The organism is Pseudoduganella umbonata (assembly GCF_014192225.1).
In the GTDB taxonomy this organism is placed as follows: Bacteria; Pseudomonadota; Gammaproteobacteria; order Burkholderiales; family Burkholderiaceae_D; genus Rugamonas; species Rugamonas umbonata.
In genome coordinates this window covers 224,955-282,625 of sequence record NZ_JACHXS010000007.1, presented here as the reverse complement: position 1 = coordinate 282,625, position 57,671 = coordinate 224,955, and the positions used below count along the sequence as shown (strand labels likewise).

Here is a 57,671-nt window from a genome sequence, read left to right as displayed (position 1 = left end):
CCGTTTCGGCGGCCAGCAGCTTGTCCGCCCCCGCATAATCCTGCTCGGCGAGCTGCCGGACGATCGCCCAGCGCACGTCCTGGTTAATGGACACGCCTTTCGGCACGCCGCGATCCTGCAGCAGTCCAGCCAGGCGGTCCAGCGCCGGCTTGCTGCTTGCCACGTCGATGTACATGTTCAGCCAGCGGCGGCGGAAGTTCTCGTCCCCGGCATCGTTGACGCCCTGCCAGGCCATCTTCTCCAGCGCCTGCAGCGTCTTACCGGTGTAGGCGGCGTTCGGCGCCATCTTCTGCAGGTAGCCCACGCCGGCGCCAACCTTGGCAAGGACATTGCCGAGCAGCGCATAATCGGTTTCGCGCGGCGCGTTGTTCAGGGCCGTCTGCATGAATTCGTTCAGCGGCAATTCGCCATCGCGTACGCCATCCCACATGCTTTGCCACAGCATCCCGCGCAGCAGCGGCTCCTGCACCTTGCTGACGTGCGAGCGCGCCGTGCCGAACGAGCGCTCATCCAGCTTCACCTTGGCGTAGCCCCAGTCTTCATAGTTCGGATAGACCAGGTCCGGACAGGCCGCGCCCTGCAGTTCCGGCACCGGCGTGCTGCCGCCCTTGTAGGTCACGGCCAGTTTGCGGTCCAGGTTCAGCGCCTTGCCCTTGTTACGGAACAGCGCCACCTGCACGCGCTGTTCGCGCAGTACCGGATGCTCGGCCGGTGCCGTCTGCGCCAGGCTGAACGCATCGATCTTGCCGCCCTTGCAGGTGTAGCTGGCGGTGACGGTATTGACGCCCGGCTGGTACAGCCAATCCTGCGTCCACTGCGACAGGTCGCGGCCAGCCGCTTCGCCCAGGCTGCCGATGAAATCATCGAGCTTGGCGTTCTGGTACTGGTACTTGACGAGGTAGTTATGCACGCCGCGCCGGAACGTTTCCTCGCCCAGCAGGTGGCGCAGCTGCTTCAGCGTGGACGCGCCTTTCGAATATGTGATCGCATCGATATTGTCGAACGCATTCGCGCTGGTGGCCACCGGCACCTCGATCGGGTGCGTGCCGAGCGACTGGTCCTGCCGGTAGGCCGCCGTCTTGCCCTGCGCGTAGAAGTACTGCCAGGCGTTCTTGAATTCGGTGGATTCGGCGGTACCCAGCGTGCCCATGAACGACGCGAAGCTCTCGTTCAGCCACAGGCCGTTCCACCATTTCATCGTGACGAGATCGCCGAACCACTGGTGCGCCATCTCGTGCATGATCACGGAGGCCAGCGAGTGGCGCTGGTCGGTGGTCATCTTGTCCTTGTGCAGGAAGCCCTTTTCGGCGAACGTGATCGCGCCGGCGTTTTCCATCGCACCGTACAAGAAGTCCGGCACCAGCAGCTGGTCGTACTTTTCGAACTGGTACGGGATGCCGAAATACTCGTCGAAGAACGCCAGGCCCTGCTTCGTGAACGTGAACCAGTCCTTCGGATCGACCTGCGCGGCCACCGACTGGCGCGCGAACAGCCGCATCGGATACTTGGCGCTGTTGTCCTCCCAGATCTTGTACGGACCGGCATGCAGCGAGAAGTTATAAGGCGACAGCTTCTTCGACACGGGGAACGTCCAGCGCTTGCCGCCGGCCGCATCCTCGACCTTCGATTCGCGCGTGGTGGACACCACCACCCAGTCCGCCGGTGCGGTGACGTTGACCTGGTAGGTGGCCTTCAGGTCCGGCTGGTCGAACAGCGCGAACATCTGCTGCGCGGCGGCGGGCTCGAAATGCGAATAGGTATAGACGCGGCCATCGACCGGGTCGACCATGCGGTGCAGGCCTTCGCCATTGGTGCTGTGCAGGCGTTCGAAGCTGACCACGACGGTATTGCGGCCCTGTTTCAGGTCGGCGGCGGCGAGCGTGAGGAACCAGTTGTTGTATTGCGGCGTAACCGACTTGCCATTGACGGTCAGCGACTTGACGGTGGCCTTGTTCAAGTCGATCGTCAGCGGCGCCGAAGCATCGGCGAGATCGAAGTTCAGCGTGGTCGTGTTGGCGAAGGTTTCCTTGCCGGTCAGCGTGAAGTCGAGCTGGTAAGCGACGTTGGAGATGCGTGCGGAACGGGCTTCGGCATCGGCTTGCGACAGCCATTCTTTTTCGGCGCGGGGCGCACTCGCGGCCAGCACCGCCGGCGTTGCCAGCAGCAGCGAGGAACCGAGAGTCAGGGCGACGGCTTTCGTTAAAAGCGGTTTCATCGTTATCCTTGTGAGATGTGGTGCCCCCAGTCGACCACCGATCGGGCGGCGCGGAATGATAACATTCCCGAATCCCGCAAATATCCCAGAATTGTCCATGCAAGTCACCTTTGAAACCCCGGACCAGCCGGACGTGCACGCGCTGATCGCCGAACTGGATACCTACCTGTATTCGCTGTACCCGCCCGAGAATGTCTATGCGCTGGACATCGCATCGCTGCTAGAACCGAACGTGGTGTTTGCCGTGGCGCGCGACCTTTCTGGTGCCGCGCTGGGCTGCGCGGCTGTCGTCGTAACGCCGGAGTTTGGGGAGATCAAGAGGATGTATGTGCGGCCGGCGGCGCGCGGGCAGGGATTGGCGCGGAAACTGATTTCCACGCTCGAGGAAGCCGCGGCTGCGCGGGGGTGCTCGGTGTTCATGCTGGAGACGGGGCCAACGATGCCGGAAGCCTTGGCGCTGTATGAGCGCATGGGCTACAAATACCGCGGGGCTTTTGGGGATTATCCGGACGATCCTTTGTCGGTGTTCATGCAGAAGGTTGTGGCGTGAGTGGTTCGTCTGCTACTCCTGGGCCGGCTTCCGCTCCTGGCTCGGCTTCGGAGGCCGCTTCGTCTTCCTCTTCCTCCTCGTCCGTCGACACGTTAATAGAGCTGCGGGAACTGACCCGCGTATTCGCGGCGGAACGGGATTGGCAGCAGTTTCATACGCCGAAAAATCTGGCCATGGCGTTGTCGGTGGAAGTAGCCGAGCTGGTGGAGCACTTTCAATGGCTGCGCACCGGTTCGTCGGAGGAGCTCGATGAGCGCAAGCGCGAAGGGATTCAGCATGAGCTGGCGGATGTGCTGCTGTATCTGGTGCAGTTGGCTGATGCGACGGGTGTGGATTTGCGGGCGGCGGCGCTGGAGAAGTTGCGGCTGAATGGGGAGAAGTATCCGGCGGCTGTCGTGAAGGGCGATGCGCGGAAGTATGACGAGTATTGAAGTTGAGTCAATTGCTGTCCCTTTTTTTCGCGCGCGCCCCATCCAGCGATCGAGGGTAGCCAACGGATCCAGGAAGGCCGGAAACGCTGGTCCGTGATTCATTTGATGTCCGCATCCAGCCCCTGCGGCCCCGAATCATCCAACAGGTGCCATGACACGTCCTGCTCTGTAATCGGCAAGTGCCAGTCTCGCTCGGGATGCGGAAAAGGCTGCCCTTTGACAATCCATGATTGCCGCGATGGTTGGTTGATCAGCGCTTGAAGTGGATGCCCGCTCTTCAGCCACGGTTGCCAGATGCCGCTGACGGTGCAGTTCTCGTCGGCCGTCGTGCTGCGGAGCGGGGCTGAGTGCGGCATTTCGCGCGTCATGCCTTTCGGTGCACGAGGGGCAACAGCGTCATGATCGTGGGGGATCGTAATGTAATACTTCCATGCGATGCCTGGTACCGGACGGTGATCGTCTGGCAGGCGGATCGCTGGAAAGTTCTCGCCCTTCTTGTACAACCCGGGTTGAATCGTCGCGATGTGTTGTTGAACCGGCTCCGATTGCGCGGGTGCCTGTGGCTTCCAGTAACCCTCGAATGAGGCGTTTCCTGTGGCGGTTTCGCCAGTGGCCCTTAGCGCATACGCAGCGTCCAGAAAGTATTGGCCCGTTGCCTGCGATGTTGGAGTAGAGCTCGGTGGTTTGCTCGGAGCCAAAGTCACGCCACGCGCGGCATAGAGCAGAGTGTCGCGGTCACCATTCCATGGTGGCAGCGCTGCCGGGGGCAGGGGCAGTACCTTGTCCAGATTCGGGAATCGGTCGGATGGGTCGAATTGCAATGCATGGCCGATCGTCTGGTAACGCTTGGCTCGCGCCGGGTCAATATAGGGGGCAGGAGAATTTTTTAAGTCGATCGGATCGCCGAACTCGACAAATAATGAAATTGCGCATTCGTGGCAACCGAATTTGGTGCCATCCTGAAGCACTTGCAAGGCCCGCGCCTTATTGCTTTCCGTTGGCTCCGCATAACCCGGATTTGCGTAAAGCACGCTAAGATATTCCCCCGCCGGACCGTAGCCCTGTGAAAGGGCACACTCGAACATCTTGATCGCAATGGGAATATTCGACCAATATCCGGGGAGCGCACCATCCTCGCCGGCCCGCATTTTTTCGGCGAGGTAATGCATGGAGGCTGCATTGCCCATTTGCGCTGCCTTCTGCATGAATGCATACCCCTTAGTCGAATCACCAGGCACACCTGTTCCGTTCAGGTAGTAGGTACCCATCCTGTCGTAGGCTGCTGGCACACCCAGGCGCATGAGTTCTTCGACGAGTTTGACCGCATCTTCGACGCCACGACCAGGGTCCCGTCGTTCGATGTAAAGGCTGGCCAGATTCAGCATGGCTTTCCAGTGTCTCCGCTGCGCGGCCTGCTGCATCAACCGAACGATGGCTTGATAGTCCTTGTCGTCCGTGTAAATGTCGGCGCTATCGCGGGCGAGCGACTCGCGAAACCACTGGTCCGCTTGAGCATCGATGGGCGGAACCGCTGCGGCTTCTATCTTGCACGGGAAATCAGCCACGTGCGGTTGGAACAGTGGTGGCTTTTCATTGCGGGGAAGCGGCTGCATGGGAGGTTCCTTTGCCTGGCAAGCGGATAGGCTCATGGAAAACAATGCCATGAGCAAGATTGGCATATACAAGAAGCTCTTCATGTTCACCCCAACCGAATAGTGATGAGTATCGAAGTCGACAGAGTTGCTGTCCCTGCCCGTATCTGACTCAGGCGGTACCGCCATATACAAAAGTGTTTCTATCGATCGCAGCTAGGGAAGCAGGAAACGCTGGTCCGTGATTTCACTTGATGTCCGCATCCAGCCCCTGCGGCCCCGAATCATCCAGCAAGTGCCATGACACGTCCTGCTCCGCGATCGGCAAGTGCCAGTCGCGCTCGGGCTGCGGAAACGGCTGCCCTTTGGCAATCCACGATTGCCGCGATGGTTGGTTGATCAGCGCTTGAAGTGGATGCCCGTTTTTTAGCCATGGTTGCCAGATGCCGCTGGCAGGGCAGTTCTCTTCGGCCGTCGAACTCCGGAGCGGCACCGAATGCGGCATTTCTCGCGTCATTCCCTTCGGTGCGCGAGGGGCGACAGCGCCATGGTCGTGGGGAATCGTAATGTAATACTCCCATGCGATACCTGGCACCGGTCGGTGGTCGTCTGGCAGTCGGATCGCGGGGAAGTTTTCACCCTTCTTGTACAACCCGGGTTGAATCGTCGCGATGTGTTGTTGAACCGGCTCCGATTGCGCGGGCGCCTGTGGCTTCCAGTAACCCTCAAATGGGGCTTTTCCGGTGGCGGTTTCGGCAGTAGCCCGTAGCGTATACGCAGCGTCCAGAAAGTATTGGCCCGTTGCTTGCGATGTTGGAGTAGAGCTCGGTGGTTTGCTCGGAGCCAAAGTCACGCCACGCGCGGCATAAAGCAAAGTGTCGCGGTCGCCGTTCCATGGCGGCAGTGCTGCCGGGGGCAGGGGAAGTACCTTGTCGAGATTAGGGAACCGGTCGGAGGGATCGAAGCCCAGGGCATCGCCGATCATGCTATACCGCTCGGAGCGCGCAACGTCAATGTAGGGCGCTGGCGAATTTTCCAAGTCAATCGGATTGCTGAACTCGACGAATAACGCGTTTGCACAATCGTGGCAACCGAATTTGGCGCCTTCGTGGAGCGCTCGCAAGGCCCGAGCCTTATTGCTTTCCGTTGGCTCCGCATAACCGGGACGCGCGTAAAGCAATTCAAGATATTCTCCCGCCGGCCCATAGCCTTGTGACAGCGCGCATTCGAGCATCTTGATTGCAACAGGGATATTCGACCAGTATCCGGGGAGGGCGCCATCCACGCCGGCGCGCATCTTTTCTGCAAGGTAATGCATGGAGGCCGCGTTGCCCATCTGCGCCGCCTTTTGCATGAATGCATATGCCTTCGTCGAGTCCCCCGGCACACCAGTTCCGTTCAGGTAGTAGGTACCCATCCTGTCGTAGGCTGCCGGCACACCCAAGCGCATGGCTTCTTCGACGAGTTTGACCGCATCTTCGGCGCCATGAGCAGGATCCCGTCGTTCGATGTAAAGGCTGGCCAGATTCAGCATGGCTTTCCAGTGTCTACGGCTAGCTGCCTGCTGCATCAATCGGACGATCGATTGATAGTTCTTGTCGTCCGTGTAAATATCGGCAGTGTCGAGCGCAAGCGATTCGCGAAACCAATGGTCCGCCTGGGCATCGATGGGTGGTACTGCAGCGGCTTCTCTGTTGCATACGAAATTGGCTACGTGCGGCTCGAAAAGTGGCAGCACTTCATTACGTGGGAGCAGTTGCATAGAGGGTTCCTTTGCTTCGCAAGCGGACAGAAATATGACTGACAAGATTGTAAGAATGAAACGCACGCGACTAGGATTTTTCATATTCATCCCAATCGAATGATCGAGCTACGGTTATCTTCCAATTGCAGGATGTAGCCGATCAGTTTCTTTTCCTCGATTTTTTTGCTATCTGCCAATACCTTGGCCTTATTCATTTCCATAAGTCTGACCCAACTTTTAAATGTAACTGCCATTTCTTTCTTACTTCCCTCCCCTCCCATGGCTGTCTTGCCCGTCAACTGACTCCATACCCTCTTACGCAATTTTTTTGCATGCACTGGATCCAGCACAGAAATATTGATTTCGCTGTCGACCGCCATGCTGCGGTGATTGAGATTGGCACTGCCCAATGTCAGAAACAGGTCATCGACAATCATCAGTTTTGAATGAATGTAGATTTCCCGATAGCGCCACCGCCCTCCGTCTTTACCGCATGCGTACAGCATCGTCACGCAAGCCCTGATTCCGTAATCCCGCTCGAGACGCGCCATGTCCGGTTTGTCGATGCTGTTCGCGTGCTCCACAACCGTGAGTTCATTATTGGCTGCCGGCATGCTTTTGGGTGTCGTTACATACGGTCCTTGCTTCGGCGTTTTATTCACACGATCGATCATCTCTTGTTGTTTTTCCAGCCCGCCGTGAAGCCCCAGTGTCGCCAGGGAATCGTACGTACGGGGTATCATCTGTGCCCTCTCGGGCGTCGGCGTCACGATGAATACATGCATGGGCGGCAGATCACGCAGTGTCTTGCCAGCCGCACCGCACGCCTTGTTGTACAGTGCACAGCTTTTCTTTCGCGTCTCGAGCAGCCGCCGCGACCATTCCTCGTACTGGAAGTATTGGTTCTCGATATAGATATAACCGGCCCCCATCGTGGCGTTGTCAGTGGCTGTGAAATAGCTGTCGCGATTACTAATGTCGCGGTCTTCCGCGGAAGTGCGAACGATTTGTGCGGTGCAGTCGCCACTCGCGGGCTTTCGTCGTAGTACCGCAGGACCGTTCTCCCAATCGCGGACATCCATCATCGGCTTTGCTCTTTGTGCTTTGACCTTGCTATAACTGTCGCCTTCCCACGCCGCGGTGAAATTCTTGTAGAGGGCAATCAGGGTGCCACCGCGATCGATGCGGCAGGCATAATCACGCAAGGGTTTGAACGTTTTGAAGCCAGCGTCTTTCACTTGCTGGATGCATTCCTTGGTTTCCTTCTCACCGCCTTGTTCTCGAAGTGGATCTTCCAGCTTGTGCTCCGCCGTATCCCAATAGTCCGTGACCGAATTCAGCCCCATCACATAGCCGACGGCTTTTTCGCCGTCGTTGTAGTCATAGTCGATCAGGATTGGTTTCTGGTGGTGGCTGCCACCGTGCAACATGACTAAACGTTCAGGGCCAGAAGGCGTCGCCCCGTCGCGTTGGCCTTTGGTTGCACGGGAGAGATTGTCCGCGATATCGCTGCTGCTTCCTTTTCTCGTTTTGATGGCGATTCCCTTGAACTCACCATTGAATGCAGCCCGATACCAATAGCTGCAATATTGGCGGCGCGCGCACAACGGAATTTCCTCATCCCTCTTCGGTAATAGCCCGGCCCGTACGGGAGTGAGTTTGCGCCTTGCCGTGGATGGCACTGTTTCGGCCATGTGCGCCTTCAGCATTGCCACGCTCTTCTTAGAATCGATTTCGTCGGCCTTGAGAGGACCGGCGTACCACGAATCCGTATCGTGGCCGTAACCTGGCATGTTGTATGGGTGGGCGGGCCCTTTGGCGGTAGGGTCGTACCACACCAGCAACCGCACTTGAACACCACGTTTTCCTGCAGCGACCAGGAGATCGCCGTATGTATCGCCGCGTGGCCACCGGCTACCCGTCCGCTGCAGTTCGATCCCCGGATCGAATCCCCAAAAGATGATGTCGATCGTGTCGACAGCCTTGGCTATCTGCTCGGCGATGTCCTTGAAGCCGTCGGCGCCGCAAATGAAAAAGGTGAGCTTGTTGTTGTGTGAGATCGGATGCGTTACTGCGCCTTGCCGGTTCAGATTTTCCTGAAGCCACTGGACAGTGCAACGGGCCGAGCCGGTTTTCTCGTCGACATAGGTTGTTTCGGTACGTCTGATGGAATCGCTCATGTGTGCCTCTCTCCAATAATACGTTTGCGAAACTGCAAGTCGTGCACATGTAGAAACGCCTGGCGAGTGAAGACCGGGATCGATATCGTCGCGGTTCCAAATCGTCAGATGGTCGAAATCAGTTTGGCCCCGCAAGCGGTCGCGTCTCCCTCGTATGCGTACTGCTTGCCTTTGTGCTGGTTGCCCGAGCTGCCGGAATTGATCGGGAAAGCTCCCTTGCATTGCGGGCATGACGTCATGTCGCCGGCGAGCGCGGCTGGCTTACCCAACACCGTCGTGCCCGATGCCGCCGTCAATACGCGGCCGCCGTGCGTCGTCGGATCTCCAATTCGGATCACGCCTTTTCCTTGATGCTTCATTTCGCACCTCGCTCGAATGCAGTTGGTATCAGTACTTGTGCTCGCGCCCATCGGTAGCATCGTTCAAGGCGCGGTATCCCTCGTTCGATTTCGCTTTCTCGTCATTCGCGCTGGTGTTCTGATCGAACATTTCCACGCGAAGCGTGAAATGATCGCCATTGGCGAGCATGACCTCGTATCTCTCGGTTCCCCGTTCGTGGTCGAACTCGATTTGACCTTTGTCGTTCGTAAGGCCCGTCTTTATCTCCGCACCATCCTTGTAGACGACATAGGGCGTTTCGGCATATGGCGCACCGGATGCAGAGTGCGATTGAAGAAGCGGGCGCAGTTTCATCCGCTCATCCGCTGGTTCGGCAGATGAGTTCTCCTCATTTTTTACGCTCCGATCCGGTTGCGGTCGATTTCGCGCGCCAAGGGTCTCAAGGTTGCAGTGAAACTGGACAGGCGATTGGGAATAGACCTGTACCTTGTCCGCAATCTCGATCATCGAGCCTGCACCATGCAGCCGCAGTCCTTTCCTGCCGCGCAGTTCGATCCAGTCCGTTTCACTGAGCAGGCGCAGCACCTTCTCTGCGACCAGATCGATGTCGTCACTCTCGGCGCGGATCTCGACCTTGCCGGTCGCCGCGATCAGCTTCATCCCCAGCTTTTGGACGAAAACACGCGCGCCTTCTCGTACGCTGGCAAAAAAGCCCCCCTGCGCGGTCATGGAGAGATTGGCTCCTGCTGTCAGCGCAAGATGCTGGGCACCGGTCACATGCACCGACTGGGCGGCGGTTGCGGCAATACCGGCAGCGCTGGACAGCACCACATGTGGCGCGGAGAGTTCGGAAAGGTCGCCCCCGCCACCCTTGATGCCGTCGATCTGTGCAGCGATTGACTGCGCGCTATCGGACTGGCCACTGCTGCTGCCGGCAGCGTGCTGCCCCGCCAATGTCGCCAGTGATTTGTGTTGTTCATGTGCCTTGGTCAACCGCGCTGTCGTTTCTGCCATGGCTTTTATGGGGCCAGCGGCACCAGCTCGCGCCTCCGTGGTAAGCAGCAAGCCTTCGGCTGCTCGTGCTACGCCATGGCCGTCGGTGCGCAATTCAAAACCCGCGCCGCGTTTTTCCTTGTGCCCTCCGTTTTCCTCCAACCGATGTATCTGCCCCAGCGACAACTGACTATGCAAATGATCACTCCGCAACTGCGCCTGGATCTCGCCTTTTGTATCGTCCAGCACGAGCTGGTTACCGCGAACATCTCCCAGCTCGCGCGAGCGCAGCCCGGATAAGGCGCGTTGTGGCGACAACTCCCAAGGCACCGCATGCGCGGCGTTGTAGACCACGCCGGTAACGATCGGCCGGTCAGGGTTCTCACCCAGGAACTGCACCACGACTTCCTGGCCTACGCGAGGCAGCCCGATTTGCCCAAACTGCTTCCCCGCCATCGGCATCGCCACCCTTACCCACGCCGAGCTGTTCTCGTCACGCTTGCCCAGCCGATCCCAGTGAAACTGGATCGTGATGCGGCCCAGGCCATCGGTATGGATTTCCTCGCCCTGCGGTCCTGTAACGATCGCAGTCTGCACGCCCGGCGCCGGTGGCGGATTGCTGTGGAAGCCCCGCCCTGGGCGCCACGGAGTTGTCTTGCGCAGGCAGGTGAACGAGTTCTTGTAATACGACGGTTCGCGCTTGGCGGAATCGAAGTTGTTGGCAGCCGTATGTTGGACAGCCGCGATCAGGTACTCGCGACTGCGGATCGGTTCGCTGACCGCCGCCTGCTGGAACGGCCACTTCATGGAGGCGCTGTGATGGTCGGCCAGTACGAAGCTGCGGCCAGGCATGGCGCTGCGGTCGTTACCGTCCGCCTCGAAGAACTGCACCGTGCGGTCCGATTCTTCCATGCGGCACCTGGCCAGCGGCTCGCCATCGTTCCAGTCGCGGTAGCCATAAGCGCCAAGGTTTTCGTAAATCTCGTGGGAAGGCGCTTCGCCCTGCTGGTTCATCGACTCGTACGTCGCGGCCTGCGGTACCGGATTCTTGTAATCGAAGCTGCCCAGCGTCATGCTGCACGGGCCTACGCGGCGCACCGCCTGCCATTGCCGGATGCCGTCGCCCTCGGCGGAGCCGGCGTACGCGCGATACGGCATCGTTCCCGGTTCGACATCGCGCGTGCCGCAGACATCGACCCCGTCGGCATTCGTGCTGTCGTCGGAAAGCCAGAGCGTATGGCCATCGAGGCGATGCTCGTACCAGTAGTGCAGCCCGGCGGCTTCCCACCTGCGGTGCAGGTGGTTATAGTCCGTTTCGTTGTACTGGTTCATGCAGGTGACCTTGGGATCGTCGCCCCGCATGCGCAATTTCCAGTCATGCTCCTTGTAGTGGGCAAATGTCTTTTCGGTCATTTCCAGCACGCTGGTGGCCAGGAACGACACGCAATCCTTGCGAAGCTTCGCGAACGCCAGCCAGGGTTCGAGAACGGCCTGGTAATAGACGAAGCCCCCGTCCGTTTTCGCGTAGCGGAACTCGGTGATATAGCCGTTGAAGTGGCGCTCGGTGCCGTCGTCGCGCACCAGGGAGACCGTCATCATCTTGCCGATCATCGACTTCAGTGGAATCGATACATCGTCCGACAGCAATTCCACAGCAAAGCAAAAGCCTCGGGATAGCTCTTCCCGGGCGGACAGCGTATTGACGACGAGCGTGGCATCGGGCCCATCGCCGTTTGGAAAGTGGGAGCGCAGCAGTCGGCCCGTTTGTTGCAGGCGGTCGAGCGATATGGCACCGGGCGGTATCAGAGTCACGGGTTGCCTCCGTAGAGTTTGGGTTTCAGCAGGTAGCGGATCTCGCGCTGGCGACTGCGGCCCGGCGCGTCGGGAATAAAGGTGTCCCAGCCCAGCCGGAGTCCCTTGCCCGGCTTCGCAGTGAGCACGAGCGGCCGGATGCATTCCGGACCGGGCAGCAGGCAAACCTCGTACTCGAGCAACGCCTGCGCCATCACGGACGCCACCAGTCGTGACAGCACACGTGCGCCTTCGCCGCGCGGCAGCAGCCAGTCGAACTGCGCGCGCTTCAGCGGGCCGATGACGATGCGTAGCCGCTGGTCCACTTGCCACTGGCGCCGGCCGACCATGGTGCTGGTGCCGAGTTTCGGTTTCGTCGTGCCGAGGATGGTGCGCTGCGAAGGGTCGACGATCTGCCAGCAACCCACCATCGATTCCACGCGCACGGGCAGCCCCAGTTCGCCGGCGAGGATGCATTCGAGCGTGGCTGCGGAAACAGGGCGCACGCGCAGCAGCCCGGCATACCACGCTTCCCTGTCCTCCTCCGATTCCTTGTTCCCGCCCAGCGCCTGAAGGAATGCGCGCCAGCCATCCCGCCCCTGCGTATCGAGCATGACCTCCTGCCGGCTCATGGCCCAGGATTTCCAGAACAACGCCACCATGCGCGTCGACAGGAAGTCCAGGAAGGCGCGGGTGCCTGTCTCCTCCGCAGCGGCGCGGGCGAAACGGTCCGTATCGTGAAGCGGCAGCGTTCCGGCTGCGCCCAGCAGGCCGATGCAGGTCGGTGTCATCACGACGCGGAGCCCTTCCGGCTGGTCTTCCGTGCGCATTGCCTCGATTTCGCATGCCGGGAATGCCAGCGAAACGCTGTTCTCGAAGCGTAGTGCCCTGGTCAATGCTTCCTCGTTCGGCACGCCGCGCCGCGCGAACCAGCGCAGCAGCAGCGTCACGGCCGGGAGGAAACCGAACCGCCAGGGTTCGGCGAACAATTGCCCGATCAGGCCGGGCTCGCGTTGCCGCTGCGGCGTTTGCATCGCAGGATCTCCTTCTGGTCACGCTGCGACAGCACCACCAGTTCCACGTAGTTATTGACCTGCACGTACATGGCCAGGAAATGATCCATGACCTGCGCGAAAAGGTGGATGCCGCCGCCGACGAATGCCTCCTCATCCAACGTGATATGCACTTCTAGGCCCTTCACGAGCGATGAGCCGCGCTTGTGCTTGATCCAGGCCGTGGTGATCGTGTGATCGAGATTCACGATGCCGTCGACCATCCGTTTCGTCACCGGCGTGGCGGGCAGGTCGTGCAGCGTGAGCAGCTCCCTGAAGGTCGGCAGTCCTTCCGGTACCAGCGCATGGTGGTTCAGCGTCAGGTGTGAAATCAGCCGCCAGTGGTTCTGCCCGCCCGGGAAGTGATGCGTCAAGGCGGGTTTGGCGAGCAGGCGCACGACGGGGGCACCGGCCATGCCCGGCAGCGTCAGGTCGCCGGCAGCGGCCCCATACGCCAGCTGGTGCGGGAAGTCGCGGTTGGTGCACGTGACATCAACCGACAACGAACTGCGCTCCACTTTCAGTGCTTCGGCATTGATGTCCACCAGCGTCAACCGCTTTTCGTGGCCGGGGCTGATCGCCGCCAGCACATCGTCGTGGCGCAGGATCCAGTGGCGGCCGCGTCCAGCCGCGCCATGCCCTCTCGCATAAAGCGGCGTGAACTCGACCACATCGGCATTTTTCGAGTGCTGGCGTACCGCTTCGACGGAATGCACCTCATACGCTTGCGGTCGGGGAGCGTCTGCGACTAATGAGTACTCTGACGCCATGCCCGTCACGGCGACGGGCCTGACCGAATGCCTGAACAGATTGATGGCAGGAGTGCAGAACAGGCGCAGGTTCGCCGGCTCCAGCAAGCGCAGCATGCGCGCGGCATTGCTGTCCGACGCCATGCGCGACAGCGAAAGATGCAGCGTGATGCTCCTGGCGCCGGACGGTGCCAGCATGCGCAGCGCAGCGAGGTCGATGTCGAAGAAACGGAACTTCTGGGGAAAGCAGAAATACTCGGTCAGTATCCGCCACGCGCGATGCGAGCGGTCGCCGAACGGAATCAACGCTTCGTCGTCCGCATAGCCGGCCGGCGCCAGCGGCACCGTTGGCAGCGGCAGCCACTTGCCGTCCGGGGCCTCGACGAATGCGCCGCTGACGTGCATGAACAGCGTGTCATGCAGCGCGGCGCAGAACGACGGATCGCCATCGGCGAGCACCCGCAGCGTGCCCAGCGAAATCTGCGGCAGTGTGAGGCGGGGCGAAATCGAAGCGATCGTGATCGACAGGGACGCTGTCGCATCTGCGGGGAGCCGCGTTCCGGAAGGCGCCCGGAGCAGCGGCTCGAACCGCGCTCCCGTGATCGCCAGCGGTGCCATCGCAACCGATGTCGATGTTCGGAACTTGCACCGCGTACCTTGCACGGGCAGGGATTCGAGGATCGTTTCCCGCTCGATCGTCCGCACGCCGGACAGCTCCGCCAGATCTTTTTCCGGATGGCTGAAGCAGACAATCGCGCAGGAGGGAAAGCGCCGCAGGTAGTGCGGAAACAGCGATTCCAGCAATGCTTCCGTGAACTGCGGAAAACCGTCGTCGATCCGTTTCATGATGCGCGCCGCCAGCAACGCCAGCGCCTGGATCAGCCGCTCGACCTGCGAATCGCCGTCGCCGATGCGCAACCGGTCGGCCACGCGGGGGAAACGGGCGGCAAATTCGGCTGCATAGCCGCGCAACACCACCAGTTCACGTTCAAAGTAGGGAATGACATCTTTCATGATCGGGCCGCGGAAGTGTCGGGAAAGTTCATTATCGTGAGCTTTCCAGCGGGCAATTTGCGCCGGCTCAAAGGAATGCAGTGCGGAAACATTCATGCTTGGCCCAATTCTTTGCGAAAGGGAACCATGAGCATTCATTCGAAAGTCCTGTGGGGCGAAGGCCTCACTTTCGGTCCGCAGCAGATGCAGCGGGTGGACCTGTACCACGAGACGCGCCTGCAGCAGCTGGCCCTGACGATCAGCCCATGCCTGTGGGGCGTGCGCAAGGCGAAATGGAACCAGGACATGCTCGGCAATAACACGCTGATGGCAGACGAGCTGTCGGTGCTGTTCCAGGACGGCGAGATCTTCGATGCGCCGATTTCAGATTCCACGCCGGCCGCCGTCGACCTGTCGACGCTGGACGCCGAGGAGCAGGTATTCACGTTCTACGCAGCGCTGCCGCTGCTGAATGAACACGGCGGAAACCTGGAACCCTCCGGTCGCTACATCAGGGAGGACGTCGAAATCGCCGACCTGTTTACCAGCGAGCTGTCGCTCGACGTCGAGTTCCTGACGAAGAACCTGAAACTGATCCCTCACACGGAAACCCGCACGTCCTACATCTCCTTCCCCGTCATCCGCATCAAGCGCTCCCCCACCGGCGGCTTCGAACTCGACCCCACCTTCATCCCGCCATCGGTCACGCTGGCCACCGCCGCCGGCCTGCCGGCCATGCTCGATGCCCTGCTGGCCAAGCTGAACGCCAAGATCGCGGCGCTGTACGAGCGGCATCGCATGAATGGCCGGCAGGCCTTCGAGGTGCACACCGGCGACGCGTCGTCGTTCTGGATGCTGAACGTGATCTGCACCGCGGCGGCGCCGCTGACCCATTGCGCGCGCTATCGCCAGCATCATCCGGAATACGTGTTCGACAAGCTCACCGCGCTGGCCGGCGGCCTGATGACGTTCTCGCCGAAGTACGCGCTGGCCGATCTGCCGCCGTACCAGCATGACGATCCGGGCCCCGGCTTCTACAGGCTAGACCAGATGATCCGGGACCTGATCGACACGGTGATCTCGTCGCGCTACTTCACCGTGCCGCTGGTGTGCGATCCCGCCAGGACCACGATCCACCAAGGCGTGCTCGATCCGGCGCGCGTGGAACGCCGGACCGAGTTGTGCCTCGCCGTCAGTGCCGACATGCCGGCGCTGGAACTGGTGGCGGCCGTGCCGCTGCGCTTCAAGATCGGCTCGCCGGACGATGTCGAGCGCATGATCAGCGTGTCGCTGCCGGGGGTGGAGCTGGTGCACATGGCGCAGGTGCCCGGCGAAGTGCCGGTGCGGCCGAACACGTATTACTTCTCGCTGACAGCGAAAGGCAACCTGTATGAAAACATGCTGAAGGCGCAGACGATCGCGATCTATGCGCCGAGCGGCATGAAGGGCTTGCGGATCGAGCTGTTCGGCATTGCGCCGTAGGTCTCAGCCCAGCCCCAGCGCGATCCGGATCTGGCCCTCGACGAGCGGCCAGCAGGGGGAGCAGGCCGCCACCTCGTCGTAGTGGCCGGTGCCCGGTAGAACGATGGTCTCGGCCGCGTCGCCGGCAGCGCGGGCGCGGTGCGCATACGCCTCGCCGACGGACGGCGGCGACACGGTATCGCGTTCGCCGTGGATGAGGACCGTGCGGATCCCGGCCGGCAGCATCTCGGCCGGAGACGTGTCCGCGAACACGTCGGGCCGCGCGGCGCTCGGCACACCGGCCAGCTGTGCGGTCTCGCGCTCGCAGCTGGAGCGGATCAGCGCTGCCTGGTTGCGCAGGTCCGCCAGTCCACCGAGGCTGATCACGGACGGGATGGGCAGCGGATCGTCTGTCCAGGCCGGGCTCCAGCGCGGCAGCCTGTGGCGCGACGCGGCCCATTGCGCCAGGTGTCCGCCGGCCGAATGGCCGACGATGACGATGCGTTGCAGGTCGACCCTCGGTTCGCTCCGCAACAGGTCGACGGCGGCGGCCACGTCGCGATACGTGCCGGGATAACCGCCGCCTTCCTCGTCATGCCGGCGGTATTCGATGTTCCAGACGGCGATGCCCTGCGCGGCCAGCGCGCCGGCCATGCTGCCCATCTGCGCGATGCCGCCGTACTGCACGGTCCAGCAGCCGCCATGGATCAGCACAGCCACGGGAAAAGGACCTTCGCCGGGAGGCAGGAACAGTTCCACGAACTGGGAAGGCGCATCGCCGTAGGCAATGCGCAGGTCCGGCGCCGGGCCGGCCAGCGCGAGGTAGTCCTGCAAGGTCATCGGAGCGGTCATGGGTGGCCAATGAAAAACGGGGCAGTGCGCAGTATAGCGCCCTGCCCCGCCGTGACACGCCCGTCCTGGAACTTGAAACAGTCTTAGAACTTGAAGCTGGCGCGCGCGTAGTAGTAGCCGCCGTTGATGCCGAACGGCGAGAACGACGGGTACTTCGTCACGCCGGCGTTGTCCAGGTTCGCACGGTACACGGCCATCAGCTCGGCATTCACTTCGTCCGGATATTCGTTGAACAGGTTGTTGGCACCGGCCGACAGCGTCCAGTTCGGATTCAGCTTGTAGCTGACTTCGAGATCCGTGATCGCCTTGGTGCCGATCTCGTTCTTGTAGTACGTGCCGCCGTTCGGCGATTCCCACGTATGGGACTTGCCGTAGATCGCTTCACGCAGGTTGACGGTCCAGTCGCCCGAGCGCCACAGTGCACCGATGTTGACGCGGGTTTTCGGCGACGCGGTTTCCAGGTTCGAGATCGCCGTGCGGTCCAGCAGCGTTTGCGGTTGCAGCTGCGCCGGCGCCTGGTTGATCTTGGTGACACGCACCTGGTTCCAGTTGGCCGCCAGCGACCAGTCCACGCGGCCATACTGGCCGTAGTTGCTGTTCAGCGTGGCCACCAGTTCCAGGCCGCGCGAACGGGTGTTGACGGCGTTGGTGAAGATGTTGATGCCCGTTTCGCTGACCGTCGGATCGAGGATGTTGCCGTTCGCGAGGATCGCCGCCACCACGGCCGGCGAGTTCACTGCGCCGCCCGATCCATAGACCGAACCGGAACCGACGATACGGTCGCGGATCTTGATCTGGTAGGCATCCATCGTGATCGACATATTGTTCGCCGGGTTCAGCACGATGCCGGCCGAGATGTTGGTGGACGCTTCCGGTTTCAGGCCGTCGATGCCGACCAGGGCGGCGCCCGCCGAGTTCGGCGCCAGCTGCACGAATGCGCTGGTCGGGCCCACGTTGGTGGCGGAATAGTACGACTCGGCCAGCGTTGGAGCGCGGAAGCCGTTCGAGTACGTACCGCGCAGCGCGAACGTCGGCGTGAAGTCGTAGCGGCTGGTCAGCTTGCCCACCTTGGCGTTGCCAAAATCGCTGAAGTGCTCGTAGCGCGCCGCCAGGTCGACCGTCAGGCCGGGAATCGGGAACATGATGAAGTTCCCGTAGATCGCCTTGTTGTTGCGGTCATGCTTGCCGGCGTCCGTCAGCGAGAAGCCGGGATACGACTGCGAGCCTTCCTTGTAGCGCGAGAACTCGTCGCCGGCCTGGATCTCGTATTCGTCCACCCGGTGCTCCAGGCCCATCGCGAACGTCGACGGTTTCGCCCAGCCCATCTCGATCTCGCGGGAGACGTCGAAGTTGTTGGTCCACTGGCTGGCGATGAAGGTACCGGCATGGAATACGGTGGGCGTGAAGCCGGTATCGCGGTACAGCGACACGTTGGCCGAATCGATCACGCCGATCTCCGCCTTGTCGCGGCCATAGGTGGTCGACAGTTCCCAGTTCCATGCCGCGCCGAACTTGCCGCGCGCGCCGGCCGTGAGCGCATAGTCGATTTCCTTCATCGTTTCCTTCGGGCTGAAGCCGAGCGGATAGACTTCCGGCAGCCGGTTCGGCATCCGGTAGTTTTCGTATGCCCGCGCCTCCTTCTTGCCCCAGGTGGCGAACGCATACAGCGACGTGTCGTCGTCGATGTCGTAGCCCGCATTCACCGCCAGCGTGTTCAGGTGGTACTGCGCGTCGCCGGCGATCTTGTTCAGGTGCGGATAGCCGGGGGCCTGCAGCAGGGGCATGCTGGCCAGGTTCTGCGGGGCCGTTACGCGCGGGTCGATGTTGCCGCGGTCGCTGTAGCCGTGGTAGCGCGATTCGCCGGTAATGCTGATGAACGACTTCTCGTTCGGCGCGAAGCCGATGTTGGCCGTGCCGTCGCCCGTATGGCCGCCGCCATCGACATAGGCGCCGCCGTTGACGTTGCCCGACAGGCCGCGGTTGTTCGACTTCAGGATGATATTGACCACGCCGGCGATGGCGTCGGTGCCGTACTGCGCCGCGGCGCCATCCTGCAGCACTTCGATGTGGTCGATCGCGGCCACGGGAATGTAGTTCAGGTCAGCTGCCGCGCCACCCTGGTACGGGCCGCCCAGCACGGCCAGGTTGGCGGTGCCGTGCCGGCGCTTGCCGTTGATCAGTACCAGCGTGTTGTTCGGCGACAGGCCGCGCAGCCGGGCCGACAGCGTGAGGTTCGCCGTGTCGCCGCCGAAGGCCTGCGCGGTGAACGACGGGATGTTCTGTGCGATCGCCTGGATCAGGTCCGGCTGGCCGGTGCGCTGCAGCGAGCCCGCATCCAGCACCTGGATCGGCGATGCGCTGTTTTCCGCTTTCAGGCCGCTGGCACGGGTGCCGGTAACGATCACGGCGCCCACCGATACCGGTGCGCCGGCGGCACCCGCCATGTTTTCCGCTTGGGGTTCGGGCTCCGGTGCGCCAACCGGTTCGGCGCCAAGCGATAATCCGGTGTGCAGCAGCATGGCGGCGGCGCCCGTGGTGATGATGGCCTTGTGCATGGTGATTCCTTTTCTTGTCGTGAATATGGAAAAACGGGTGCAGCAAAAAAGCGGGCGAAAAGGGTCCCTCCCGCCGGCACGGACGCCGGCGGCTTCCCCGGACCTTTTCGGCCCTTACAGCGCTGGATTGGAAATCCGGATTATTTTTTGGCGGCGACCACTTCGATCTCGACCAGCCAGCCGGCGGAATTGAGCCCGGCCACCGTCATGACCGCGCGGGCCGGCAGGTTCGGCTGCGGGCCACCGAAGAACTGCGTGTAGCCTTCCATGAAGCCCTTCACGTCGCCGCGGCCGCCCTTCGACGGGTCGCCCACCAGGAACACCTGCATCTTCACGACGTCGCCCATCGTCAGGTTCATGCCCTTCAGGATTTCCTCGATCTTCTTCAGCACGCCCACGGTCTGCGTCTTCGTGTCGCCATAGGCGGCGATCGTGTCGGGGTTGGCGGCCTTGTCGATCATCGGCGGCACCTGGCCACTGATGAAGTGGATCGTGGCATTCGGCGGGATCGTGACCGCCTGCGCGATCGGGAAATCCGAGCCGGGAATCTTGTGGCGGACGATGTCCTGCGCCGTGGCCGAAGCGGTAACGACGGCGGCGGCCATCAACAGGGTGGCGGCGATATGGTGTTTCATGAAGCCTCTCTTTCAGTGTTTGTTGGACATCTGGCCGGCCGAGACAACCCCGGCCGAAATTTCGGTGCGCAGCGCCGCGACATCCCCTTCGGGAACGCCAGGTGCCTGGTTGCCCCAGCTGGAGCGCGCGTAAGTCAGTACGGCGGCGATGTCGCCGTCGGTCAGGTTCTGTGAAAAGTCCGGCATGCCGCCGCGGCCCTTCAGCAGCACGGTGGCGGGATCCTTTGCCGGTCCCTGCACGAACGCGTTGCCGGCCAGTGCGGGAAACGCGCCGGGAATGCCCTGGCCGGTGGCCATGTGGCAGGCCGCGCAATTCTTCTGGTAGACGGTCTTGCCGTCGGCGGCGCTGGCGTGCATCGGTGCTGCGGCCGTGAAGCCGACCAGCGCCAGGAGCGAGGAAAATGCGGCGTTGTGGTTCATGCCATCGCCCTTTCATGGATGCGCGCCATCTGCTGCCACGCCGATTCGATCGCGCCGGCCTGCCAGCCCGTCAGGTACGACAGGTGTTCGCCCGCCAGCAGCACGCGCCCCTCGCCTTCCAGCAGCGCCGGGTAGGCGTTCTTGCGGCTGTCGTCGTTCCACTCGGCCCAGCCGCCCAGGTTGTACTGCACGCGGTGCCAGGCCACCGAGAACGCGTTGTCGAACGCATCGCGGTAGGCCGGGAAGATCTTTTCGCCGGCGGCCAGCGCGAACTCGGCCCGCTCGGCGGGAGTCAGCCCGCTGACTTCGATCGCCGCGGTCTGGTAGTTGTAGTAGCCCAGCACCACGCCCTTCTTCTTTTGCCAGCTGGTCGACGGCAGCGAGATGGTGTTGATGCCCTTCATGTCGGTCAGCACGTGGCCGCCGTAGATGTGGTCATCCTCTTCCCAGAAGCGGCGCTTCATTTGCAGGCCGATCTTGCCGACGGGCGCATAGGCCACCGACTTGATGGCGGCCTTGAACCCGTCCGAGAAATCGGTGTCGACCATGCGCAGCGTGGACAGCGGCATCGTGCACAGGCAGAAGTCGGCCGTGACGGCACTCTGCTTGCCGCTCTTGGTGTCCTTGAAGGCCACCGTCACGCTGTTCTCGCCGTGGCTGATCTTCTGCACTTCGGCGTTGTAGCGGATATGGCGACCGACGCGTTTTTCAAACGCCTTCGCGATCGCATCCATGCCGCCCACCGGCTGGAACATCGTGTTCTGCATCGGGTAATCCTGCACCGCGCTGTAGATCTTGCCGACGCCGGATGCGAGCAGGTCGTGGAAGGCCAGCGGATCGGAGAACGCGCCCGGTCCGGGGCTCACGCCGGCGCCGGGATTGACGGCGAAGCCGCGGCCGCTGCGGCCCTTGTAACTGAGGTCGCCCGCCGCCAGGTGGCCTTCGTGCTTCAGGTAGTCGAGCAGCGCGCGCTGGTCGTCATTGGAGAGCGCCTTGTCGAGCTGGTGGTCCTTCACCGACTTGGCCAGCAGCTCGGCCACGTGGCCGCGCATGTCGGCCTTGATCTGCGCCGGGCGCAGGCGCTGCTTCGACAGCGGGCCGCCGTTTTCCAGGTAGACGAAGGAGTGATCGTTATCGTTGACCATCACTTCCAGCGGCACCTCGAACAGGCGCGTGTAGTGCAGCGTGGACTGGTGGTGCAGTGGGATGCGCCATGGGCCGTGGTTGATGTACTCGCCCTTCTCGAATGCGCAGCGCTGCGTCTCGCCGCCCAGCTCCGTCAGCTCGAAGCCGTTGCGCGCCGTCTGGCAGCGGCCGCCGGCGAAGCCGCGCGCTTCCAGCACCTGCACCCGGTAGCCCAGCTTTGCCATTTCGTACGCGGCCGTCATGCCGGCCAGGCCGGCGCCGAGGATCACCACCGACTTGCCCTTGCCGCTGCCGGTCAGCGCCGGCGGGCCGGACATCGTCGAGGCGATCCCCATGCCCCATGCATTCATCGCATTCAGCAGCAGGCCGGTACCGCCCACCGCGGCGGCACGGTACAGGAAATCGCGCCGCGTTACTGCGCCTTGCGTCACCACTTTCATCAACCCTTTCTTCATTGCTGCCCCTTTTTGTTGGTGAACAAGCTTGCACATGGGTATCTAGCAATCGGTGTGCCATTGCCCGTTTGGTAAGCACTCTTTTTGACGATGCGAATGAAGTGGTTTCGGGCCTGGCGACCACCGGAGCTCGCGCACCGCCGGCGCCCTGCAATGGCGGCCCCGCCAGCGTCATACATTGTTTGACGGACGGCGCGGCATCAAAGTTGCTGCGGCATTGCGCACTGCACCAGTGCGACGCACGAAAAATCACTGCCGGGCGGCACGATGGCACTGCTGAGCCCGTGTCCTCGTGCCTGGCACCGGGACACGGGCTCAAGCACGAGGAACAGCGGTTGAGCTCGTGTCTCCGTGCCTGGCACCGGGACACGAGCTCAAGCACGAGGAACAGCGGTTGAGCTCGTGTCCTCGTGCCTGGCACCGGGACACGGGCTCAAGCACGAGGAACAGCGGTTGAGCTCGTGTCCTCGTGCCTGGCACCGGGACACGGGCTCAAGCACGAGGAACAGCGGTTGAGCTCGTGTCCTCGTGCCTGGCACCGGGACACGGGCTCAGGCACGAGTACAGGAACTCGGCATTATTGGCGGCGATCGATTTGCGGCGATCAGTTCGCGGCAAAAAAAAGCGCGCCCGGAGGCGCGCTAAAAATACAACGAGGGTGAAGGAAATCAGGAGACGAATCCGGCGACGATGCGCTCGAAGCTGGGCTGCTGTGCGGAGGCCGGCGTGCGGCGGACCGGGGTTTCCGGACGGGTGAACGGCTGGGCCGCGGAGGTACCGCGGGGTATCGGCTGGCACGCATGGAAACGCATCGGGGCGGCCGGATCGGGCAGATAGACGCCGTCGCTCATCGACTCGCCGTGCATGTCGTGTGCCACGCGCACGACCCAGCGGCCACGCTGGCGGGCCCGCTCGAACCAGCGTTCTTCCACCGCCTTGGCGCAGGTGTACAACTGGCCATTCAGGCTGATGCCCTCCTCTGTCACCAGCGCGTCGTGCAGCGGCAGCAGCGCGCAGTGCACCAGGTCTTCCGCGTATTGCTTCAGTGCGGCGCCGCGCTCGCGCATGCCCCAGTCCCACAGCTGCAGCGGAGCCGGGCCGTTGCCCTTGCCGTTCTCGGCGCCCTGCAGGTTGTGTTCGAGGATGGCGTCGATCACGAGACGGCGGAACTGGTGGATGTCGAGCGCGCCATCCAGCGATCCCAGTTCGGGTGGCACTGCCGGCGCGATGGCCGGTGCTTCCGCGCGCAGCAGCCCGAAGCGACGCTCCAGCGCGGCCCGTGCCGGCACCTCGGTCGGAATGCCGGTCACGCAGCGCACGCCGAAGTTATCCTGCAGCGCGCGGCCGCCATCGCCGCCGGCCAGCGTGCCGGGCACCAGCAGCCGTTCCGGCAGGTGGCGGCAGGGCCAGTCCTGCGCGGCGATCACGCGGCCGTGGCGCAAGGCCTGGCGCGGCTTGTCCGCCACGCAATTGGCCAGCGCCATCAGCGCATGGCGCCATGCCGGTGCTTCCAGGCTGACGTGGAAGCCGGTGACCATGCCGGAGAACATGTCGCTGACGAGATAGATGACGGGCCGGCCGGCCAGCCTGCGGCGTTCGCCGCCGCCCAGCAGCAGCAGGTCGGCCCGTACGGCGGCAACCTGGAATGCGGCGCCCGGGCGCCCCTCTGCCTCGACCGACGCATGCGGCGCCAGCGGCAGCGGGCGCGGTGCGGGACGCAGGATGCGCCCCTGGTCGAGCCAGTAGCTGAACTGCCCGAAGCTGGGTACCGCGTCGCTGCCAGACGATCGCACCACCTGCAGCGTCTCCGGTACCACGCGGCGCTCGCAGAAGAACTCGCGCAGCATCGCCTCGTAGGCGCCGCGCCGGGAAAACCGCATGCCCGTGTAGGTGGCCGCGGCGACGCGGAACACGCGGCGCATCGGCTCGTCGACATTGATGCCGGGAGGCGCACCTTCACGGCGCGGCCGGCCGCGCTTGATGCCGGCGGTGGAAGAACGCGTCTTGCCCCGCGCGCCGCTGTTCGAGTAATCGGGCAGCAGCGCGTTCGGCGTCTGCCCGCGCTGCCAGTAGCGGCGCAGGTAACGGTAGATCGTCGGATGCGATACGCCATGGCGCGCCGTGTAGTCGGCGATCATCTGGCCGCGCCGGCGCGATTCGTAGATGCCCGGCTCGTCGCCGGTCAGCTCCGCCACGATTGCCCAGGCCCGTTCGCGCAAAGCGACATGGCTTGGCTTGATCGTTTCCTGGTCGGCCACGACGAGCCACGGGTCGTCGGCCAGGCGCCGGGCGCGGCCCGAGGCCAAGTCGGCTTCCAGGTCGGCCAGCCGCGCCGGTTCAACGTCGCAGCCCTTGCCATCCATGTCGAACAGCCAGGCCATCGTGCGCGCGGGATCGATCCACAGCACGCGCATCGTGCGCCGCCGCGGCGCGACGTATTGAAGTAGATCGTTTCGGAGTAAGGTGTGCAGCAACATCCGCCCTCCTCGCTGATGAGAAGTAAATACGGATGTATATGCAATTACCGGGCCAGCCCCTTGCCAAGGGCATCGCGCGGCATTTCAGGGCTGAAATGCCGGCCGCGGCGCACAACGGGCCACGGCCGGCATTATTGTGGTGCAAGAATGGCACCGCGGCCGTGCACCGGCCGCGCCGCGGGGGAGGTTCAGCGTTTCGCCTTGGGCTTGGCGGCCGGCTTCTTCGGCGGCGTATGCTTGCCGGACAGCGGCGGCATCGCATCGGCCTTGCTGATCTTCAGCTGCTGGCCGCCAACCCACACCTTGCCGAGGTGCTTGAAGATCTCGTCCGGCATCCCGTCCGGCATTTCCAGCACGGTGTGGTCCTCGAAGATCTCGATGCGGCCGATGTAACGCGCTTCCAGGCCGCTTTCATTGGCGATCGCGCCGACGATGTTCGACGGCGTGGCTTCGTGCATGCTGCCCACTTCGATCCGGTAGGCACGCATGGCCAGGCCATCCTGCGCCCGCTCGCGCTTCTTTTTCTTCGGCGCTTCTTCCTCGGTAACCGCGTCGGCCACCACGGCATCGAGGCCTTTCGGTGCGGCTGGCCGTTCCTCGCGCGGGGCTTTCGATGCGACCGGACGCTCCTCGCGCTCCACTTTCGCTTTTGGCGCGGGTTTCGCTGCCGGGGCGGCAGCCTGGGCCGGTGCCGCAGCAGGTTCGCCATCGCGGCGGATGCGCATCGGCCGGCCCGCGACCCGTACCTGGGTCAGCGTATCGAGCACGTCGGCCGGCAGGTCGGCCGGCATGTCGAGCACCGTGTAATCCTCGAAGATCTCGATGCGGCCGATGAACTTCGAGTCGACGCCACCCTCGTTGGCGATCGCGCCCACGATGTTGCCCGGCTTGACGCCATCCTCGTAACCCACTTCGATCCGGTACGTGGCCATGCCGGGTTCCGGTTCGCGGGCGATGCGTTCCTTTTTCGGATAAGCCGGGCGCTCCGCGCGCTCGGCGCGCTCTGGCCGCTCGAAGCGGTCGCCGCGGTCGCCGCGATCACCACGCGGGCTGCGCTCCTCGCGCTGCGGGGCGGCCGGGCGGCCATCCTCGTGCCAGCCCTTCTCGGCCTTCTTGTCGAGCAGCAGCGGCGTATTCCCGCGCGCCATCATGGCCAGCGCGGCGGCGATTTCGGTGGCCGGCACATCGTGTTCGCGCTCGTAATCGCCGATCAGCGCCTGGAACTGTTCCAGGCCGCCGGCGGCCAGCGTTTCCGTGATCTGGTCCTTGAACTTGGCGATGCGCACGTCGTTCACGGCCTGCAGGGTCGGCAGCTCCATCGGCTTGATCGGCTGGCGCGTGGCGCGCTCGATCGTCTTCAGCAGCGTGCGTTCACGCGGCGTGATGAACAGGATCGCGTCGCCGGTGCGGCCGGCACGGCCGGTGCGGCCGATGCGGTGCGTGTAGCTTTCGGCATCGTACGGCACGTCGTAGTTGACGACATGGCTGATGCGTTCCACGTCCAGCCCGCGCGCGGCCACGTCGGTCGCCACCAGGATGTCGATCTTGCCTTCCTTGAGCATGCCGATGGTGCGTTCGCGCGCGGCCTGCTGCATGTCGCCGTTGATCGCGGCCGCCGAGAAGCCGCGGGCGCACAGGCGCTCGGCCAGTTCCTCGGTGCCCAGCTTGGTGCGGTTGAAGATGATCATGCCGTCGAACGGCTCCGCTTCCAGGATGCGGGTCAGCGCATCGAGCTTGTGCATGCCGGAGACGAGCCAGTAGCGCTGGGTGATGTTCTCGGAGGTGGTGGTCTTCGCCGCCACCGTGATTTCGGCCGGTTCGCGCAGGTAGGTGTTGGCGATGCGGCGGATCGGCGACGGCATCGTGGCCGAGAACAGCGCGGTCTGGCGCGACCCCGGCGTTTCCTTCAGGATGCGCTCGACATCGTCGATAAAGCCCATGCGCAGCATCTCGTCGGCCTCGTCGAGCACCAGCGTTTTCAGCTTCGACAGGTCGAGCGAGCCCTTGTCCAGGTGATCGATCACGCGTCCCGGCGTGCCGACGACGACGTGCACGCCGCGGCGCAGCGCGGACAGCTGCGGGCCGTAGCTTTGCCCGCCATAGATCGGCAGCACGTGGAAGTTCGGGATATGCGCGGCATAGCGCTGGAACGCTTCGGCAACCTGGATCGCCAGTTCGCGCGTGGGTGCCAGCACCAGTGCCTGCGGCGTGTTCTGGCGGATGTCCAGCCGCGACAGGATCGGCAGCGCGAAGGCGGCGGTCTTGCCGGTGCCGGTTTGCGCCGTGCCCAGCACGTCGCGGTTCTCCATCAGGTGGGGAATCGTCTGCGCCTGGATCGGCGAAGGCGCCTCATAGCCTACTTCGCTCAAGACTTTCAGCAGCGGAGCGGACAGGTTCAGGTCGGAAAACAGAAGGGGTGTAGCAGTCATTGCGGCACTCGCGATAAGTTATTGTTCGAATCGCCCAATGCGACAGGAAAGGGCGTAGTTTACCCTGTCCGCGCGGCGGGCGTCTCACGACAGGCGGCAGCCGGCGTCAGCTCAGCCGTTTTTCCGCTATATTGGCCGGTTGCCGGCCCCTGCCGAACGCAGCGGCCAGGCCCCCTCGCACCGACCAATCTTTATTTCGCTGATTTTTTTTGCAGGAATCACGCATGTCCAAACTGTCGACTTCGATCCTCCTCGCGCTGGCGCTCGGCGCCAGCATCGCCTCCGGCGCCGCGGGCGCCGCCGGCGCTGCCTACGGGCCTGAACTGCAGGGCTTCCGCTACCCGTATCCGGTGCAGCACTTCCGCTTCAATTCGCAGGGCCAGACCATGCAGATGGCCTACATGGACGTGAAACCCGCCGGCAAGACCAATGGCCGCACGGCGGTGCTCATGCATGGCAAGAACTTCTGCGGCGCCACGTGGGAAGGCACGATCGCCGCGCTGTCGCAGGCCGGCTACCGCGTGGTGGTGCCGGACCAGGTGGGCTTCTGCGCTTCCACCAAGCCGCCGCACTACCAGTACAGCTTCCAGCAGCTGGCGGCGAACACGATGGAACTGCTGAAGAAAGCCAGTGTCGACAAGGTGGTGCTGGTGGGCCATTCGACCGGCGGCATGCTGGCCACCCGCTTTGCGCTGATGTATCCACAAAGCGTGTCGCACCTGGTGATGGTCAATCCAATCGGCCTGGAAGACTGGAAGCAGCTCGGCGTGCCGTACCGCACGGTGGACCAGTGGTTCGAGCGCGAACTGAAGCTGACGGCCGACGGCGTGCGTACCTACGAAAAGAACACGTACTACATGGGCCGCTGGAAGCCCGAATATGAAAAGTGGGTGGACATGCTGGCCGGCCTGAACGCCGGTTCCGGCCAGCGGCTGGTGGCGTGGAACTCGGCCCTGATCTACGACATGATCTACACCCAGCCGGTGGTGCACGAATTCCCGCAACTGAAGGTGCCCGTCATCCTGATGAACGGCGACGGCGACACCACCGCGATCGGCAGCGACATCGCGCCGCCGGAAGTGAAGGCGAAGATCGGCAACTACAAGGTGCTGGGCAAGGAAACCGTGAAGCGCATCCCGAACGCGAAACTGATCGAGTTCCCCGGCATGGGGCATGCGCCACAGATCGAGGATCCGGCCGGCTTCCACAAGGCGCTGCTGGGCGCGCTGGGGCAGTAGCGGATAGCAAGCCACTGGTTGGCGGCCGAGGCAAACCGGTGTCAGACACCATTTTCTGGGTGAATCTTCCAGCAAATGGTGTCTGACACCGGTGTTCATGTCACGTGTCCACACCGAGCGGTGCGCCATTGCCGGCCACCACCTGCGCCTCGTTTTCGTCCAGCACGGTGCCGATGGCGGTGGCCGGTACCGGCCGGCTGAAGTAATAACCCTGCATCTGCGAGCAGCCATGCTCGCGCAGGAACGACAGCTGGTCCACCGTTTCGACGCCTTCCGAGATCACCTGCAGGTTCAGGTTCGCCGCCAGTGCGATGATCGTGGTGACGATGGCCGCGTCGTCCGGGTCGATCGTCAGGTCGCGCACGAAAGCCTGGTCGATCTTCAGCACGTCCACGGCGAAGCGCTTCAGGTGAGCCAGGCTGGAATAGCCGGTGCCGAAATCGTCGATCGCCAGCTTCACGCCGAGGCGCTTCAGTGCGCGCATCACGTCGATCGCGTGTTCGACGTCGTTCATGACCGCGCTTTCCGTCAGCTCCAGTTCCAGCGTCGCCGGATCGAGCCCGGTTTCTTCCAGCACGCGCGCCACGCTCTGCACGAAGTCGTGCTCCGCCATCTGCCGCGCCGAGACGTTGACGGCCACCCGCAGGTAGCCGCGGCCTTCGCGCTGCCATTCGACGAGCTGCCGGCAGGCGCTCTCCAGCACCCACGCGCCCAGTGGCAGGATCATGCCCGTTTCCTCGGCCAGCGGAATGAAGCGGCCCGGCGCCACCATGCCCAGTTCCGGGTGCTGCCAGCGCACCAGCGCTTCCATCGCCACGATGCGGCCGGTGGCGATGTCCACCTGCGGCTGGTAATACAGCACGAACTCGCGGCGTTCGAGCGCGCGGCGCATCGCCGTCTCCATCTGCACCCGTTCGCCCAGCCGCTCGCGCATGGCGCTGGTATAGAACTGGAAGTTGTTGCCGCCCATTTCCTTGGCGCGGAACATGGCGATGTCGGCGCGTTCGATCAGTACCGCGGCATCGGTGCCATCGTCCGGGCACACGGCCACGCCGGCGCTGCCGGAGATGAACTGCTCCTTGTCGTCCAGCATCAGTGGCGCGGCCAGTGCGGCCAGCAGCCGCTGCACCTGTTCCGGCCGGGGCTGGCGTTCGCCCAGATCCGGCAGCAGCGTCAGTGCGAATTCGTCGCCGCCCAGCCGGGCCAGCGTGCTGCCCGGCCGCAGCGCTTCCTGCAGCCGGTCCGCCACTACTTGCAGCAGGCGGTCGCCGCCCCGGTGGCCCACGCGGCTGTTGGTGAACTTGAAACGGTCCAGGTCCAGCGACACCACCCACAGGCTGTGGCCATCGTGCATCGCCCGGCCGATCGCCTCGTGCAGCCGCTCGTGCAGCAGCTGCCGGTTCGGCAGGCCGGTCAGCGCGTCGTGCGTGGACTGGTGGTGCAGCTCCGTCTCGTAGGCCTTCATCGCCGTGATGTCGTAATGGAGCGATACGAAATGGGTAACCACGCCGCGCTCGTCGCGCACCGGCGACACGTAGGTCTCTACCCAGAACAGCGTGCCGTCCTTGCGGTAGTTGCGCAGCACCGCGTGGCCATCGCGCTGCTCGCGGATGGCGGCGGCAATCGACAGCACGCCCGGCTGGCCCAGGTCGTCGCGGCAAAGCACGCGCGCGCTCCTGCCCAGCACTTCGTCGCGCGTATATCCGGTCTGCAGCTCGAACGCGGGGTTGACGTAGACGATCGGGTTGCCGGCACCGGCTTCCATGATCATGATCGTATTGGTCGAGGATTCGATCGCCCGCTCGCGCAGCAGCAGCGAACGGTTCGCCTCGGCCAGCTGGGCGGTGCGCTCCTGCACCTGATCCGTGATCGTGCGGTTGCGCGTGGCCAGCGTGCGCACCCAGGCCGTGCCCAGCAGCGTCATGACCAGCCCCAGCGCCAGCGCCGACAGCGAAGCGAGATGGTCGGCCAGCCCCACCGCGTCGTCCATTTCCGCCACCACATGCCAGGGCCGGCCGGCGACATCGATCGTGACCGTCAGTGGCGCGGGCGGGCGCGGAAGCAGCCAGGAAAACGGCGGCGGCACGGCCGGCTGGTCCAGGCCCGGCGGCGGCGTGTAGTAAACCAGGTTTTCGGACGACTTGCGCTCGTCGGCGTACACATGCAATCCGACCCGCTGCAGCCGCCGGTTGGAGGCATGCACCAGTTGCGGCAAGCCGGAAGGCTGCAGTACGTGCGCCACCATCGCGCCCGGATCGATGGCGACGGATGTTTCCCCCACCAGCGCCGCGCGCCGCGCGGCCACGCTGCCCAATGGTGCGCCGAAGCGGTACACGGGCATCGATACCACCATGCCGGACACCGCTTTCGGTAACTGCGCCAGCGTCGTCAGGCGGCCGGCGGTCGGCAGGCCGCTGTCGTAGGCGTGCCGGCGGCTGGCCTCGTCGCCGGAGAACATCGTATCCAGGCCCAGCGCGGCCGCATTGGTGGCGAACGGTTCCACGAATTCGATGACCCGGTAGCGGGGGCGCCGCGCGGCCGTCGCCAGGGTATTGCCGCGCAGTTCCGTGATCCGGGCGCCGGGCAGCACCTGCCGCAGCGCCGCCTCGAACGCGGGACGTTCGGCATCGTCGACGAAGCGCAGGTAGCTGATGCCGACAACGAACGGATAGCGCACGGCCAGCGGTTCGACGAAGCGGCGGAATTCGTCGCGGGACACGGCCGGCCGGCTCGCATACAGGTTGTTGACGCTGCGCAGCGTGTCGATCACATTGTTGATGCCTTCGGAGAGGGCGAACACCCTCACATGCGCGCGTTGCGTGAACGTGAGCACGATGCGGTCCTGCTCCAGGCGGCTGATGCCGGCGAAGAGCAGGGCCGTCAGGCCGAGTCCACACAGCAACGCCAGCAGCGCTGGCGCATGTTGCCGTGCATTCCTGGCCCGTACAAGAACAGTCCTGTCACGAATTCGGGCCACCTTGCAAATCAGGTTGGACGGAGCATCAGGGTAGCACGGTTGGAGCCACATCCCCGCCCGGCTGTGGCGCGACGTGCAATATGTTGCCGGCTTATACTAATCGGTCAATATTACGCAGCTGACATCAAATAAGCAGCTGACATCACACAGGAGGATAGATTGGACAGCGATACCAGATGGATCGACATACAGGGCGATGACGGCACATTCCAGGCTTACCAGGCATTGCCGCGTGGCGGCAAGGGTCCCGGCATCGTGCTGATCCAGGAAATTTTCGGCGTCAACGCGCACATCCGCAGCGTGGCCGAGCAGTATGCGGCGGACGGCTACGTGGTGCTGGCGCCGGACCTGTTCTGGCGCCAGGGCGCCCATATCGAACTCGCCTACGACGAAGCGGACTGGAAGAAAGCCGTGGCATTGAAGGGCGCCACGGACACGCAGAAGGCGGTGGCCGACGTGGCCGCCACCATCCGCGCGCTGCGCGGCCTCGACGGCGTGCAGAACGTCGCATCGATCGGCTACTGCTTCGGCGGCCTGCTGTCCTACCTGGCGGCGGCGGCCGGCAATGTCGACGCGGCCGTGGCCTACTACGGCGGCGGCATCCAGAACCAGCTGGACAAGGCGGACGACGTGACGGTACCGCTGCTGATGCATTTCGGCGGCAAGGACAGCCATATTCCCAACGATGCCGTGAAAAGCATCGCCGAACGCTTCGGCGACCGCGACAACGTGGAAATCCACGTCTATCCCGACGCCGAGCATGGCTTCAACTGCTCGCACCGCGGCAGCTACCACCAGCGCTCGGCTGTCGAGGCGCACGGGCATACGCTGCTGTTCCTCGCCGAGAACCAGTAAGGGCGGCGCCCGCGCTACAATGGATTTTTAATCCCGGGCGCCCGCGCGGGCGCTCCTTCCGCCATGGCCAGACTCAAGCTTGCATTCCCCGACGACCAGTTCGTTTATTCGACACAGATGTCGGTGCGCGTCACCGACATCAATCACGGCAATCATCTCTCCAACGACTCGATGATCTCGATGATTTCCGAGGCACGGGCGCGGTTCCTGTACGAATACGGCGTGCGCGAAACGGAGAGCGACGGCAGCGGCATCATCGTGACCGACCTGGCCACCACCTACCGCGCCGAAGCCCATGCGCGCGACCTGCTGGTATTCGAAGTGGGCGTGATGGACTTCAACAAGTATGGCGGCGACATCATCTTCCGCATTACCCGCCCGGCCGACGGCGCGCTGGTGGCGATGGCGAAATACGGCTTTGTGTTCTTCAATTACCGGCTGAAGGAAGTGGTACCGATGCCGGACGACTTCAGGGCGAAATTCCCGCGGGTGAACTGGGTCGATTGACGGGCCTTTGGTAAAGAAGCTGGAGAAGACGCTGGTGAAGAAGCTGGTAAAGACGGGTGAACAGGCGGCCGCTGCCGGCCGCCCTCCCTCGCCGCTTACTTTTGGCTCACCTGGCTGCCCAGGATGGCCTTCTGGAACCAGTCCTCGATCATCTGCTTCTCATAGCGCAGCGGGTCGCCCGAAGAATACCGGTTGATGCGCTGCTGGTACATCATGTTCTTCAGCGTTTCCTCGCCGCTGCGCAGGACCTGTCCGCCCTGCTCCAGCGTATAGCTGAGCTTCATCGTCGGCCAGTCGGCGCCGCCGCGCATGATGCGTATATCGTCAATCGCCCAGCGGCGCGGCTCTTCGCGCCCGGCCAGGTCGATGTCGGTCACGGTGACCTTCAACTCTTGTCCGGCCGGCAGATCCTTGGCCAGGTCGTTGAAATGCCGTGTCACTTCCTTCAGCACCCGCTCGCGGTCCTGCTGCGAGCGGGGCATGTCCATGAATTCATCCGGCTTGACATAATCGACCGTGATGCCGGCGCTGGCGGTGCCTGCTGCCGCCAGCAGCGCCGCGGCCAGCCAGGAGCGTGCTTGCAGTCGCATGATGGTTCCTTTCCTCGATAGTCCTGTGATCAGCCTTTAAATATACGCCGATCGTGCGGGAGTATCGTTTCGGCTGTCACGATGTTGTAACAGATCGCAACTACCATGCTCGCATCGTATCCGCACGGCGATCGTCCGGAAATGTCTCCCGATGGAGGCCCGCGGGCGGCAAGCCCGCAAACGGAGTCCTGATGCGTCGTGCTCTCGGCGCAATCCTTCGCCGCACCCGGCTTGCCGCGTGCGGCTTTTTTTTGTTGCCCGAAAACCGGTGACAGACACCGGTTCTTTTGAAACATTTCCAGAAAACCGGTGACAGACACCGGTTCTTTTGAAATATTTCCAGAATAAACGGAGCCTGAGATGAGCGACGGCCTGCAGGCCACCCACCGCTCCGCAGACGAGGAGCAATACTTCCTGCCCCCTGCTTCGCCACCGGTTTGGTCCCGGTTTGTCTTTTAACGGATTTGTCGCCCGTTTGTGCGCGCGCTAACTGCCGGTTCCCGGCCGCGAGGCCAGACTTTGCTCTTTGGTTCAAACGGAGCACGGCATGCCCGAAGGTCCTTCCCTCGTCATCCTGAAAGAGCTGGCACAGCCGTTCGCGGGCCGCACGATCGCGGCGGCGCATGGCAACAGCAAGGTGGTGCCCTACGATGAGCTGCCCGGCCAGCCGATCCTGTCGCTGCGCACCTGGGGCAAGCATTTCCTGATCGAACTGCCGTTGTTCACGCTCCGCATCCACTTCCTGATGTTCGGCAGCTACCGGATCGACGAGCGCAAGGAAAACAGTCCGGAGCGCCTGGGCCTGGCGTTCGAGGAAGGTGGTGAACTCAATTTCTATACCTGCGCGATACAGTTGATCGAAGGCGACCTCGACCAGGCTTACGAATGGCACGCCGACGTCATGGCCGATGCATGGAAGCCGGCCGCCGCGCTGAAAAAACTGCGGGCGATGCCGGATACGCTCGTGTGCGATGCGCTGCTCGACCAGACAATATTCTCGGGCGTCGGCAACATCATCAAGAACGAGGTGCTGTTCCGCCTGAAAATCCATCCGGCTTCCACGGTAGGGGCATTGCCGGCCACGAAGCTGCGCGAACTCGTCAAGCAGGCCCGGCAATACAGCTTCGAATTCCTCGAATGGAAAAAGGCATTCGTCCTGAAGCAGCACTGGCTCGCGCATACCAAGCGCATTTGCCCGCGCTGCAATATTGCATTGCACAAGGCGCACCTCGGCAAGACCAGACGCCGCACCTTCTGGTGCGAGCGCTGCCAGAAACGGTATGGTCCGGTGTTGTAAAGCCGTAGCGCAAAGATTATTTCCTGTTGTCAATAATCAAAGTGGCGCATAGAATGGCCTGGCCCGTGACCCGAAAATGCACGGTCTTCCGTCCTCAAAAAGCGAACCGTCATGTCCTTTCTGTCATCCGCATCGCCCAAGCTGCCACCCTGGAAAGTCCTGCTGGTCGACGACGAGCCCGACATCCACGACATCACGAAACTGACGCTGGCGCGCTTCCGGCTCGATGGCCGCAGCCTGTCTTTCGTGCATGCCTACAGCGGCGAGGAAGCCAAGCAAGTGCTCGCGCGCGCGAGCGACATCGCGCTGGTGTTCCTGGACGTGGTGATGGAACGCGAGGACAGCGGGCTGGAAGTGGCGCGCTGGATGCGCCAGGACCTGGACAACCAGTTCACCCGCATCGTGCTGCGCACCGGCCAGCCAGGCCAGGCGCCCGAGGAACGCGTGATCGTCGACTACGACATCAACGACTACAAGGAAAAGACGGAGCTGGACCGGACCAAGCTGTTCACCACCACCTTTGCCGCGCTGCGCGCCTACCGCGACATCATGAAGGTCGAGGAAGCGCGCCAGCAGCAGATGCACTACCGCGAAGGGCTGGAGCGGGTGATTGCCGCCTCCACGCATATCTTCAAGCAGCGCAACCTGAGGGACTTCGCCAGTGGCCTGCTGCAGCAGGTGGTCGCCCTGTTGCGGCTGGAGCACAGCATGCTGCTGCGCCTGCGCGGCGCCACCGCGATCGCCGGCGAAGGCGATTTCGAGGTGCTGGCGCAGATCGGCGAGGAGACGCTGCTGACACCGGAGCTGATCGCCCAGCTGCAGGCAGCCGAGCGCAACCGCATCTCGAAGCTGGAGGGCGACACGTATGTCGGCTACTTCCCGAACCAGAGCGGCAAGGCTTCGCTGCTGGTGCTGAAAGGGGTCGACGAGATTTCCGAGATCGACACCAAGCTGCTGGAGATCTTCTGCAGCGACGTGGCGATCGCCTTCGACAATATCCTGCTGAACCAGGAAATCACCGACACCCAGGCCGAACTGATCATGCGCCTTGGCGACGTCGTCGAATCGCGCTCGAACGAGGCGGGCAACCACGTGCGCCGCATGTCCGAGGTGTGCCACCTGCTGGCGAAGGCGTCCGGCATGCCGGACGACGAAACGGCGGTGCTGAAGCACGCCGCGCCGATGCACGACATCGGCAAGATCGCCACCCCTGACGCGGTGCTGCTGAAACCCGGCAAGCTCACGGCGGAAGAGTGGGAAATCATGAAGCAGCACCCGGCGGTCGGCGCGTCGATCCTGGACGGTTCGCAGCGCCCGATCCTGAAGGCCGCTGCCGTCATCGCCCACCAGCACCACGAAAAATACGACGGCAGCGGCTATCCGCAGGGGCTGAAAGGCGAAGACATCCACCTGTACGCCCGCATCGTGGCCGTGGCCGACGTGTTCGACGCGCTGATGCACAAGCGTGTCTACAAGGATGCCTGGCCGGTCGACAAGGTGATCGATTACCTGCGCGAAGTTGCCGGCAAGCACCTCGATCCCCGCTTCGTCGAGCTGCTGATCGACAATGTCGACGAGGCGCTGGCGATCACGGCGCGGCTACCGGATTAACCCGCGGCCCAGTTCCTGTCCACCGTGGCGGCAACCCTGCGTTTCGGACATGAGCCAAGTTTCGGACACGAGCTCAACCTTCATCTCCAGCCGAGCCCGTGTCCACTTTCGGGGATTGACCCCAAGGTGGACACGGGCTCATCCATGGGTGCTTCGGTTCTGCTTCGGTTCTGATTCAGTTGGCGCGCTTGCGCTGGTCGCGCGGGAAGCGCAGCTTGTAGTGCAGGCCCATGCCCGGCGCGCTGCTGACCTTGATGGTGCCGCCCAGTGGGCCGGTCGCCAGGTTGTACAGGATGTGTGCACCCAGCCCGGACCCGCCACTGCCCCGCTTGGTCGTGAAGAAGGGGTCGAACAGCTGGGCCAGCAGGCTCTGGTCCATGCCCATGCCATCGTCGCTGTAGTCGAGCAAGACGTGGTCGCCATCGATGCGGCCGGTAATGCGGATCGTGCCGGCCTGGTCTTCCTCGTAGCCGTGCACCAGCGAATTCTCGATCATGTTGGTGACGATCTGCGATACCGCGCCCGGAAAGCTGTCCAGGTCGATGTCCGCCGGGCAGTCCACCCGCACCTTGACGGGATTGCCCTTCAGCTTGGGCTGCAGCGACAGCAGCACTTCGGCCAGGTACTTCGCCAGGTTGAAATGGCGGATGTTTTCCGACGACTGGTCCACCGCCACCTGCTTGAAGCTGCGCACCAGCGCGGCGGCGCGCTGGGTATTGCCCGTCATGATGCGCAGCGACTGGTCGACGGTATCGAAGAACTGGTTCAGGCCTTCCTCGTCCAGCCGGCCTTCGGCCAGGTCGCGCCGCGTCAGTCTCAGTTCCTCGACGAGGTGCGAGGTGGCCGTCACGCAGATGCCCAGCGGCGTATTGATCTCGTGCGCCACGCCTGCCACCAGGCGGCCCAGCGACGCCAGCTTTTCCTGCCGCACCAGTTCCGCCTGCGCATCCTGCAGCTGCGTCAGCGCATGGTTCAACGCCGCGTTCTGCCGCTCCAGCGCCGTCCGCGCGGTGTCCAGCCGCGCGGTGCGTTCCTGCACCGCGCGCTCCAGCCGGTCCATGCTCTGCAGGCCCTGCAGCGCCGATGACACCTGGTTGGCGATCAGCGCGAACAGGGCCTGGTCTTCCCCGCTGTAGGTATGTTCGCTGTCATAGCTCTGGATGACGATCGCACCCAGCGGCTGGTGGTTCTGGTCCATCAGCGGGCAGCCGATCCAGTGCTCGGCGACCGTGCCCACGCCGAAGGCGGCGACCTTCCTGCGGGAGATATGCTCGGCCGCCGTCATCACGAGGCACTGCCGGTTCAGGATCACCCACGCGGTGGGCGACTCGTCCGGCGACGCCAGGTGCATCACTTCCGCCGGGTCGGGCGGGGTATCGGCTTCGTCGACGAAGTAGACGAAACGCACCGCGTTCGGCGCGCCGTCGCGGTCGTTCAGCGCCACGTAGAAATTAGCCGCATACATGATGCGGCCCAGCGCACCGTGCACGGCGCGCAGGAAGCCGACGATGTCGGTACAGCGGGTGGACAGCTGGCCGATTTCCAGCAGCACGGCCTGGACGGCTTCGAGGCGGCGGAGACGATCTTCCATCGAATTTCCTGGAGTAAATAAATGCAATCAGGAAATATAACAGGCGCTTTCGCCGAGGGCCAGCGCCACTACAAAAATGCAACACAAGCCAGGCAACAGCAGGTGCAACCGATCGGGGGCGACCGATCGGAGCAACGCAGCGCGTAACTGAAGCGTGTAACTGAAGCTTGTAACTGCAGCGTGTTACTGAAGCGTGTTACCGAAGCATGTTACCGAAGCGTGAAACCGAAGCATGCAGTCGACGCGCGCAGCCGGCGCGCGCCATCGACCGGCCGGCTGTTATCCGCCCGACGGCTTCCGGTAGCCGCCTTCGATCCAATCGGTAGCGCTGGTGACGGACAGCCGGAAATCGGGCCGCGTGCGCACCGACGCCAGTTCGTCGCCATATTCGTCGACGGCCGTCAGCGTGGCATACGGCTCGTCCTCGTCCGGCGTGATGACCAGCTTGACGGTGATTGCCGCGCCGTCGTCGGTCACCACGCGCACGGACTTGTGCAGCCGTGCGTGCAGCTGCTGTTCGTGGCGGCGGATCACCTCGTTGGCGGTCTTGACCAGCGTATGGAAGGCGGAAATATCCAGCGGCTTGGGGTTTTTCTTGTCGCGTCCCATTGTCCACGGTCCGACTAGCGCCGGCTCCGGTTCGCCGTCCTTGATCATCGCCACGGCCCAGCCTTCATCGTCCTCGTTCTTGATGACGCGGGCGGTCCAGCCCTGGCCCTGCCAGACGCGGTCTTCCTGGATCAGCGCATCTTCCGGCTCGCGCTCGTCCATATGCTCGTTTTCCGGCGCATTTTCGTCCATCAATGTTTCCTCGATCAGATCTTGCATGGGTCCTCTCGGCAAAAATTACTGTATGAATACCCAGTACTATAGCAGCTTCAGAGGGAAAAATGGGAGCCCCGGGGGCGCCACGTTTGGGGGATGCCGGCCGCCGCGCCGCCACCGGACAATGGCAACCATGAAGACATCCACCCTGATCCGCCTTTTTACCCTGTCCGCCAGCGCGGCGGCCACACCGTTCGTCCACGCCCAGGTGCAGGTCTATGGCCGCCTCAATGTCTCGCTGGAAGCGGCCCGCGCCCCCGGCGCGCACGTGGGACGCATGGTCAACAACCGATCGGTGCTGGGCTTCAAGGGCAGCGAAGACCTGGGCGGCGGCCTGAAGGCCCTGTTCCAGGTCGAGGGCACGCTGGCGCCCGACACCGGCGCAGGCGAGATCGCCCGGCGCGACACCCGCGTCGGGCTGGAAGGCCCGTTCGGTACCTTGTTCGCCGGCCACTGGACCACGGCGTACAACGGCGCCACGTCGGGCCTCGACCCGTTCTATCCGACCACGGCAGGTTACATGAGCATCCTCGCCAACGGCTCGGCCTCGTCGACCGACAACGTGGCCGATGTGGCATCGTTCGATCGCCGCCAGGCCAACAGCGTGCACTGGTGGTCGCCCCGCTGGCGCGGCTGGACGCTGCGCGCCACGCACGGGCTGGCCGAAGAACGCCCGGCCAGCGGCGCGAAGCCCTCGCTGCTGTCGCTGGCGCTGATCCACGACGCGGGTCCGCTGTACCTGGCGCTGGCGCACGAGCGCCACCACGAATACCACGGCCCCGGCAGCGCCGATACGGGCAGCAAGGCCGCTGTCGGCTACACGTTCGGCACGACCCGGCTGGCAGTGGTCGCCGAGCGCCTCGCCTACGAACTGCCGGCGGGCCGGCTGGCCCGCAACGCGCTGTATGTGTCGCTGAGCCACCAGGCCGGCCGGCACGGCCTGCGCGCCAGCATCGGCCGGGCCAGCGACGGCCACGGCAGCGGCACCGTCGGCTTCGTGCGCGGCGGCGCGGACACGGGCGCCGTGCACGCCACCGCCGGCTACGAGTACCTGTTCTCGCCACGCACCACGGTGTATGGATACCACACGCGGCTGCGCAACGACGGCAACGCGGCATATGACTTCCCGATCAACGGCGTCGGCACGCTGGGCGGACCGCTGGCCGGGGCGCACATCTCGGCCACCTCGTTCGGACTGCGGCACAGTTTTTAATACCGCCGGCGGCGCAAAACCGCTGACAAAAAACCGGTGACAGGCTCCTATTTCCAGGAAATGTTTCAAAAAAACCGGAGCCTGTCACCGGTTTTCGTTTTGCGTACCGGGTACGGGTTCTTTCCCGTTCGCCCCGCAAATCCAACCGTTCGTCGCTTTCCTTCCGCTTCTCCAGCCATGGCCGCGTAGAGTTCAACCATCGAAACAGCCACTCCCTGGAGCACATCATGAAAAAACTTCTCGCCGTCACCATCGTCGTGCTGCTGTTCATCGCAGCCTGCAACGCCTTCGATCAACCATGGGGCCAGGACTTCCACGTGAATGTCGACGGCGAGGAATTCGACGGGCCGTTCGGCTGGGTGCTGGGCGTGCTGCTGGCCGGCGGCGGGCTGCTGGTCGGCGCCATCGTGGTGGTCTGCGTCGCCATCCTGATCGGCCTGCTGTTCGCCGGGCTGGGCGTGCTGGTGGTGTTCGGGCTGGCCGCGCTGGGCGTGGCGCTCGCCGCCGCACTGTCGCCGCTGCTGCTGCCGCTGGCGATCGTCATCGGCCTGGTGTGGTACTTCAACCGCCGCGGCAAACGCCGCGCGGCCGAAATGAAGGAAGCGGCCATCTGAGCGCCGCGGGAAAGAAGAAAAAGGGCCGCGATCGCGGCCCTTTTCACGTCATGCCGCCTGGTTCGCGACGTAGTTCTGATAACCCCGCGCCCGCAGCGCGCAGGCCGGGCATTCGCCGCAACCGTAGCCCCAGTCGTGCAGCGCGCCCCGCTCGCCCTTGTAGCAGGTGTGCGTGTCGGCACGGATCAGGTCGACCAGCGGCTGGCCGCCCAGGTCCTCGGCCAGTTCCCAGGTTTGCGCCTTGTCCAGCCACATCAGCGGCGTCTCCAGCCTGCTGCGGGTATCCATGCCCAGGTTCAGCGCCACCTGCAGCGCCTTCATCGTGTCGTCGCGGCAATCCGGGTAGCCGGAGAAATCGGTTTCGCACATGCCGCCCACCAGCACGTTCATGCCGCGGCGATAGGCTAGCGTGGCCGCCACCATCATGAACATCAGGTTGCGGCCGGGCACGAAGGTATTCGGCAAGCCGTTGGCCTGCATCGTGATCTCGATGTCCTCCGTCATCGCCGTGTGCGACAGCTGGGAAATCAGTCCGAGGTCGATCATGTGGTCGTCGCCCAGCTTCGCAGCCCAGTCCGGGCGCAGCGTGCGCAGCTTCGCCAGCAGTTGCGGGCGCATCGTCAGCTCGATCGCGTGGCGCTGGCCGTAGTCGAAGCCGATCGTTTCGACCCGCTCGTAGCGGTCCAGGGCCCAGGCCAGGCAGGTGGTGGAATCCTGCCCGCCGGAGAACAGCACCAGGGCGGCATCGCGTGTCATCATTGCATCCTTCTCGAAAACCAAAAAATCTTATAAGTACGCCATCTTTTTTACCGATCCGGTAACATCGCCCCGATAATAATCAACCATCCATCACCGGGGTCACGAATTTTGGCACAACTCGTCACAAATGTAATGCGGCTGGCCTGCGCGGCAATGCTGGCGGCACCGCTCGCGCTCTATGCGGCGGAGGGGCTGCAGTACAACGTCCGGATCAATGCGCCAGGCGACCTCGACGATCTGCTGGAAGAAAACCTCGACCTTTTGAAGTACCGCGGCAATCCCCGCACCGATCTCGAACAGCTGCGCCGCATGGTGCGCACCGCGCCCGCGCAGGCCAATACGCTGCTGGCCACCGAAGGCTACTATTCGCCCACCGTCAACGTGCAGCTCGACGAAAGCGGCACCTCGCCGCAGGTCACGGTCGACGTGACGCCCGGCGAACCGGTACTGGTGGGCGCCGTGGAAATCGTGCTGAACGGCTTCGCGTCGAACCCGGAATCGCCGTTCGACAAGGAAGCGCTGAAGGCCAGCTGGCCGCTGGCCGAAGGCCAGGTGTTCCGCCAGGCGGACTGGGAAGGCGCCAAGCGGGCGATCCTGCGCGCCGTGGTGCAGACCCGCTACCCGCGCGCGCAAATGACGGAAAGCGTCGCCACCGTCGATCCGGACACGAAACGCGCGCTGCTGCGCGTGGCATTGGACAGCGGCCCCGAGATGCGCTTCGGCGAGATCCGGATCGAAGGGCTGAAACGGTATCCGGAAGCCGTCATCCGCAACCTCAACAAGATCAATCCAGGCGACCTGTACAGCGAAGCGGCGTTGCAGGCCTTCCAGGCGAAGCTGCAGGACACCGGCTATTTCTCGTACGTGGAGGTGACGGCTGACCTGAACACGCTGATCGGCGAACGGCAGGAAGCGCAGGCCGAACAGAGCGCCGGCGCGCCGCAGCCGGCCACGCTGCCGCCGGTGCCGCTGCTGGTGCACGTGGTGGAAAACAAGCGCAAGAATGTCAGCGTGGGTGTCGGCTTCTCCACCAATACGGGCGGCCGCACGTCGGTCAGCTATGACGACCTGGCCATCTGGGGCCTGCGCCTGAAAAGCGCGCTGACGGTGGAACAGAAGAAGCAGACGGCACGCGGCGACTTCTACTTCCCCACCACGGCGGACGGCTACAACGACAGCTTCGGCGCCGCGCTGGAACGCAACGACATCGAAGGCGAAGTCACCCGCACCGCCTCCGTGTACGCCAAGCGCGCCTGGGGCACGCCGCTGCTGGAACGCAGCATCTCGGCCGAGTACCTGAACGAGAGCCGCACGATCGCCGGGGCCGAACCGACCCACGCGATGAGCCTGCCGATCACGTACGCCGTCACGTGGCGCAAGCTGGACAACCTGGTGTTCCCCACCAAGGGCTATGTGCTGAACGCCACGGCGGGCGGCGCGCTGCTGCCGATCCTGACCGACGAGAAATTCATCCGCGTGACGGCGCGCGGCATCACCTATCGCCCGGTCGATGCAAAGAACCTGCTGATCTTCCGCGGCGAAATCGGCGCGCTGCGCTCGGGCAGCAAGGATGGCGTGCCGGCCACCTACCTGTTCCGCGCCGGCGGCGACAATTCCGTGCGCGGCTACGCGTACCAGGAACTGGGCGTGCAGGAAGGCGAGGCCACCGTGGGCGGCCGCTACCTGGCCACCGCCAGCGCCGAGTATCAGTACTGGTTCCGCCCCACCTGGGGCGCCGCCGTGTTCTACGACGCCGGCAACGCCGCCGATTCGCTGTCGGAGATTCATCCGAAATCCGGCTATGGCGTCGGTGCCCGCTACAAGAGCCCGGTGGGCCCGATCAATGTCGACGTGGCCTTCGGCCACGCGACGCGCAAGGCTCGCCTGCACTTCTCACTTGGATTCACGTTCTGATGGCCGACGATACCAACACCCCCGACAATCCGGCCAACCAGTCCAGCGACGACGCGCCGCTGCCCCGCAAGGAGCGCCGCTGGCTGCGCCGCACGCTGATCGGCACCGGCATCACCGTCGTCATCCTGGGCGGGGCGATCTGGCTGCTGGGCCGGGAAACCACGCTGCAGCAGATCGCCGAGCGCGTGGCAAAGGCCAGCGGCGGCGCGATCACGATCACCGGCGTCACCGGCTCGCTGTACAACCACATGCACATCGGCCGGGTCGTCTACAAGGGCAAGACCAGCACGATCACCGCCGACAACATCGACATCGACTGGTCGCCGCTGCAGTTCTTCTCGTCCGGCATCGAGATCAGCCAGCTGCGCGTGCAGTCGGTGCTGATGCGGACCACCGGCGAGGACGATGAACCGACCGTGTTGCCGGAAACGCTGGCGCCGCCGTTCCGCATCGCGGTCGATGACGCGCAATTGCTGAAGCTGACGATGATCGGCCTGACCGGCACCCGCACCGAGATCACCGACGTGCGAGCCAGGCTGTATGGCGACAAGACGCAATGGCAGCTCACCAGCGCCAGCGCCGTCACGCCGTTCGGCCGGGTGGCGGCCGATGGCACGATCGGCGCGCAAAAGCCGTTCAAGCTGGAAGCCAAGGCCGCGCTGACCGAAGTGCACATCGCGCCGGGCCAGCCGTCCGCGCAACTGGCGGTGGCGGCGACCGGCAACCTGTCGCTGATGACGCTGGGGATCAAGGGCACGTCGCCGAACGCCAACGGCGACGGCACCGTGACGCTGACGCCGTTCGAGAAGATTCCGCTGCGGGCGGCGGACATCCGCGCCTACGGCGTCGATCCGTCGCGCTTCCAGTCGGCATGGCCGAAGGCCAGCCTGGACCTGCGCGTGAAGGCCGACATCGGCACGCAGCAGCAGGTGAGCGGCCTGCTGGAGCTGACGAACAAGGCGGCGCCCGGCCCGATCGACCGGCAGTTGCTGCCGTTGAAGGCCGTCACGGCGCGCCTGGGCGGCAATCTCACCGCCGCCACGCTGGACAACCTGCTGATCGACCTGGGCAACGCCGGCCGCTTCACCGGCACCGGCCGGGTCGAGCGCACCGGGCCGGACGGCGGCATCGAAACGGCCGACATCCGGCTGCACACCGACCGCCTCGACCTGCGCCACATCCACAGCGCCGCCAACGCCACCGCGATCGCCGGCGACGTATCGGCGAAGAGCACCGGAAGCGGTGCCGCTACCGTGCAGACGTTCGACGTTGCGCTGGCCGAGAAGAACATGCGCCTCGACGCGCACGCCAACCTGAAAGACACGCTGGTGACGATCGAGCGCGCCAGGCTGCAGGCCGGCCGCGGCAGCATCGGCCTGACGGGCCAGGCCAGCCTGGCGGACGACCGCGCCTTCAGGATGGCCGCCACGGTGGACCGCTTCGATCCGGCGGCACTGGGCGATTTCCCGAAAGCGGACCTGAATGCCGTGGCGAACGTGGCGGGCAAGCTGGTGCCCGAGCTGAACGCCAGCGTCGGCTTCACGATCCGGCCATCGAAATTCGCCGGCCAGTCCCTGTCAGGCAGCGGCAAGCTGGATGCGGATGCGCAGCACCTGACGAACATCGCCGCCAGCGTGGCGATGGGCCGCAACACGGTCGAGGCGCGCGGCGACTTCGGCCTGCCGGCCGAGAAGCTGAACTGGAAGGTCGACGCGAAGGATCTGGCCGCCCTGCAGCCAGGCCTGGCCGGCTCGGTCAGCGGCAGCGGCGTGGCGACCGGCGGTTACGCCGCGCCACGCACCAGCTTCGACGTCGAAGCGCGCGGCATCGGCCTGACGGGCGCGAAGGTGCGCGCGCTGGACAGCGTGATCCGCGCTTCAGGCCAGTTCGCGCTGGCCGGCAAGGACAAGTCGCCGGAAGTCACCGTGTCCGGCAGCGCGCGGCGCGTGAATCCGGCCGCGTTCGCAGCCTCGGCTCCCGCGGGCAACCTGAACGCCACGTTCGCGGGTAACGCGCGGCTGGCGGCCGACTGGCGCGCCAACGTGAACCTGGACTTCGCGCCGTCGACGCTGGTCGACGCGCCGCTGACCGGCCACGCGAAACTGACCGCCGACCACCGCCACGTGGACAATGCCGACGTGGACCTGCGCCTGGGCCCCAACAGCCTGCAGGCCAGGGGCGCGTTCGGCGCTCCGGCGGACCGGCTGAACTGGAAGCTCGACGCGCCGCAACTGTCCAGCCTGGGCGCCGGCTTCGGCGGCGTGCTGCGCGGAACCGGCACGCTGGGCGGCACGATGCAGAAACCCACACTGTCGTTCGGCATCGAAGGTAATTCGCTGCGCCTGATGACGCAGCACCAGGTGCGCGCGATCAAGGCCACCGGCACGCTGGGCAACGTCGATGCGCTGGTGGCGGACGTCAACGTGACGGGCTACAGCTCGCCGGCGATCTCGATCGACCGCGCCCGCCTGCAGAGCAGCGGCTCCAGCACGGCGCATACGATCGCCCTGTCCGCCGCGAATCCCGACTTCGACGCGGCGCTGCGCATCAAGGGCGGCTGGGCCAACGACACGTGGACCGGCAGCATCGACACGTTGCAGAACCGCGGCCGCTTCGCACTGACGCTGCAGTCCCCCGCACCCTTGACCATCGCGGCGCCGAAGGGCAGCGGCGTGGCGGGCCTGGCGTCACCGCAACGCATCGCACTGTCCAGCGCCGTGATCGGCCTGCCGGAAGGCAGCCTGCGCGTGGAAAACCTGGAAAAGAACGGCCCCCGCTGGCGCAGCCGTGGTACGGCGGCCGGCGTGCCGGCCACGTACCTGGCGCAACTGTCCGATGCGTGGCGCGGCCGCGTCGTCAGCGACCTGACGCTGGGCGCGAACTGGGGCCTCGACATGACGCTGCCGGCCGGTGGCGGCGCACCGGCGCTGGACGGCTCGGTGCGCGTGTTCCGCGAGAAAGGCGACATCACCGTGACCGGCGGCGCCAGGCCGCTGCCGCTCGGGCTGTCGCAGTTGCAGGCCGGCGTCAACGTCGCCGGCAATACGCTGAAGGTGCAGGCCGGCATGGTCGGCACGCGCGCCGGCCGCATCGCGCTGGACGCCACGGCGCAACTGCGCGACGGCCGCATTCCCGGCGACAGTCCGCTGGCCGTGACCGGCAGCGTGGATGTGCCGTCGATCGCCTGGATGGCGCCGCTGTCCGGCATGGACGGGCTGGAACTGGAAGGCGCGCTGAAGGGCGCTATCGCCGGCAGCGGCACGGTCGCCAACCCTGCCCTGAACGGCGACGTGTCGGGCAACGGCCTGGTGATCAACTGGGCCGACCAGGGCGTCCGCCTGCGCAACGGCCAGTTGCTGGCCCGCGTGGACGGCGACCGCCTGACGTTGCAGAAGCTGCACCTGGAAGGCCGCACGGGCCGCGCCGACGCGGAAGGCTGGGCGCGCCTGGCCGGCAACGAAATGACGATGAACCTGAAGCTGACGGCGGACAAGCTCGAAGCGTTGTCGCGTCCGGACCGCACGCTGGTGCTGTCCGGGTCCAGCGAAGTGATCCGCGATGCCAAACGCTTCCAGCTGAACGGCAAGTTCCGCGCCGACCGCGCCGACATCGAACTGCCGGACGAGAATTCGCCGACGATCAGCGACGACGTGGTGATCCTCGGCCGCAGCAAGCCCACGATCAAGGAAACCGCGCAGGCGATGCCGCTGAACGTGGACCTGGAAGCGGACCTGGGCAACGATTTCCGCCTGAAGGGCAAGGGCCTCGACGCCTACCTGGCCGGCGCCGTGCACGTGCGGGTCGCCGACCGCCGCGCGCCCCGCATCAACGGCAGCATCCGCGTGGCCAGCGGCACCTACGCGGCCTACGGCCAGAAACTGGCGATCGAGCGCGGCGTGATCAACTTCACGGGTGCCTACGACAACCCCGGCCTGAACATCCTGGCGGTGCGCAAGCGCCCGGAAGGCACGGAACTGTCCGATACCAACGTGGAAGCGGGCGTCGAGGTACGCGGCACGGCCCTGTCGCCGACCGCGCGGCTGGTATCCACGCCTTCCGTGCCGGACAGCGAGAAACTGTCGTGGCTGGTGCTGGGCCACGGCATGGACGACATGCAGGGCAACGAGATGGGCCTGCTCGGCACGGCCGCCGGCGCGCTGTTCGGCGGCAAGGGCGGCGGCAGCTTCGCCAACAAGGTCGGGCTGGACGAACTGGGCGTGTCGCAAGGCAGCGGCAACGCCACCGGGCTGGAAAATACCGTGGTCACCGTCGGCAAGAAGCTGTCGTCACGCGCCTACCTGGGCTTCGAACAGGGTGCCGGCAGCGCCACGTCGCTGGTCAAGCTGCGCTACAAACTGAACCAGCGGATCACCCTGCAGTTCCAGACCGGCACGAACAATGCGCTGGATGTGCTGTACACGTGGGCGTTCGATTGAGGGTGGCTTGATGTCGCAAGGAACGCTTGCATCGCTGGGGTCTGTCCCCGGTAAGCGTTGACAGAAATGCTTGCCATTGACGCATCAAGGGGACTAACCCCGGTTTTTGCCGGCGCTATCGAAACGCTGGCAAAAACCGGGGTCAGTCCTCTGTCAACGCTATCGGCAAGCGCTTGAGCCTTCACTTACCGGGGCGGTACGGCGCTCCGGCAGACCCCTGCTGCTCAGCCGCCAACTACTCCGGATTCCGGTCCGGCACCGGATCGTCCTGCTCCACCGGCGCCTCCGGATGATGCGGATGATTCGGCTGCGGGTCGGGCATCGGTTCGTCGACGGGTACCGGCAGGTCCGGCGCCCGGTGTGCGTGGATCGGCGCGGCGGCACGCTCCATGAATCGGTCCATGTTTCCTCCTGTAGTCTGGAAGTTCACCGTACCACGCCCCCCGGATTCGCGCCGCAGCGTTACAATTTTGCTTTTGCCGACACTATCTCTCCATGGAACTGACCACGCTGGCCCTGCTGATCCTGATTCCGCTGCTGATCTGGCGGGTCTACCTGCGACTCCGGCCATTCTTCGCCCGGCAGGAATCGCTGATGTGGAAGCACTGGACCGGCGCCGTGCTGTTCTCGCTGCTGCTGCTGGCGACTTCCGGTTCGCTGCTCGGCGATCCGCCGGCGCTGGCATCGCTGGCCGGCGGCGCGCTCGTCGGCGGCTGGCTGGGGTTCTTCACGCTGAGGAAAACGCGCTTCGAGACCGTGGGCCGCCGCTACTTCTTCAAGCCCTACGACCGCTTCGGCATCCTCATCTGCATGCTGTTCGCCGCGCGCGTGCTGCAGATCGGCGTGGAGCTGTACATGAACCGCCAATCCGAATTCCCGCAACTGATCACGCGCGACATGGTGCTGCGCCATCCATTGTCGTGCATCGCATTCGGCCTGCTGGCCGGCTACCTCGCCACTTTTTCGATCGGCATGCTGCGCTGGCGCCGCGCACAGCCGCTCCTGCCGGAGCTTGAATGAACCTTCCCGCCGATACCCTGCTGCCGAACGAGCCCCGCATCGCGGACCCGCTCCAGCAAACCCTGACCGAACGTTTCCTGTTGCCGGCGCTGCCGGCACTGCGGACATTGCTGGAACACCTGCGGACCGCGATCGATCCGGCCCTCGCCGCGCGCATGCCCGTCAAACTGGGCCAGCCCTATCCGCTTGGCCAGGGGCTGGAAATCACCCAGGCGATGCACGAATCCCTGGGCCAGCTCGATGCCGGCACGCTGCCGCCGCGAGCCGCCGCGGGCCTGGCGGCGCTGGCCGCCTTTCACGAACACGGCGGCAGCCTGCGCCACGTGTGGGGCGCCTTGCGCGGCACGCACTTCCATCACGCTTTCCTGTTCGGCACCCTGCTGCTCGACGTGGCGGCCGATGCGCTCGGCGGCAGCGGCGGCAAGGTCGACATCGTGCCGTTCCGGCAGGCGCGCTTCACGCCGGTGCGCGATCACCGCCATTTTTCCCTGCTGGCCACGAGCGCGTGGCATGCCAACGTCTACCCGAACCACGTGCTGCCGGCGCTGGCGCCCTACGCGCCGCTGATCATGCTGGTCCCCGGCGGTTCGGTGCGGATCGAAGCCGATGCGGCCTACATGCAGGAGCTGGCGCTGGCCGGCGGCTTCACGAGCAGTGCGGACGTGCTGAACGGCCCGGCCATGCCGACCGGCCTGTTCGGGCTGGTGGTGGAAACGCTGCGCAAGGCGGACATCGCCACGGCTGCCGATGCAGCGCAAGGCCAGCGTGAAGCACTGGGCCTGTGCGCACGCTATCGCGACCAGGGCCGCCGCGCGGGCGACCTGGGCCACGTACGCGCGCTCGAGCTGCTGGCCAAGGCAAACGACGTGCTGGCCACGCTGCAGGTGTCCGCCTCGCAGCGCCGCGCGGCCTGACGATTGCCGCAAGCGGCCGGGGCAACCGGCCGCCCGGTCAAAGCAGGCTGCCCAGCGCGGCTTCCAGCCCCGGGTAACGGAAGTCGAACCCTTCGCGCTGCAGCCTGGCCGGCACCACGCACTGCCCTTCCAGCAGCAGGTCGGCCTGTTCGCCCAGCAGCAGGCGCACCGGCCATGCCGGCGTGGGCAGCAATGCCGGGCGGTGCAGCAACCGTGCCGCGGTGGCGGTGAACGCCTTCTGCGTCACGCATTGCGGCGCGGTGAAGTTCCAGGCGCCCTGCACGCTCGTCCTTTCGCCGCGTTGCGCCAGCCATGCCTGCGCGCGCAGCAAGTCGTCGACATGGATCCATGACATCGCCTGCCGGCCGCCGCCCAGCGGGCCGCCGGCACCCAGTTTCACCGGCATCAGCATCGCCGGCAGCGCGCCGCCGTGGCCGAGCACGAGCCCGAAGCGCATGGTGGCAACCTGCACGCCATGCTGCGCCGCGCGCTGTGCCGCCGCCTCCCACTCCTGGCACAGCTGGGACATGAACACCGGCTGCGGCGGACTTTCTTCCGTCAGCGGCACCGGCGCCCCCTGCGGCTGCACGCCGTAATAGCCGATCGCCGAGGCGGACAGCATCAGCCGCGGCTTGTGCTGCGCAGTCGCGATCCAGTCCACCAGGCGGTTCGTCAGCGCCACCCGGCTGGCACGCAGCGCGGCCCGGCGTTTCGCCGTCCAGCGCGGGCCGAGGATGCGCGCGCCGGCCAGGTTGACGACGATGTCGACCCTTTCCGTGGCCGCCAGTTCGGCGGCCGTCATCACGCAGCGCACGCCGCCGCCCAGCTGGCGCGCGGCCCGCGCCGTGTCACGGCTCATGGCGATCACGCGCTGGCCGTCCGCCAGCAATGCCGCCACCAGTTGGTGGCCGACGAAGCCGGTGGCGCCGGTGACGAGCACCGTCTGGCCGGGCGTACCGAAGCGCAGGGGTTCAATGGCCATTGCAGGGCTCCTTCGGCTCGAAGCGGATCTTCGGTTGCGGTGCGTTCATCACTTTCCCTTTCCCGGCAGTTTTGCCACCTTGCCGCGCGTTTCCATTGCAGTGTAGAAAATTTCTAGAGTATACGTTCCAAAAACGTTAACGTTTTCCCGTTTCTTGTCGCTCTGTACCAACGGTTATGGCAAAAGGGACAACGTGCTCAGTCTTCACACCAATATCGCGTCAAACGCAGCCTTGAACGGCATGCGCAAAGCCGGCGGCCAGCTTGCCACGGCACAGGAGCGCCTCGGCAGCGGCAAGCGCATCAACTCGGCAAGCGACGATGCCGCCGGCCTGCAGATCGCTACCCGGCTGAAGACGCAATCGAGCGGCATGGCGGTGGCGATGCGCAACCTGCAGAACAGTATTTCAATGTTGCAGACCGCCGATGCCCTGCTGGGCGAGATGAACAATATGCTCGGGCGGATGAGCGACCTGGCGATCCAGGCGGCGGATGGCGCGTCGACATTGGCCGACCGGAAAGCCATGCATGCCGAATATGCGACCTTGAGCGAACAGGTATACGACACGATGCAGGAGTCGCGCTACGCGGGCACCTACCTGTTCCGCTATGTCGTCGCGCCCCCCGGGCCGGACGGACCGGGCACCTTCGGACTGGGGCCGGTAACGTTCCAGACCGGCAGTTCCGCCGAGGAAAGCGTTACCGTCGATTTCCGGAACGACCTGGGGCAAATCAACGTGGCCCTGTACTACGCGATCGACAACGGCAACCTGCACAACCATCCGCAAGATGCTCCGGATACCGACCTGACATCCGCCGAGTCGGCCAACCTGATGGTGGACAGGCTGGCGGAAGCCCAGCAATCCATAACGAAGCTGCGCTCCGGACTGGGCGCGCTGGGCAATCGTTTCGAGTCGGCATTCAGCAACCTCGGCCAGATGAAACTGAACACCGACGCCGCGGCCGGCCAGATCGCCGATGCCGACTTCGCTACGGAAGTGGCCGACATGACCAGGAGCCAGATGCTGACGCAGGCCGGCTCTGCGATGCTAAAGCAGGCGAGCGGCATGAGCAGGATGGTGATCTCGCTGGTGGAGTAATCCCGCCCGCGGGAGCGGGAGCGGACCCTCGCTATTGACCCGCTATTGTCCTGGACGCTCGCACGATTGAATATTGCGTCGGCATACTATTGCCTTTCCGCTATCATGACCTATCGGGACATGACGGAGGGAAGCGGGCATGACTAGCCAGAAAAGACGGTTCGCCGGTTCGGAACACGAGACCGGTCATGAGCATTCCGCCGCAGAACTCGACGCGATGCGCCAGGCGCTTGACGAGCGCCTCGGCCACCTGCTGGCGGCCGAGGGCGACCGCAACGACCGCCTGGCCGCCGCCATGCGCGCCGCCGTGCTGGGTTCCGGCAAGCGCATGCGCCCGCTGCTGCTGATGCTGGTGGCGGCCGATCTCGACTGCGCGTCGCCGGCGGTGACCGATGTCGCCTGCGCCGTCGAGATCGTGCATGCCGCCTCGCTGATCCTCGATGACATGCCCTGCATGGATAACGCTACCTTGCGCCGCGGCCAGCCGACGATCCACCGGCAGTTCGGCGAGGATGTCGCCATCCTGGCATCGGTCGCGCTGCTGAGCCGGGCATTCGGCATTCTCGCGTCGGCACCGGGCATCCCGCCGGCAACCCGTGCCAGGCTGGTCGCCACGCTGGCCGACACGGTCGGCGCGCAAGGGCTGGTGCGGGGCCAGTTCGAAGACCTGCACGGCGGCACCGGCCGCACCGCCGAGGCGATCGCCACGACCAACGAACGCAAGACCGGCCTGCTGCTCGGTGCCGCCGTGGACATGGCGGCCGTGCTGGCCGAGGTCGACGACTGCAAGGCCCGCTCGCTGCGCGACTTTGCGCTGGCCGCCGGCCATGCCTTCCAGATCCGCGACGATTTCCAGGACCTGCCGGGCGCCGACAGCGCCGTCACGGGCAAGGACACGGGACTGGACCTGGGCAAGGCCACGCTGATCAACACCTTCGGCGCCGACGAAGCGCAGCGCCGTCTCGCCGACCACCTGCGCGAGGTGGAGCGCCATCTGGGCGACGCGCTGGCCGGCGCGCAACGCACGCGCCGCTTCGTGCAGCGCATGTTCGCCGCGCAGCCGCCGCAACCCCGGCAGCCCGCACGGCCGCACCGCTACGCCTCCTCCGCGATCAACGGCACGGCGCAGGCCGGATTCGACAGCCGCGCCGGCTGAGCCTCGGCACGGAGCTTACCGATGGCACATTTCGGCGTGGTAGCCCCGGCCTTCTACAGCCACTTCAACGCGCTGGCGGCGCTGGCCCTGGAACTGGTCGCGCGCGGCCATCGCGTCACGTATTTCCAGCAGCCCGACGCGGGTGCCCACCTGGGCGATGACCGGCTCGGCTTTCACGCACTGGGCGCCGCCAGCCATCCGCCCGGCACGCTGGCCGCCGTGATGCGCCGCGCGGCCAATCCCGGCAGCCCGCTGGGACTGCGCCGCGTGATCGGCGACATGGCAAGCAGCACCGACATGCTGTGCCGCGAGCTGCCGGCGGCACTGGAGGCGACCGGTGTCGATGCCTTGATCTGCGACCAGATGGAAGCTGCCGGCGGTCTCGTGGCCGAGGCGCTCGGCATGCCGTTCGTTTCCGTGGCCTGCGCGCTGCCCGTCAACCGCGAACCCGGCATCCCGCTGCCGGTGATGCCGTTCGCGTTCGGCACCGACGAACGGTCGCTGCGCATGTATGAAGGCAGTACCCGCGTGTACGACTGGATGATGACGCCGCACCGCCGCACGATCGAACGCCATGCGCGCGGCTTCGGGCTGCCCGCGCGCGACGGGCTGCACGAATGCCTGTCGCCGCTGGCGCAGGTCAGCCAGACTGTCGAGGGCTACGACTTCCCGCGCCGCGCGCTGCCCGCGCATTTCCATCACGTGGGGCCGTTCCGCTCCACCGCCCGCAAGGAAATCGTGCAGCAACCGCTGCCGCCGATCGCGGCCGGCAAGCCATTCGTGTTCGCCTCGCTCGGCACGATGCAGGGCCACCGCCTCGGCCTGTTCCTGCGCATCGCGAAAGCATGCCGCGCGGCGGGCGTGCAATTGCTGGCGGCGCACTGCGGCGGCCTGGACGAGCGGCAGGCGCGCGAGCTGGAACGCGCCGGCGCCACCTGGGTATGTGCCTTCGCCCCGCAACGCGAAGCGCTGGCGCGGGCCGACGCGGTGATCTCGCACGCGGGCGTCAACACGGTGCTCGATGCGATCGAGGCGCGCACGCCGATCCTGGCGCTGCCGATCGCCTTCGACCACCCCGGCTCGGCGGCACGGGTGCGCCATGCCGGCGTGGGGCTGCTGGCCTCGCCCCGCTTCGCCACCGCCGCGCAGCTGACCCGGCAATTGCGGCAACTGCTGGAAGACGGGTCGTTCGCGCACCGGCTGGATGCACTGGCCGGCAACGTGGCGCGCGCGGGCGGCACGCCGCGTGCCGTGGACATCATCGAATCAGCACTTGGCTTCGCTCCTGCACTTGGCTTCGCTCCTGCACCGGGCTTGGAGCGTGTACCTGGCTTCGCTCATGCGCCGGGCTTCGAGAATGCGCCGCCCGATCCGTTGCTGGCGAGGTCGGCATGAGCGGCTACGACATCATCCTGGCCGGCGGCGGCCTCGCCAACGGCCTGCTGGCCTGGCGCCTGCGCACGCATCGCCCGGAACTGCGCATCCTGCTGCTCGAACAGGGCGATGCGCTGGGCGGCAACCACACATGGTCGTTCCACGACGGCGACCTGGATACGGCGCAGAAAGCATGGCTGGCGCCATTGGTCGGCACGCGCTGGCCCGGCTACGACGTGGTCTTTCCCGACTATGCCCGCACGCTGGACAGCGGCTACGCCAGCATCGCCTCGGGCGATTTCGCCCGCGTGATCGAGCCGGCGCTGGGTCCTGCCCTGCGGCTCGGCGCACGGATCGACGAAGTGACGCCGACCACCGTGCGCCTGGCCGGCGGCGAACTGCTCTCGGCCCGCGCGGTGATCGACGGCCGCGGCATGCGCGCCAGCGCGCGGCTGGCGCTCGGCTATCAAACCTTCCTCGGCCAGGAAGTCCGGCTGCAGGCGCCGCACGGCCTGGCACGCCCCGTCATCATGGATGCCGGCGTGGCCCAGCAGGGCGGCTACCGTTTCGTCTACCTGCTGCCGTTCGGCGCCGACCGGCTGCTGATCGAGGATACCCATTACGTCGATACCGCAGCCTGGGAGCCGGAGCGGCTGCGCGCCAACATCGCCGCCTATGCCGGAGCGCGCGGCTGGCGCATCGCCGAGGTATTGCGCGAGGAACACGGCTCGCTGCCGATCGTGCTGGCCGGCGACGTGGACGGCTACTGGAACGACCTGGCCGGCCAGCCCTGCACGGGACTGCGCGCCGGGCTGTTCCATCCGACCACCGGCTATTCGCTGCCGCACGCGGTGCGCCTGGCCGAACGCATCGCGCAATTGCCGGAGCCCGATGCGCCGGCGCTGTTCGCGGCGATCCGGCAGGAGGCGCTGGCGGCATGGCGCGGCCAGCGCTTCTTCCGGCTGCTGAACCGCATGCTGTTCCTGGCCGGCGAGCCGGACCGGCGCTGGCGCGTGATGCAGCGTTTCTACACGCTGCCACCCGGCCTCGTCGCCCGTTTCTACGCCGGCCGGCCCACCCTTGCCGACATGGCGCGCGTGTTGACGGGCAAGCCGCCGGTACCCGTCGGCGCCGCCGTCGATGCCGCCTTCCGTACCCATCCCGACCGGATCCATTCCCGCATCAACCGAGACATCAGGACAATCGCATGAACCGATCGAAAACCGCCGTGGTCGTGGGCGCCGGCTTTGGCGGCCTGGCACTGGCCATCCGCCTGCAGGCCAGCGGCATCCAGGCCACGCTGCTGGAAAAGCGCGACAAGCCGGGCGGCCGCGCCTACGTGTACGAAGACCAGGGTTTCGTCTTCGACGCCGGCCCCACCGTGATCACCGACCCTTCCGCCATCGAGGAACTCTTCGCCGCCGCCGGCCGGAAGATGGCCGACTATGTCGAGATGCTGCCGGTGGCGCCGTTCTACCGGCTGTGCTGGGAAGACGGCAGCCGCTTCGACTATGCCAACGACCAGGAAGCGCTGGACCGGCAGATCCACGCCCGCAATCCGGCCGACGTGCAGGGCTACCAGCGCTTCCTGGCCTATTCGAAAGCCACGTTCGAGGAAGGCTACATCAAGCTGGGCGCCGTGCCGTTCCTGTCGTTCCGCTCGATGATCCAGGCCGGGCCGCAACTGGCGAAGCTGCAGGCCTGGCGCAGCGTGTACAGCCTGGTCTCGCGCTTCATCCAGGACGAGCACCTGCGCCAGGCGTTCTCGTTCCACTCGCTGCTGGTGGGTGGCAACCCGTTCGCCACGTCGTCGATCTACACGCTGATCCATGCGCTGGAGCGGCAATGGGGCGTGTGGTTCCCGCGCGGCGGCACCGGAGCGCTCGTCAACGGGCTGGTGCGGCTGTTCGAGGATATCGGCGGGCGCATCGAACTGAACGCGCCGGTGGCGCAGATCGAAACGTCGGGCGCGCGCGCCAGCGGCGTGCGGCTGCAGGATGGCCGCTTCTTCGCCGCCGACGCGGTGGCCTCGAACGCCGACGTGGTGCATACCTATTCCGCGCTGCTGGGCCAGCACCCGCGCGGCGCCGCGCAGGGCGAGGCACTGAAGAAGAAGCGCTTTTCCAATTCGCTGTTCGTGCTGTACTTCGGCCTGAACCACCATCACGCGCAGCTGCAGCACCATACCGTGTGCTTCGGCCCGCGCTACAAGGAACTGATCCAGGAGATCTTCGGCGGTTCCCAGCTGGCCGACGATTTCTCGCTGTACCTGCACGCGCCGTGCGTCACCGATCCGTCGCTGGCGCCGCCCGGTTGCGGCAGCCACTATGTGCTGGCGCCGGTGCCGCACCTGGGCAACGCGCCGATCGACTGGACCGTCGAAGGCCCGCGCTACCGCGACCGCATCTTCGATTACCTGGAGCGGCACTACATGCCGGGCCTGCGCAGCCAGCTCGTCACCAGCCGCATCTTCACGCCGCTCGACTTCCGCGACGAGCTCAATGCCCACGTGGGTTCGGCCTTTTCGCTGGAACCGATCCTCACGCAAAGCGCCTGGTTCCGCCCGCACAACCGCGATGCCGAACTGGCCAACCTGTACCTGGTGGGGGCCGGCACGCATCCGGGTGCCGGCGTGCCGGGCGTGATCGGTTCGGCCAAGGCCACCGCCGGGCTGATGCTGGAAGAGGTGGCGGCAGGAGTGGTGGCAGGAACGGCAGGGACGGCGGCAGGAGCGGTGGCATGAGTGCGCGCGACGATGGCGCATTGCTGGACCATGCGACCAATACCATCAACGTCGGGTCGAAAAGCTTCGCCGCCGCGGCGCGGCTGTTCGATCCCGCGACGCGGCGCAGCGTGCTGATGCTGTATGCATGGTGCCGCCATTGCGACGACGTGGTCGACGGCCAGGAACTCGGCTTCGGCAGCGCCGCTCCGACGCAGGACGAAGCGGCGCGGCACCTCGCCATGCTGGAGGACCTGACGCAGCGCGCCTATGAACGCGAGACGATGACGGAGCCGGCCTTCGCGGCCTTCCAGGAAGTGGCGCTGCGCCACGCGATCCAGCCCCGCTTCGCGTTCGACCACCTGGCCGGCTTCGCGATGGACGTGCATGGCGAGCGCTACGAATCGCTCGACGACACGCTGCGCTATTGCTACCACGTGGCCGGCGTGGTGGGTCTGATGATGGCCTCGATCATGGGGGTGAAAAGCGAAACGGTGCTGGACCACGCCTGCGACCTGGGGCTGGCGTTCCAGCTGACGAACATCGCGCGCGACATTGTCGACGACGCCGCCATCGGACGCACCTACCTGCCGGCGCAGTGGCTGCGCGAGGCGGGAATCCCGCCCGCCGAGATCGCGCTGGAGAAGCACCGCGCAGCCCTGGCGGGAGTGGCGGCCCGGCTGGTCGATCATGCGGAACCCTATTACGACTCCGCCACCGTGGGCATCGCCGCACTGCCGCTGCGCTCGGCGTGGGCGATCGCCACGGCGCGCTATGTGTACCGGCAGATCGGCATCGAAGTGAAACGGCGCGGGCCGCGCGCCTGGGATGAGCGGGTGGGCACGTCGAAGGCGATGAAACTGTGGCTGCTGGCGAAGGGCGGCGCGCTCGCGCTCAGGTCCCGGTTCAAGCCCCTTT

General features: G+C 64.9%; 43 protein-coding genes (3 of these 43 running past the window's edge). 20 read left to right on the top strand and 23 right to left on the bottom strand.

Features of this window, described 5'->3' with window-relative positions:
• Nucleotides 1-2,215, bottom strand: the 5' portion of a protein-coding gene (gene pepN, locus FHS02_RS19140; protein WP_137315929.1) for an aminopeptidase N. It extends 431 nt beyond the left edge of the window; 2,215 of the gene's 2,646 nt are visible here — the first part of the coding sequence; the start codon lies at nucleotides 2,213-2,215; its stop codon lies beyond the left edge, outside the window.
• Nucleotides 2,216-2,312: 97 nt separating this feature from the next.
• Here pepN and FHS02_RS19135 point away from each other — a divergent pair, with 97 nt between their 5' ends.
• Nucleotides 2,313-2,765 carry a GNAT family N-acetyltransferase gene (locus FHS02_RS19135; protein WP_137315928.1) on the top strand — a complete coding sequence of 151 codons (453 nt, stop codon included), beginning with the start codon at nucleotides 2,313-2,315 and terminating at the stop codon, nucleotides 2,763-2,765.
• Nucleotides 2,766-2,860: 95 nt separating this feature from the next.
• Complete coding sequence (locus FHS02_RS19130) at nucleotides 2,861-3,196, top strand: nucleotide pyrophosphohydrolase (RefSeq protein WP_371861487.1); 336 nt, start codon at nucleotides 2,861-2,863, stop codon at nucleotides 3,194-3,196.
• Nucleotides 3,197-3,294: 98 nt separating this feature from the next.
• Here the strand turns inward: FHS02_RS19130 and FHS02_RS19125 are convergent, their stop codons facing one another.
• From FHS02_RS19125 to tssF, 7 genes are all read right to left on the bottom strand, one after another.
• Nucleotides 3,295-4,893 carry a tetratricopeptide repeat protein gene (locus tag FHS02_RS19125; RefSeq protein WP_175424905.1) on the bottom strand — a complete coding sequence of 533 codons (1,599 nt, stop codon included), beginning with the start codon at nucleotides 4,891-4,893 and terminating at the stop codon, nucleotides 3,295-3,297.
• A 142-nt stretch (nucleotides 4,894-5,035) separates the two neighbouring features.
• Complete coding sequence (locus FHS02_RS19120; protein WP_175424904.1) at nucleotides 5,036-6,550, bottom strand: tetratricopeptide repeat protein; 1,515 nt, start codon at nucleotides 6,548-6,550, stop codon at nucleotides 5,036-5,038.
• An 86-nt stretch (nucleotides 6,551-6,636) separates the two neighbouring features.
• Nucleotides 6,637-8,712: a phospholipase D-like domain-containing protein gene (locus tag FHS02_RS19115; RefSeq protein WP_137315924.1), complete on the bottom strand. Its 2,076-nt coding sequence runs from the start codon at nucleotides 8,710-8,712 to the stop codon at nucleotides 6,637-6,639.
• A 104-nt stretch (nucleotides 8,713-8,816) separates the two neighbouring features.
• The gene (locus FHS02_RS19110; protein ID WP_137315923.1) at nucleotides 8,817-9,071 is read right to left on the bottom strand and encodes a PAAR domain-containing protein; all 255 of its coding nucleotides are present in this window, start codon (nucleotides 9,069-9,071) and stop codon (nucleotides 8,817-8,819) included.
• 28 nt (nucleotides 9,072-9,099) lie between these two features.
• On the bottom strand, nucleotides 9,100-11,856 hold the full coding sequence (locus FHS02_RS19105) for a type VI secretion system Vgr family protein (RefSeq protein ID WP_175424903.1): 2,757 nt from the start codon (nucleotides 11,854-11,856) through the stop codon (nucleotides 9,100-9,102).
• Nucleotides 11,853-12,869 carry a type VI secretion system baseplate subunit TssG gene (gene tssG, locus FHS02_RS19100; RefSeq protein ID WP_137315921.1) on the bottom strand — a complete coding sequence of 339 codons (1,017 nt, stop codon included), beginning with the start codon at nucleotides 12,867-12,869 and terminating at the stop codon, nucleotides 11,853-11,855. The genes FHS02_RS19105 and tssG overlap by 4 nt, the downstream gene beginning before the upstream one ends.
• A complete protein-coding gene (gene tssF / locus FHS02_RS19095) occupies nucleotides 12,833-14,746 on the bottom strand; it encodes a type VI secretion system baseplate subunit TssF (protein WP_229422324.1) in 1,914 nt (637 codons plus the stop codon). The genes tssG and tssF overlap by 37 nt, the downstream gene beginning before the upstream one ends.
• Before the next feature lie 30 nt (nucleotides 14,747-14,776).
• Here tssF and tssK point away from each other — a divergent pair, with 30 nt between their 5' ends.
• Nucleotides 14,777-16,111 (top strand): type VI secretion system baseplate subunit TssK, encoded by a 1,335-nt coding sequence (tssK, locus tag FHS02_RS19090; RefSeq protein ID WP_137315920.1) that lies wholly within the window; start codon nucleotides 14,777-14,779, stop codon nucleotides 16,109-16,111.
• 3 nt (nucleotides 16,112-16,114) lie between these two features.
• Here the strand turns inward: tssK and FHS02_RS19085 are convergent, their stop codons facing one another.
• The 7 genes from FHS02_RS19085 to FHS02_RS19055 form a co-directional block, all read right to left on the bottom strand.
• The gene (locus FHS02_RS19085; RefSeq protein WP_229422323.1) at nucleotides 16,115-16,942 is read right to left on the bottom strand and encodes an alpha/beta hydrolase family protein; all 828 of its coding nucleotides are present in this window, start codon (nucleotides 16,940-16,942) and stop codon (nucleotides 16,115-16,117) included.
• A gap of 83 nt (nucleotides 16,943-17,025) precedes the next feature.
• Complete coding sequence (locus FHS02_RS19080; protein ID WP_137315919.1) at nucleotides 17,026-19,497, bottom strand: TonB-dependent receptor plug domain-containing protein; 2,472 nt, start codon at nucleotides 19,495-19,497, stop codon at nucleotides 17,026-17,028.
• Nucleotides 19,498-19,637: 140 nt separating this feature from the next.
• A complete protein-coding gene (locus tag FHS02_RS19075; protein ID WP_137315918.1) occupies nucleotides 19,638-20,132 on the bottom strand; it encodes a RidA family protein in 495 nt (164 codons plus the stop codon).
• Between the two features lie 12 nt (nucleotides 20,133-20,144).
• Complete coding sequence (locus FHS02_RS19070; protein ID WP_137315917.1) at nucleotides 20,145-20,552, bottom strand: c-type cytochrome; 408 nt, start codon at nucleotides 20,550-20,552, stop codon at nucleotides 20,145-20,147.
• Nucleotides 20,549-22,153, bottom strand: coding sequence for a flavin monoamine oxidase family protein (locus tag FHS02_RS19065; protein ID WP_217496851.1), 1,605 nt, complete (start codon nucleotides 22,151-22,153; stop codon nucleotides 20,549-20,551). Before FHS02_RS19065 ends, FHS02_RS19070 begins: the two co-directional genes overlap by 4 nt.
• A 668-nt stretch (nucleotides 22,154-22,821) precedes the next feature.
• Nucleotides 22,822-24,630 carry a TnsB C-terminal domain-containing protein gene (locus tag FHS02_RS19060; protein ID WP_137315916.1) on the bottom strand — a complete coding sequence of 603 codons (1,809 nt, stop codon included), beginning with the start codon at nucleotides 24,628-24,630 and terminating at the stop codon, nucleotides 22,822-22,824.
• A 188-nt stretch (nucleotides 24,631-24,818) separates the two neighbouring features.
• Nucleotides 24,819-27,059 (bottom strand): DEAD/DEAH box helicase, encoded by a 2,241-nt coding sequence (locus FHS02_RS19055; RefSeq protein WP_137315915.1) that lies wholly within the window; start codon nucleotides 27,057-27,059, stop codon nucleotides 24,819-24,821.
• Between the two features lie 224 nt (nucleotides 27,060-27,283).
• Here FHS02_RS19055 and FHS02_RS19050 point away from each other — a divergent pair, with 224 nt between their 5' ends.
• On the top strand, nucleotides 27,284-28,297 hold the full coding sequence (locus FHS02_RS19050) for an alpha/beta fold hydrolase (protein ID WP_137315914.1): 1,014 nt from the start codon (nucleotides 27,284-27,286) through the stop codon (nucleotides 28,295-28,297).
• Nucleotides 28,298-28,397: 100 nt separating this feature from the next.
• On the opposite strand, the gene FHS02_RS19045 is transcribed toward FHS02_RS19050, so the two are convergent.
• Nucleotides 28,398-31,199, bottom strand: a complete 2,802-nt coding sequence (locus FHS02_RS19045; protein ID WP_175424902.1) for a bifunctional diguanylate cyclase/phosphodiesterase — start codon at nucleotides 31,197-31,199, stop codon at nucleotides 28,398-28,400.
• A 234-nt stretch (nucleotides 31,200-31,433) separates the two neighbouring features.
• On the opposite strand from FHS02_RS19045, the gene FHS02_RS19040 reads away from it, so the two are divergent.
• Nucleotides 31,434-32,129, top strand: a complete 696-nt coding sequence (locus tag FHS02_RS19040; protein WP_137315912.1) for a dienelactone hydrolase family protein — start codon at nucleotides 31,434-31,436, stop codon at nucleotides 32,127-32,129.
• A 63-nt stretch (nucleotides 32,130-32,192) separates the two neighbouring features.
• Nucleotides 32,193-32,636 (top strand): thioesterase family protein, encoded by a 444-nt coding sequence (locus FHS02_RS19035; RefSeq protein ID WP_137315911.1) that lies wholly within the window; start codon nucleotides 32,193-32,195, stop codon nucleotides 32,634-32,636.
• A gap of 95 nt (nucleotides 32,637-32,731) precedes the next feature.
• Here the strand turns inward: FHS02_RS19035 and FHS02_RS19030 are convergent, their stop codons facing one another.
• Nucleotides 32,732-33,226 (bottom strand): DUF3016 domain-containing protein, encoded by a 495-nt coding sequence (locus tag FHS02_RS19030; RefSeq protein ID WP_137315910.1) that lies wholly within the window; start codon nucleotides 33,224-33,226, stop codon nucleotides 32,732-32,734.
• Between the two features lie 547 nt (nucleotides 33,227-33,773).
• On the opposite strand from FHS02_RS19030, the gene FHS02_RS19025 reads away from it, so the two are divergent.
• Nucleotides 33,774-34,523 carry a DNA-formamidopyrimidine glycosylase family protein gene (locus FHS02_RS19025; protein WP_137315909.1) on the top strand — a complete coding sequence of 250 codons (750 nt, stop codon included), beginning with the start codon at nucleotides 33,774-33,776 and terminating at the stop codon, nucleotides 34,521-34,523.
• Nucleotides 34,524-34,634: 111 nt separating this feature from the next.
• Entirely contained in the window at nucleotides 34,635-36,134 is a 1,500-nt protein-coding gene (locus tag FHS02_RS19020; protein WP_137315908.1) for a response regulator, read from the top strand.
• 175 nt (nucleotides 36,135-36,309) lie between these two features.
• Here the strand turns inward: FHS02_RS19020 and FHS02_RS19015 are convergent, their stop codons facing one another.
• Nucleotides 36,310-37,725 (bottom strand): sensor histidine kinase, encoded by a 1,416-nt coding sequence (locus tag FHS02_RS19015; RefSeq protein WP_137315907.1) that lies wholly within the window; start codon nucleotides 37,723-37,725, stop codon nucleotides 36,310-36,312.
• A 279-nt stretch (nucleotides 37,726-38,004) separates the two neighbouring features.
• On the bottom strand, nucleotides 38,005-38,526 hold the full coding sequence (locus FHS02_RS19010) for a hypothetical protein (RefSeq protein WP_137317639.1): 522 nt from the start codon (nucleotides 38,524-38,526) through the stop codon (nucleotides 38,005-38,007).
• Nucleotides 38,527-38,683: 157 nt separating this feature from the next.
• Between FHS02_RS19010 and FHS02_RS19005 the strand changes: the two genes are divergently transcribed.
• Together FHS02_RS19005 and FHS02_RS19000 are read left to right on the top strand one after the other, a co-directional pair.
• Nucleotides 38,684-39,763: a porin gene (locus tag FHS02_RS19005; protein WP_137315906.1), complete on the top strand. Its 1,080-nt coding sequence runs from the start codon at nucleotides 38,684-38,686 to the stop codon at nucleotides 39,761-39,763.
• 227 nt (nucleotides 39,764-39,990) lie between these two features.
• Nucleotides 39,991-40,377: a hypothetical protein gene (locus tag FHS02_RS19000; RefSeq protein WP_137315905.1), complete on the top strand. Its 387-nt coding sequence runs from the start codon at nucleotides 39,991-39,993 to the stop codon at nucleotides 40,375-40,377.
• Between the two features lie 48 nt (nucleotides 40,378-40,425).
• Here FHS02_RS19000 and queC read toward each other — a convergent pair whose 3' ends face one another.
• Entirely contained in the window at nucleotides 40,426-41,136 is a 711-nt protein-coding gene (gene queC, locus FHS02_RS18995; RefSeq protein WP_137315904.1) for a 7-cyano-7-deazaguanine synthase QueC, read from the bottom strand.
• A gap of 132 nt (nucleotides 41,137-41,268) precedes the next feature.
• Here queC and FHS02_RS18990 point away from each other — a divergent pair, with 132 nt between their 5' ends.
• Together FHS02_RS18990 and FHS02_RS18985 are read left to right on the top strand one after the other, a co-directional pair.
• Complete coding sequence (locus tag FHS02_RS18990) at nucleotides 41,269-43,050, top strand: autotransporter assembly complex protein TamA (RefSeq protein WP_137315903.1); 1,782 nt, start codon at nucleotides 41,269-41,271, stop codon at nucleotides 43,048-43,050.
• The gene (locus tag FHS02_RS18985; RefSeq protein ID WP_137315902.1) at nucleotides 43,050-47,486 is read left to right on the top strand and encodes a translocation/assembly module TamB domain-containing protein; all 4,437 of its coding nucleotides are present in this window, start codon (nucleotides 43,050-43,052) and stop codon (nucleotides 47,484-47,486) included. The genes FHS02_RS18990 and FHS02_RS18985 overlap by 1 nt, the downstream gene beginning before the upstream one ends.
• A 235-nt stretch (nucleotides 47,487-47,721) precedes the next feature.
• Here FHS02_RS18985 and FHS02_RS18980 read toward each other — a convergent pair whose 3' ends face one another.
• Nucleotides 47,722-47,889 carry a hypothetical protein gene (locus FHS02_RS18980; RefSeq protein ID WP_175424637.1) on the bottom strand — a complete coding sequence of 56 codons (168 nt, stop codon included), beginning with the start codon at nucleotides 47,887-47,889 and terminating at the stop codon, nucleotides 47,722-47,724.
• 92 nt (nucleotides 47,890-47,981) lie between these two features.
• Here FHS02_RS18980 and FHS02_RS18975 point away from each other — a divergent pair, with 92 nt between their 5' ends.
• Nucleotides 47,982-48,506 carry a CcdC protein domain-containing protein gene (locus FHS02_RS18975; RefSeq protein ID WP_137315901.1) on the top strand — a complete coding sequence of 175 codons (525 nt, stop codon included), beginning with the start codon at nucleotides 47,982-47,984 and terminating at the stop codon, nucleotides 48,504-48,506.
• Nucleotides 48,503-49,420 (top strand): hypothetical protein, encoded by a 918-nt coding sequence (locus tag FHS02_RS18970; RefSeq protein WP_137315900.1) that lies wholly within the window; start codon nucleotides 48,503-48,505, stop codon nucleotides 49,418-49,420. Before FHS02_RS18975 ends, FHS02_RS18970 begins: the two co-directional genes overlap by 4 nt.
• Before the next feature lie 37 nt (nucleotides 49,421-49,457).
• Here the strand turns inward: FHS02_RS18970 and FHS02_RS18965 are convergent, their stop codons facing one another.
• Nucleotides 49,458-50,402, bottom strand: coding sequence for a TIGR01777 family oxidoreductase (locus FHS02_RS18965; protein WP_137315899.1), 945 nt, complete (start codon nucleotides 50,400-50,402; stop codon nucleotides 49,458-49,460).
• A 193-nt stretch (nucleotides 50,403-50,595) separates the two neighbouring features.
• On the opposite strand from FHS02_RS18965, the gene FHS02_RS18960 reads away from it, so the two are divergent.
• The 6 genes from FHS02_RS18960 to crtB form a co-directional block, all read left to right on the top strand.
• The gene (locus FHS02_RS18960; RefSeq protein WP_137315898.1) at nucleotides 50,596-51,501 is read left to right on the top strand and encodes a flagellin N-terminal helical domain-containing protein; all 906 of its coding nucleotides are present in this window, start codon (nucleotides 50,596-50,598) and stop codon (nucleotides 51,499-51,501) included.
• A 139-nt stretch (nucleotides 51,502-51,640) separates the two neighbouring features.
• Nucleotides 51,641-52,657, top strand: a complete 1,017-nt coding sequence (locus FHS02_RS18955; protein WP_137315897.1) for a polyprenyl synthetase family protein — start codon at nucleotides 51,641-51,643, stop codon at nucleotides 52,655-52,657.
• 21 nt (nucleotides 52,658-52,678) lie between these two features.
• The gene (locus FHS02_RS18950) at nucleotides 52,679-54,052 is read left to right on the top strand and encodes a glycosyltransferase (RefSeq protein ID WP_137315896.1); all 1,374 of its coding nucleotides are present in this window, start codon (nucleotides 52,679-52,681) and stop codon (nucleotides 54,050-54,052) included.
• Nucleotides 54,049-55,242, top strand: coding sequence for a lycopene beta-cyclase CrtY (gene crtY, locus FHS02_RS18945; protein ID WP_137315895.1), 1,194 nt, complete (start codon nucleotides 54,049-54,051; stop codon nucleotides 55,240-55,242). The genes FHS02_RS18950 and crtY overlap by 4 nt, the downstream gene beginning before the upstream one ends.
• Nucleotides 55,239-56,774: a phytoene desaturase gene (locus tag FHS02_RS18940; RefSeq protein WP_137315894.1), complete on the top strand. Its 1,536-nt coding sequence runs from the start codon at nucleotides 55,239-55,241 to the stop codon at nucleotides 56,772-56,774. Before crtY ends, FHS02_RS18940 begins: the two co-directional genes overlap by 4 nt.
• On the top strand, nucleotides 56,771-57,671 hold the 5' portion of the coding sequence (gene crtB / locus FHS02_RS18935; protein WP_137315893.1) for a 15-cis-phytoene synthase CrtB. 92 nt of this gene lie beyond the right edge of the window; 901 of the gene's 993 nt are visible here — the first part of the coding sequence; it begins with the start codon at nucleotides 56,771-56,773; its stop codon lies off the right edge, out of view. The genes FHS02_RS18940 and crtB overlap by 4 nt, the downstream gene beginning before the upstream one ends.
• Nucleotides 57,660-57,671: the 3' end of a sterol desaturase family protein gene (locus FHS02_RS18930; RefSeq protein WP_137315892.1), read on the bottom strand. Its footprint extends 522 nt past the window's final position; the window shows 12 of its 534 coding nt (coding positions 523-534); its start codon lies off the right edge, out of view; its stop codon occupies nucleotides 57,660-57,662. The two genes, crtB and FHS02_RS18930, sit on opposite strands and share 104 nt — an antisense overlap.

Bases quoted from the DNA above. Each gene is read 5' to 3' on its own strand.
- FHS02_RS19135 (WP_137315928.1), top strand. From the start codon at position 2,313: ATGCAAGTCACCTTTGAAACCCCGGACCAGCCGGACGTGCACGCGCTG.
- FHS02_RS19125 (WP_175424905.1), bottom strand. From the start codon at position 4,893: ATGAAGAGCTTCTTGTATATGCCAATCTTGCTCATGGCATTGTTTTCC.
- FHS02_RS19120 (WP_175424904.1), bottom strand. From the start codon at position 6,550: ATGCAACTGCTCCCACGTAATGAAGTGCTGCCACTTTTCGAGCCGCAC.
- FHS02_RS19115 (WP_137315924.1), bottom strand. From the start codon at position 8,712: ATGAGCGATTCCATCAGACGTACCGAAACAACCTATGTCGACGAGAAA.
- FHS02_RS19110 (WP_137315923.1), bottom strand. From the start codon at position 9,071: ATGAAGCATCAAGGAAAAGGCGTGATCCGAATTGGAGATCCGACGACG.
- tssG (WP_137315921.1), bottom strand. From the start codon at position 12,869: ATGCAAACGCCGCAGCGGCAACGCGAGCCCGGCCTGATCGGGCAATTG.
- tssF (WP_229422324.1), bottom strand. From the start codon at position 14,746: ATGAATGTTTCCGCACTGCATTCCTTTGAGCCGGCGCAAATTGCCCGC.
- tssK (WP_137315920.1), top strand. From the start codon at position 14,777: ATGAGCATTCATTCGAAAGTCCTGTGGGGCGAAGGCCTCACTTTCGGT.
- FHS02_RS19085 (WP_229422323.1), bottom strand. From the start codon at position 16,942: ATGACCGCTCCGATGACCTTGCAGGACTACCTCGCGCTGGCCGGCCCG.
- FHS02_RS19080 (WP_137315919.1), bottom strand. From the start codon at position 19,497: ATGCACAAGGCCATCATCACCACGGGCGCCGCCGCCATGCTGCTGCAC.
- FHS02_RS19075 (WP_137315918.1), bottom strand. From the start codon at position 20,132: ATGAAACACCATATCGCCGCCACCCTGTTGATGGCCGCCGCCGTCGTT.
- FHS02_RS19070 (WP_137315917.1), bottom strand. From the start codon at position 20,552: ATGAACCACAACGCCGCATTTTCCTCGCTCCTGGCGCTGGTCGGCTTC.
- FHS02_RS19065 (WP_217496851.1), bottom strand. From the start codon at position 22,153: ATGAAGAAAGGGTTGATGAAAGTGGTGACGCAAGGCGCAGTAACGCGG.
- FHS02_RS19060 (WP_137315916.1), bottom strand. From the start codon at position 24,630: ATGTTGCTGCACACCTTACTCCGAAACGATCTACTTCAATACGTCGCG.
- FHS02_RS19055 (WP_137315915.1), bottom strand. From the start codon at position 27,059: ATGACTGCTACACCCCTTCTGTTTTCCGACCTGAACCTGTCCGCTCCG.
- FHS02_RS19050 (WP_137315914.1), top strand. From the start codon at position 27,284: ATGTCCAAACTGTCGACTTCGATCCTCCTCGCGCTGGCGCTCGGCGCC.
- FHS02_RS19035 (WP_137315911.1), top strand. From the start codon at position 32,193: ATGGCCAGACTCAAGCTTGCATTCCCCGACGACCAGTTCGTTTATTCG.
- FHS02_RS19030 (WP_137315910.1), bottom strand. From the start codon at position 33,226: ATGCGACTGCAAGCACGCTCCTGGCTGGCCGCGGCGCTGCTGGCGGCA.
- FHS02_RS19025 (WP_137315909.1), top strand. From the start codon at position 33,774: ATGCCCGAAGGTCCTTCCCTCGTCATCCTGAAAGAGCTGGCACAGCCG.
- FHS02_RS19020 (WP_137315908.1), top strand. From the start codon at position 34,635: ATGTCCTTTCTGTCATCCGCATCGCCCAAGCTGCCACCCTGGAAAGTC.
- FHS02_RS19015 (WP_137315907.1), bottom strand. From the start codon at position 37,725: ATGGAAGATCGTCTCCGCCGCCTCGAAGCCGTCCAGGCCGTGCTGCTG.
- FHS02_RS19010 (WP_137317639.1), bottom strand. From the start codon at position 38,526: ATGGACGAAAATGCGCCGGAAAACGAGCATATGGACGAGCGCGAGCCG.
- FHS02_RS19005 (WP_137315906.1), top strand. From the start codon at position 38,684: ATGAAGACATCCACCCTGATCCGCCTTTTTACCCTGTCCGCCAGCGCG.
- FHS02_RS19000 (WP_137315905.1), top strand. From the start codon at position 39,991: ATGAAAAAACTTCTCGCCGTCACCATCGTCGTGCTGCTGTTCATCGCA.
- queC (WP_137315904.1), bottom strand. From the start codon at position 41,136: ATGATGACACGCGATGCCGCCCTGGTGCTGTTCTCCGGCGGGCAGGAT.
- FHS02_RS18990 (WP_137315903.1), top strand. From the start codon at position 41,269: ATGCGGCTGGCCTGCGCGGCAATGCTGGCGGCACCGCTCGCGCTCTAT.
- FHS02_RS18985 (WP_137315902.1), top strand. From the start codon at position 43,050: ATGGCCGACGATACCAACACCCCCGACAATCCGGCCAACCAGTCCAGC.
- FHS02_RS18980 (WP_175424637.1), bottom strand. From the start codon at position 47,889: ATGGACCGATTCATGGAGCGTGCCGCCGCGCCGATCCACGCACACCGG.
- FHS02_RS18975 (WP_137315901.1), top strand. From the start codon at position 47,982: ATGGAACTGACCACGCTGGCCCTGCTGATCCTGATTCCGCTGCTGATC.
- FHS02_RS18970 (WP_137315900.1), top strand. From the start codon at position 48,503: ATGAACCTTCCCGCCGATACCCTGCTGCCGAACGAGCCCCGCATCGCG.
- FHS02_RS18965 (WP_137315899.1), bottom strand. From the start codon at position 50,402: ATGGCCATTGAACCCCTGCGCTTCGGTACGCCCGGCCAGACGGTGCTC.
- FHS02_RS18955 (WP_137315897.1), top strand. From the start codon at position 51,641: ATGACTAGCCAGAAAAGACGGTTCGCCGGTTCGGAACACGAGACCGGT.
- FHS02_RS18950 (WP_137315896.1), top strand. From the start codon at position 52,679: ATGGCACATTTCGGCGTGGTAGCCCCGGCCTTCTACAGCCACTTCAAC.
- crtY (WP_137315895.1), top strand. From the start codon at position 54,049: ATGAGCGGCTACGACATCATCCTGGCCGGCGGCGGCCTCGCCAACGGC.
- FHS02_RS18940 (WP_137315894.1), top strand. From the start codon at position 55,239: ATGAACCGATCGAAAACCGCCGTGGTCGTGGGCGCCGGCTTTGGCGGC.